This window comes from Paenibacillus macquariensis, from assembly GCF_900156375.1.
In the GTDB taxonomy this organism is placed as follows: domain Bacteria; phylum Bacillota; class Bacilli; order Paenibacillales; family Paenibacillaceae; genus Paenibacillus_AQ; species Paenibacillus_AQ macquariensis.
Map to the genome: position 1 here is coordinate 57,672 of NZ_FTNK01000006.1, position 57,671 is coordinate 115,342.

The following is a 57,671-nucleotide window of genomic DNA, read 5'->3' on the forward strand; positions in this document are numbered from 1 at the left end:
ATCGAACCTAAAGTATATCGAATAATACCATTACGTATAAAAGTGGACGCGGTTAATTTTGAATCATCGTTGTGGGAAGCATATGCTCCCGTCGTCATCTCAAGATGAATATAAAGTTCTTGGTCTTTCAATTGATCAATGACCAATTGAACGCTTGCCTGATCTATGGGTTGCATTATCTTCTACTCCTCCGTCTGTAAATCGATCACTACATTTAAGTATGTTCTGTATATTATAGTCTACATCATATAACATTCTCAAATAATAATATAAAAAAGCCTTCCCTCCTTCTATAAAAAGGACTGTCAACCCCTGTTAGACAAGGATTGGCAATACTTTTATAAGAAAAAGGTTCGGCTTCTTTATGTTATGGATTTATATTAATTAAACACTAAAACGCGGTCTTCAAGTGGTTGGAATTCCTTCTCACCAGCTGGAACGACTGTTTTACCAAATGGCATTTGAGCTAGAAGTTTCCATGATGCTGGAATGTTCCATGTTTGTTTCACTTCATCATCAATAAGTGGGTTGTAATGCTGCAAAGATGCACCGAAACCTTCGATTTCTAATGCTGTCCATACAACCAATTGGTGCATACCTGAAGACTGATTAGACCAGATAGGGAAATTATCTGCATAAAGTGCAAATGATTCTTGAAGTCCTTCAACCACAGCTTGATCTTCAAAGAATAACACGGTGCCGTAACCGTTACGGAACAACGTCATTTTCTCAGCTGTAGGAGCAAATGATTCTGCTGGAACTACAGTTTTAAGTGTGTTCTCTGTGATATTCCAAAGTTTATCATGTTGTTCTCCAAGAAGAACAACCACTCTAGCGCTCTGTGAGTTAAAAGAAGATGGTGTATGTTTTACTGCTTCGTTAACGATTTCCTGAATTCTTTCATCGGATACAACGGGTTCCTTACTTATAACATAAACGGAACGTCTATTCTTAATTGCTTCAAAAAATTCCTTAGACATAAATCAAGCAACTCCCTTAAAGTTATTTACTTACTTTTTTATTATATATTATTTTTTCTCACAAAACAACTTTTTTTGTCGAATCCGTACGCATAACTATTTTGTGTAGCATTTATTGTTGATAACCATTAAATTTCTATGCAAAAAAACCAGAGGCAACTGCCTCCAGTTTCTATATTTCTTTATGAAATGTATGAATTAATAATTATTTATCCACGATAATCCGATGGTACCTTCGCCAGCAAGAATACCAACGACAGGGATGAACGTCATAATCTCTATTTTTACAAGTGGATGCTCATCTGTAATTTCTTGCTTGATCTCTTGCGCTAATGTCATATTGTTAGCATGCATAATGCATACCTTTTTTATTTTTTCAATATCCATTTTCAAATGTTCGATAAGCCTCTGTTTTGCTCTCTTCGCCGTACGAATCTTCTCATCAACAAGAATCTTCCCTTCATCGAAGCGAATGATCAACTGTATTTTAAGCAAATTACTAATGAATAATTGCGTGCCAGATACTCTACCACTACGATGAAGCTGTTGCAGATTCGCAGGAATCAGGTAAAATTTCGTATTATCAATCATTGGTTGAATTCGATCTTTAATTTCTTGAGCGGAGAAACCTTCGTGTTGCAAAGTAATTCCGTGCATAATCATTTCTCTAAATGGGAACGCACCCGCCTGTGAATCAATTCCAACCACGGTTGCTTCAGCAATTTCGGCCGCTTGAATCGAATTGTGAAAAGTACCACTAAGGGAAGAAGAACAATGAATAGCTATAATTTCATCATATTTATCCTTTAACGACTCGTACAATTCTATAAATTCTCCGATTGGAGGCTGTGAACTACCTGCTTTTTCAAAAACTTTAAGCTTCTCGTATACTTCATCGTTTGTAATATCGATGGTCTCTTTATAACTTTCATTACCAAATATAAGACGTAAGGGTACAATATAAATATGATTTTCTTTAGCAAAATCCGGGTCAATAGTACATGTACTATCCGTAACCCAAGCAATTGATTTCATTTTTCACTTCTCACTTTCACAGATGATATAGTCTACGTTGATCCAATTAAATAAACATAACAAACTAACACCAGATATTCAACTTTACATCTCATCCCACTAGAAAACCCTATCAAACATTGATTATTTCATTATAATTAAATGTACTAGGAGATGATATGATGTTAATCCATATCGATCAACAATACGATCATATTGATTTCAGTAATTCTGATTTATGTTATGGGGAACTGAGAAATTGTACATTTCATGAATGTACTTTTAACGGCACACCCTTAGAAGAAGTATTAACGATGAACTGCCAATTTATCAATTGTAATTTTTCAAATGCCAATCTTAATGCTTCACAGCATATTGGTTCTGCCTTTACCAATTGCCGATTCAAAGGTAGTAATCTATTCGTATCCAAATTTGATAACTGTAAGATGGTCGGATCTGACTTTGGTGAAGCACGAATGGATGGTATCACGATTATAGAAGGTGATTGGTCATACACTAACCTGCGACATGTGAACTTTGGTAAGCAAGATTTACGCAAAATCCGATTTAGGGAAGCCGATTTATATCAAGCGAATTTAGAAAAAGCAGATCTTAGAGACGCAGATTTAACTCGAGTTCAATTGAGTACTGCAAGGTTACAGGGCGCTGATTTACGAGGTGCCATTCTCGACGGTATTGACTTTAAATCACTCGATATTAAAGGCGTTAGAATGGATCTCATTCAGGCTTCATCATTCGCTCGGTCTTATGGGGCACGAATAGACTAACGAACAGAAACAAGGAGGCAACTAATGTTGCCTCCTTGTTTGGTTAACTCAACTTATAAGTTCTGATCAGTCAAAATAATTGGGCCATCCACAGTAATCGCTAAAGTATGTTCGTATTGTGCTGACAAACCGCCATCAAGCGTTCTAGCCGTCCAACCATCAGAATCTATTTTACTACGATACGTGCCTGTATTAAGCATCGGCTCAATCGTAATAACCATGCCTTCCTTCAATCTTGGACCTACATTTGGTGGACCATAATGAGGAACTTGAGGTTCTTCATGCATATCCTTACCAATACCATGTCCGATGAATTCTTTAACAACAGAGAATCCTTCGGCTTCAGCATAAACCTGAATAGCATGCGAAATATCTCCAATTCGGTTGCCTACCACTGCCATCTCAATACCTTTGTAAAGTGATTCCTTTGTTACATCTAAGAGTTTCTGTGATTTCTCAGATACTTGACCTACTGCATAAGACCAAGCTGAATCTGCCAACCATCCGTTTAGATTCACGACCATATCAATCGTAACTATATCGCCTTCTTTTAACTTCGTATGCGTTGGGAAGCCATGACAAATGACATCATTCACAGATGCACAGGTTGCAAATCGATACCCATTATAACCTTTTTGCTCCGGTGTAGCTCCGTTCTTAATCATAAATTCCTCAGCAAATTTATCGATCTCCAAAGTAGCTATCCCAGGAACAATCATCTTACTGATCTCACGATGACATGCCGCTAATATTTCACCAGCTAGCTTCATCTTCTGGATTTGTTCTTTCGTCTTTATCGTAATCATATTCTTATCCCTCATTCTATTATGGTCTTCTTATTATAACCAAACTATTGTCGAGTAGGTGTAATAAAATTCAGTCCAAACAATAAAATTATACACCATCTCGGTATAGCATACAAAAGAACGGACTAAAAGATGCATAAAAAGTACTGACTGATCGTCCTATTATGGCATTACTCAATCATTCGTCCGCTAATTTGTTACCACATGTTTATTGTTCCTACTCGTGACTCGCATGAACAGGATCATGCCCGCGATAGCCATTAGACCCCCACTGATTTGTATCCAACTCATGGTCTCGTTCAACAAAATAAATGCAAGCAAGCTTGCACCAATTGGCTCCCCAAGGATGCTCATCGAAACAGTCGTCGCAGATATGTACTGAAGTAACCAATTAAATAACATATGTCCGAACACCGTTGGAACGATGGCTAATAGAAGGAATATCCCCCACTCTCGGTCATTATAATTCGTAAAGGATACCCCCATTATCACATTATAGAGGGCAAACACGACCACTGCTGAGAAGAATACAGACATGTTGTATACATATACCGATACTTGTGACATTAATTTCTGTCCGATTAACATATGAACGGCAACGGCCATGGTACCTAAGAACGATAATAGATCCCCATATAGATTAGCACTTGAAATACCAACATCTCCCCACCCGATCAGGGCAGCTCCAGCAACAGCAATCAGCATGCCCACCTTCGCGAGTGATGATATTCTTTCTTTAAATATAAAATACGCTCCACACCAGATAAATACGGGCTCAAGTGCTAATATAATTGTTGAACTCGACACCGTCGTATACTTTAATGAACCCATCCACAACAAAAAATGTAACGCTAGGAAAAACCCGGATACTCCCAGGAGGATCCAATTCTTATACGAAACCGCACGGAATTCAGAAACTCGTCGAATTCCGAAGGGAAGCATAATTAATACTGCAAATAGAAGTCTATACATCCCTTGAATCGATGCAGGTGCGCTAGACCATTTCACAAATATAGCAGAGAAAGAGACCGCAATAACTCCGATGAGAAGCGGTATGATGATAGGAATAGGTGATGATGATTTCTTCATTGTAGATTGTAGATTCCTCTCGTGTTGGTGTTTCAATCATTTAGTAAGCTGAATACTTGACAACATTCCTTATCGCAGCCCAGATATCAAGGCTTTCAGCTCCCATGTACCAATACCCATATCCCGCAATACCTTTGTTTGCAGCCATATGAGCCTTAATAGAAAGTGAGCGAGAATCTTCCGCCCAAATGCTATGTTTGATCCCTAATTTTGAATACGTTGCTATATATTGAGCGGTTGTATCGTTCCATGAGAGCTTTGCGTTCATGGCACTAATCCGTTGATTCTGTCGTAATAACGATAATTCTTCAGATACGATACCCTTTGGAGTATCAGACCAATCACGTGTATAGAACGGCAGTGCCATAATCACTTTTTTGGAAGGTACAGAAAGGATCAATTTGTTCAAAGCTTTTTCTACCCATGGAAGTGAAGACACAGATCCAGCTTTCGGAGATGTTGACCAATGCTCATCATAACTCATCAGGACAACATAATCTGCGGATTTCCCGAGCTTCTCATAATCGAACCCATCCGTCCAATCTGTCCCTAAATCGGGAGATACATCAATAGATAGCACGGCACCTATCTTGTGTAATTCATTGGATAACGTAGAGATAAAGGCTGTTAGATTGTCACGATCCACTGGATCCACATCTTCAAAATCGACATTAATGCCAGCCAACTTATATTGTTGAACATATCTAGTCAATTGTTGAATCACTTTATTCCTCGTTATTGAACTAGATAATATCGTATGTGTCAGTTCGGAATTCGAACGATTCCCAAGCATTGCCCATATCTTCTTGTTATGTTGTGATGCGTAAGTCATTAACTCTTTGTTGGAATTATCCGATACCACACCGTTATTTTCTAAGTAGAACCACCTAGGCACCAATGTGTTAATGTTAGAAGATTTAACTTGATTGATAAATTGTGTAGTTGTGCTATCATATTGCCAACCCATTTGAATAACAGAAGTCTGTTGACCCTTACTTACTTTAACTCCGAAAGGTGTATCGAGGATTCGAGATAGTACGACTGCGGTCTCTTCCCTCGTCATTGCATCATTCGGACGGAATTTATTCCCTTCCCCAGACATAATTGAATTCTTGTAAATGGTATATACATATGGAATAGCCCATGAAGCAATTTTGTTTGAATCAACGAATGGAAGACTACTAGATGTAGACCCTGCCTTCATCTTCGTAGCTCTAACAATCAGCGCTGCTACTTCTTGACGACTGATCTGAATCTGTGGTTCGAATATCCCCGGGCGGACCCCATCTACAATACCTAAGTTCAACCCCGCTTGTATCCATCCATAATACCAGTCATTCTTCCCGACATCTGTAAAAGAAGAAATAGCGTTATCTACAGGTTCCAACTTTAATAATCTATCGATCATGGTAATGAATTCAGCCCGAGTCACAGGTTTCTTTGGGGAAAATGTGCGTGGCCCCGTACCAATAAGAATATTTAGACCAGCTAGCCGAACAATTTCCTTCTGAGCATAACTATTCGTAATATCGTCGAAAGGAAGTTTGTTACTTGCATTAGCTGCAAAGGTTGAAGGAATAGAAGTAACTAGGATAGATATCATTAATAACATTAGCGTACTAATCTTAAAGATAACTTTATGTAAGCCATTTTGTTTCAATAGAAAATCCTCACTTTTTAATAGAATAGAGTGCTAGTCTATCCTATCAAATTAAAGCGAAGGCTATTATGATCAAATAATGGAAGGTTGGCCGTTAAAAGAGAGATTCAAGTTCGTCGATCAAAGAACCCACATAGTTGACCGCAGAAATAATGGGATCCGCTTCTGACATATCTACACCTGCTAGCTTCATAAGCTCCAGTGGCGTCATACTTCCACCGGCTTTGAGCACCTCCAACCACCGATCAATCGCAGGCTGTCCTTCTTCACGGATAATCTGTGCAACTGCTGTAGAGGCGCTTAATCCAGCTGCATAGGTGTACGGATATAGACCCATATAATAATGTGGCTGGCGCATCCACGTCAGTGTAGCATCTTCTTCAATTTCAACGGACTCGCCCCAGAATGACGTGAGTATCTCTCCTTTTAGCTCAGAAAGAACTTTAGCTGTAATTGGCTTATCATTCATCGCTAAACGATAGACACGACGCTGAAGTTCACCTTCAAGAAGATGTGTTACAAAGTTATGATAATACGTGTTCAGAAGTTGTAGAATAACCCACCGCTTCATACGATTATCACTTGAATTAGCCTTTAAATGTTCAGCAAGCAGAAGTTCATTCAATGTCGATGGCGCTTCAATAAAATACGTCGATGGACGGGCATTCGTTAAGCGCTGGCTCCTAGCTGCAAGCATCAGATGTCCAGCATGCCCAACTTCATGCGCTAATGTGAATGCACCTCGCATATTATCTGCCCAAGTCATCAGGATGTAGGAGTGTTCACCATAGGCAGAAGAACAAAATGCCCCCGTCGACTTACCTACATTATTCGCATAATCAACCCATCTCTCATTGAACGCTGAGTTCACAATCTCACCATATTCAGGCCCGAGAACACCCAGGGCATCTTGGATCAACTGGCATGCTTCTGAATAGGTCGTACTTGGACTGAATTCGGGATCAAGTGGCGCCTTTAGATCAGCAAAGTACATATGTTCAAGACCTAGTTCACGTTTCTTCAGATTAGCAAAGCGACGCATATGTGGCGCCAATTGTTCTAGGATCGTATCCAGGACCTGATTATACATTTTAGAAGTTACTTGTTGTGGTTGTAGAAGCATCTCGGTTACTGACTCATATCCACGTAGACGAGAAAGTACGACCTGCTTCTTAACTTCTGTCGCATAGGCTTCAGCGAAAGTATTCTGATATGTACGTAGAGAGCGACTAAAGGACGCGAATGCCGAACGTCGAAGCGTCGTGTCTGTCGATTGCTCATATTTATTCTCATATAACGGGAATGATACTGGCAAGGAATTGCCGCCCTCATCCGTTACATTTTCAAATGTCATATCAGATAACTTCGCTCGCAGATACACACGATAAGGTGAGTTGAATACTTCGCTCATCGATGCAAGCACACTCTCGGTTTCAGAACTTAGACGATGAGGTTTCGTCTTGAGCAATAGGTGAATACTTCTGCCGTAATCTGATAATCCAGCATTCTCGTCCAAATACCCTTCTACCGTGCCATCAGGTAATGAAATAATCTCTGAATTGATAAAAGACAACTGAGATGCGATACTCGAGACCATATCTCCCGATTTCGCCGAGTTCACGAGATGATCTGGATTTGTTCCATCCTCAGTCTGACGTAGATGTGCAAATGTAGCCGCTCGAGAGACTCTTCTATGCAATTCCTCTTGGGCATTGAGACAAGCTAACAGCGTATCTGAACCTTCATTTAAACGACCTTTATACTGTGTTATAGACTTTACATCCTCGCGGATGGATTTCAATTCCATCTCCCAAGCTTCTACACTTGTAAAAAGATCATCCAAATTCCATGTCGTTTCTTCAAGTACTTCTGAGCGATTCATGATCTTATCCATCTTCTCTTGCCCCTCTCATATCATCATTTTATCTTTCATACTAAATATGCTTTAGAGCGATATCGTCTTCACCATATGATAATACATATGACCATTTATCGGAATTTCTTTATCCACGATAAATCCTGATCTCTGATACAAAGCATATGCGCCAGCATTATCTATATCTACTGCCAATGCAATTCGAGTGAAATTTCGATTCGTCGCTTCATTCTCCACGGCTATCATAAGTTCAGTACCAATACCTCGTCTTCCGTATGCAGGAGACACAGAGAGGGTATCTATATAATATTCATCCTCATCGGCTTCCTTGTCTAGCACAATATTCGGATCATTCTTCAAGTTACGTAAGTAATCAATAATCGGTTTATCCAATATGGCTGCATCAGATCCAGCGTATGATACGACAACACCAGCTACCTCACCATTGACTTCTTTGACCAACATTTGATGATAACTTAAACGCCCCTCTTCTTGAACGAAGAATTTTTCCAGAACATCAAGGGCATCTGCTTCAGTCTCTTGTCCTGTTAATTGGTGCGCAATATCATGTATTGCGTCATAAAGTAATCTTGAAACCTCAGGTCCATCTTCTTTTTTCGCGTGTCTTAACATGATGTATCCCTCCAAGTTTTCTGTATTGATATTAAATTATAACTTACGATAAGAAATAATGGGAGTCGAGGACTGTTTTATCAATCTTGGGTACACTATAATGGAAAGAATGACATTTTAGAAAGAGAGCAATGAAATGAATTTAACGAAGAAAAATAAAGTGTATCGCTTCTTATTAACCCCACCGAAGATATTAGTGATCGGATTCGCAATCATCATTCTAATAGGGACTATTCTGCTTGCGTTACCCATAGCCTCATCAACAGGATCATCTTTATCACTTATGAATGCTTTATTTATGGCAACCTCAGCAACTTGCGTCACAGGACTTGCTGTCATCGATCCGGGTACAGAGCTTTCAACTTTTGGGGAAATAGTGATATTAAGCCTTTGTCAAATTGGTGGACTCGGTTTCACCACCATGGCTACGTTGATTGCCTTAGTGTTCAACAAACGTATTTCTGTTAAAGAGCGTCTCATTCTACAACAAGCGATGAATCACGGAAGTATGGAGGGCATTGTGCGTCTCATGCGCAAAGTCATTTTCTATTCTCTCACCATCGAATTGGTAGGAGCTATACTTCTATCCATTCGGTTTGCACTGGACATGCCAGTCGGACAGGCCTTATATTATGGATTATTCCATAGTATTTCTTCATTCACAAACGTTGGTCTTGATATATTCGGGAGCATCCACGGACCATTTAGTAGCTTTAATCCTTATGTAAATGATCCCTATGTAAATCTGGTCATTATCCTACTCATCTTTCTCGGTGGGATTGGTTTTATTGTCATATCCGATCTACTCGGATTTCGTAAGTCGAGAAAACTATCGCTTCACAGCAAAGTGGTTCTCTCAGTGTCACTTGCCCTTGTTGTGATTGGATCCATCGTGATTTATATTTTTGAGTATACTAATGTAAATACGTTACAAGGTCTTAGTCAACCAGATAAAATCATGGCATCAACATTACAATCGGTCACTACGCGTTCTGGTGGGATCACAACATTAGACATCCCTATGTTACGTCAATCTACACAGTTTTTCATGATTATATGGATGTTCATAGGTGCAGCACCTGGTTCCACGGGTGGAGGGATCAAAGTGACTACCTTTGCTATTCTTATAGGTGCCATGTATACGATGGCTCGAGGCAGAGAAGATGTCGTATTCTTCCGCTATCGGATTTCAAAGGAAGTAGTATACAAAGCCATTACACTTACACTGTTGTCTTTTCTACTCGTCATCGCTTTCACCATGTTATTATCTGTTACAGAAGATCACCAATTTCTAACCCTACTATTTGAGGCAACCTCCGCCTTCGGAACGTGTGGCCTCTCAATGGGACTCACCTCTGAGCTTTCATTTGTAGGAAAATTAGCGATCACTTTCCTGATGTTCTTAGGCCGACTTGGTCCTTTAACATTAGCTTATGCATTAAGCCCTAAACCACAGAAAGAATCATTCCGATATCCAGAAGGTAAAATAACAATCGGATAAAACAAAGAGCTTCGCTGATCCTTTGAAGGATAAGTGAAGCTCTTTTTAAGTACGTTTACGTTTAGGAAATAGTCCTGTTTTACGATTAACTAATCCTTTTTCCATGGCATACCGGGTTAATTGCACACGATTCTCAAGATGAAGTTTTTGTAGGATATTCTTCAAATGGTTCTTTACCGTCTGATCGGAAATACCGAGTTGTGTGGCAATTTCTTTATTCGTCAGTCCTGATGCAACCCATGTTAATATTTCTCTTTCTCTTGTGGTCAACGGAATATGATCCTCGTTCGCGACAGAAATCGGAAATTCTTTCAGTATCTGATAAGCAAGTTCGCGGCTTAAGGGAGCATCATCTCTCATAATCGCATGGAGATACGCAAGCCATGTGCTTGGGGATAGGTTTTTCAGTAAATAACCTTGTGCGCCCTGCTTAAGTGCCTCGAATAAATGTGCGATATCATCAGATACTGTAATCATTACTATTTTGACATAAGGATATTGTAATTTAATGATTCGAGTGGCCTCAAGACCACCTATACCCTGCATTTCAATATCCATTAGGATAAGATCGGGCATCAGTTGCTCCGTAACAGCGATCGCTTCTTCTCCACTAGACACAACCCCAATGACATCATAATCCTCATCTTCATCCAGTATACTTATCATCGCTTCCCTAGCATGTTGTGAATCATCAACGATAAGTACGCGATATATACTCATGACGTTGTTGCCTCCATTCTAATCTCAACTACGGCTCCTTGGGATACATCCGGTAGGGATACCTGCCACCCAAGATCCTGTGCTCTTTCCATCATAATACGTAGTCCATAACGATCTTTGTAGTAATCAAGGTCATCCATCATGCCGACCCCGTTATCTTCAATACGGACTTGCCACGACTGATCTGTTCCAACCCCACGAATCGAAATAATGGTCGCTTGCGCATGTTTGGCTATATTAAGAAGGGATTCACGGATACAAGCTAACATCTCTATTTTTTGTCTCGCATCAAGGCAATGATCTGGGATCGTCCATTCAATGAAAGGTTGGATAGTTAACGTCTCATCCGCAATATCCATAATTCTAGCTTTCATGGAGTCTTCGAATTCATGCATCTCTGTCGTTGCCGGATAACGTAGATTCGTGATGGCCTGACGAGCATACCGATTAACTTCATGAACCGTTTTACGTATTTCTTGAATCTCACCCTGCTCTTCTATCGTGGTTGTTTTCGTATCCACACGATCAATTTGCACAGACAATAAGAATAGAGACTGTGCTATTCCATCATGAAGTTCTCTTGATAACAGTTCTCTCGCTTCAAGTGCCGCCTTCTCTGTACGTTCACGGTTCAACTCTTCTTGATTATGTTCAAGCATCCGAAATAGTGGCATCAATAATGTCAGACTCGTGAGAAAAACAATGACCGGGCTTAGAAAATTCCCCAAATCCATCGAGATGTAATGAAGTAAAGCACTATGACGTAAATATTCCCATAAACCAACCGTTACCGTAGGTAGAAAGAGGATCATCCATTTAATCTGTTTGTACGACATTGTGTCCTCCTGTAAGATTTACTTTGAAAAACCAATAGTACGCTCCTCTAAGAGCATCCATTCATTATATCTGAGAAGTAATCAGAATTCATCTCTTTCATCTTTTATTTAGATGCAACCAAACAACCTCGTAACAGGATACTAACCGTCACGAGGTTGTTCGATGGAAAGTTATTCAGTATCGTAGGGCCTATTTATTTAAGAATAATCCAAAGAGCATCATTCTTCCAATGTATAAGGTTCAAGATCCTTATGCATGGGGCTTGGTCTTGAACATGTACTATGCATCTCATAATGTTTCGAAGCATCCGAAGCATCATGGAAAGCCCACATGGCCTCCAGAACATGGTACGCTAGTTCACCACTTGCTCGATGTGGACGTCCGCTTTGGATGGCGTAGGCCATATCAGCTGCGGCAATACCTCTTGTATTCTCTTCATAACCATATAATAATGGCTGTTCGATCCATTCTGATTGTCCAGTTAGGCGATATTTCACTTTTCCACTGAAACTATTAGGATCAGGCACTTGAAGAGTACCCTTCGTACCATAGATCTCAATCGGTGGCAGGCTACTTCCTCCAAAGATATCAAAGCTCATAATAAGCGTTCCTATGGCCCCTTCTTCGAATTCCATCATGCCAGCCACATGTGTTGGAATCTCAACTGGAATGACTTGACCTTTCTTCTTCTCACTTGTGATGATTCTTTCGTCCAGTGCTTTTCCAGTAATCCCTGTGATTCGTTTAATTGGACCCAATAATTGAATAAGTGCTGTCAAATAATAAGGTCCCATATCAAACATCGGACCACCGCCTACTTGGTAGTAAAACTCTGGATCAGGATGCCATCCTTCGTGTCCATGACTCATCATAAATGCCGTTGCTGCTATCGGACGTCCAATCACGCCATCGTTCAATAATTGTAAAGCCGTTTGGATTCCCGCACCATAGAATGTTTCTGGTGCGCATCCAACACGGAGACCTTTTTCTTTCGCTACTTGTAATACCTGTTGACCTTCTTCACGCGTAACAGCAAGTGGTTTCTCCACGTAAACATGCTTACCTGCCCTAAGCGCTTGCAGACATACCGAAGCATGAGCCGCAGGAATCGTTAGATTAATAACCAATTGAATATCTGGATCGGCCAATAACTCTTCAGGGGAATAAGCTTTAGGTATATCATATTCTACGGCTTTCTCCCGAGCCCGCTCTATATCTATATCTGCACATGCAACTAAATCGATTATTTTAAATTTCTTGCAGTTCTCCATATAGATACTGCTTATTTTCCCACAACCAATAATTCCAACCGTTATTTTATCCATTCTATAATTCCCCTCCTATATACTTTAATAGTTACTATCTGCCATCCCGGTGTATGAGCTAGCTTGATCTGATACTAAATCACCCTGTTTTTGTTCAGCCGTTAACTTACCCTCCGCTGCCCATAGGAACCCACGACGCATGATCTCTGTCACTTCTGGCATCTCAATAATATCTGCATGATGACCTAACGAATTGTAGAATACTCTGCCATTCCCCCAACGCTTCGTCCAAACAACAGGCATCTCAACGCTTCCATTCGTCGAATGTGGTCCTGTAGCCACTGGGAATATAGTAGTTGCTAGAACTTCTACAGCCGGATCCACATGAAGATAATACTGTTCACTCTTGACTTCGAAATCCTCTATTCCTTCCAGTAACAAGCCCGAACTATATTTCATATGAACGGTATATTCTACCCCATCGTTCCCTGGATGAGATACCCACTGTCCTCCGGTCATGAACTGCCAATTCACGTTAGTCCGGAAAGAATCGCACATCCCTCCATGGCAACCCGCGATTCCAACCCCTTTTTCCACCGCTGCCAACACATTATCTGCAAGCTCATTTCTAATTTCACCCATAGTCCAGACGGGCACAATTAAATCCAAGCTTAGAAGTTTCTCTATGTCAGAATACGCTTCTAGCGTATCTGACACCTCTACATCAAATTGTTCCTTTTCTAGAATACCTTTGAATAGTTGAGCCACTTGTTCAGGTTCATGCCCATCCCATCCACCCCATACAATTAACGCCTTTTTCATATAAGAACACTCCTATTCGTTTAGTTTACATTTCAGAAACGGACACCCAACGCCGCTCTTCTACTGAACGTTCAACTGCTTCTAGCACCTCTTGACATTTCACTCCATCGTGAAAATTAGGAGAAGGTTGTCTTCCTTCATCAATGGCATTCATAAGCTCCAACATTTCATGCGTAAATGTATGTTCAAATCCGATCGTATGTCCTGTTGGCCACCAAGCTTCTGAATACGCATGCGCAGGATCAGTTGCGAGGACCCGACGGAAACCTTGCACATCTTCCTCATCATCCGTGAAATAAACCTCCAGTTCGTTCATACGTTCGAAATCGAATTTAACGCTTCCCTTACTCCCATTAATTTCGAAAGAATTCGTACTCCGATGTCCCGCAGCAAAGCGAGTGGATTCAAAGACACCCATGGTACCGTTTACAAAACGACTCATGAATAAGGTAGCATCATCAACAGTAACCTTCCCCTTCGGCCCATCACTACTTCCTTTCGCAGTTAACCCCGTCATTTCATTAGCAAGTGGACGTTCACGAATGAAAGTCTCACTCATCCCTATAACCTCATTCATATCACCAACTAAATAATGAGCGAGGTCAATCAGATGAGCGCCCAGATCACCATGCGAACCTGAACCTGCAATCTCCTTCTGAAGTCGCCATACTAACGGAAATGTCGGATCTATAATCCAGTCCTGCAGAAACCATGCCCGGAAATGATAGAGTTCACCTAACCTTCCACTATCAATTAGCTTCTTGGCTAACTGTATCGCCGGAGTGAATCGATAATTAAAACCGATCATATGTTTAATTCCGGCTTCCTCAGCAGCAGCTAACATTTCACGAGAATCCGCAAGCGTTAATGCCAGTGGCTTCTCACAAAAAATATGTTTACCCGCACGTGCTGCAGCCAATGCAATCTCCTTATGTACATTACTTGGTGCATTGATATCAATAAGATCGATATCTTCACGCTCTACCAACGTCCGCCAATCTGTCTCAACCTCTGCCCAGCCAAATTGCTTAGCCGCCTGTGTAACGCCATCCTTATCCCGACCACAGATGACTGACATTCTCGGTTTAATCTTAGTATCTGGAAAAAACATCGGGAGTGCACGATAAGCATTGCTATGAGCCTTACCCATAAACTTGTAGCCTACCATACCAATACGGAGCTCCTTCATTTCTATTCCTCCTTAGAATCGGTTCGCAATGATGATTCTCTTATCATAAGTTCTGTCGGTAATTGAATTCGGAAATGATCTTGCATGCCTAATGATGATGGTCTCAGACGGCTTAACAGATTCTCTGCAGCAAGCTCCCCCATTTGGAAGAAAGGTACCTTAACGCTGCTAAGGGTCGGTGTCGTTAACTCCGCTATATCCGAATCATCGAAGCCTATCATACCCGGAAGTTGATTCCATGGTATACCGAGATCTCTCAATCCCTGATGTAGACCGATAGCCATACGATCGTTTGATGCGAATATCGCATCGACTTCATTCAACCTAGCAAAGACTGACGATGCCACAGCGTAACCGCTTTTGCGACCGAAGTTACCTGTGAATAATAATGACTGATTAACTTCTAAGCCATGATCATGTAGAGCTCTGCGATATCCTGCGGAGCGTTCACGACTATTCGAGTATTCGTCTGGTCCATTAATAAAAGCGATTTCTTTATACCCTTGCTGAATAAGATGAGTAACCGCTTCATAACTTCCCTTCTCATGGGTCGCGTCCACTTCGCTGAAACCTTCTCCATCATAATGTTGATTGATTAGACAGAAATGTCTACCCTCTTCTTTTAACCGTCGTAATGCTTCTAACTCTATAGGATCTTCTTTAGAGCCTAATACGATAAGCGCATCCACCTTATGTGTATGAAATAATTGAGAATAATAATTCAATACGTCATCCATGGGCCTAAATAAGAGCAATAGATCATACCCGAACTCACGTGACATACTGCCAATTCCACTTAATATTTCTGAGAAAAAGTAGGTAGAAAACATATTAACTTTAGGTAAATAAGGAAGAATAACTCCTATGTTCCCACTTTTACTTGTAGCGAAATTTCTTGCCAATGCGCTTGGAGCATAATTAAGTTCATTAGCTGCATCGATTACTCGTTGCCTAGTCTCTTCCTTTATGGGTCCAACATTATTAAGTACTCTAGATACGGTTGCCTCAGATACCTTGGCTAGATCAGCCACTTCCTTACGGGATACGATAATAAGCCCTCCAGTCCGTTTTATGTACGCGCGTACATTTTCTCATATTAAGATTCCCGTGTCAATACGTATTATGTATTATTTTACCTGTGAAAAGGGCCGTCAGCGAGCATTCGCTGACAGCCTTTTCGCAAGTGCAACTATTTCCTATTCATCACAATTTCTATCCATTGATTTGCAATCAGTGCGTGTCCTGCAGGCGTTGGATGCACACCATCCCATATCCAATAGGATTCGTCTGCTTGACGACAAGCGTCATTAAAGGACTCCTGTAGGGGAACATAAATGGTACCATAAGCTTCAGAAATTCTCTTCGCCGCTTCTTGTCTCCGAGAAACTTCTTGGTACCATTGCTTCCAATTATCTTTGACATATCCCACCGGCAGTATGAACGGCTCACAAATAACTATTTTAATATTAGGGAACTGTGATTTAGTCTCTTCTATTAAAGACGCATATACCTTCTCATACTTAGGCGCAGATACACCACATGCTTGAGAGAATTCCATTCCCACATCATTTACGCCAATAAGAATACTTAACACATCTGGTTTAAGATTTAGCGTATCCTCTTGCCAACGTCCATACAAATCAACAATCCGATTCCCACTAATCCCTCTATTCAGGAAATTATACTGTTGTTCTGGTTGTTCATACCCTAATCGGCTTGCAATAAGATAAGCATATCCATGTCCCATGGCATGATTAAGATCTCCATCACGCCCGCGTCCTCCATCGGTAATTGAATCTCCTTGGAAACAAATCGTTGCATTTTTTTCAAACATAAGATCTCTCCTATTTAGGTAAGATAATTAATATTAGAAACATATCAGAATAAACGTAAAATTTCATCTAATTTTTGTCGTAATAGTCACTTTCATTCTTTTGTCTGTACTCCCTTGTTTATAGATGCGAACTTCCGTTAATAACTTGATATCAAAAGAACCACATGATAGCGAAATTGAAAGTGAGGAATACGTATATGATTCCATTTACGCCAATGTCACCTATTCTTCAACCTACCCTACCCGTTGGCGATGAATGGATCTATCAACTAAAGTGGGACGGTTACCGAGTCATAGCGAATATTGAGGATGGAACAGTTAATCTTTACTCCAAAAAGATGTTATCCCTAAATACCATTTTCCCTGAGTTAATAGAAGCACTTTCCGCATTGAATGGGAATTATATTTTAGATGGAGAAGCCATTCTTTTAGATCCGACTACGGGTAAACCTAGCTTTCAACAATTACAGAAGCGTGGTAGAATGCGTGACACTAGGCTCATTAAGAGTGCAGCTGAACGTGAACCTGTCAGTTACATGGTATTTGATCTATTACAATATGGAGAACAGGACACAAGGAAACTTCCATTCGAAGAACGACATCAAAGATTAAAAGCGATAGCTACAAGTTGGAAACATCCACTCTATACAACAGATATATTTCATGATGGTGAGGTCTTATGGCATTGGGTGGTTGAGCAACAATTAGAAGGTGTCGTCGCTAAGAAGCGTTCTAGTCCTTATCGTGAAGGTAAACATCACCACGATTGGCTAAAGTGTAAGACTTCCGTACAGATGCAGGTAGATATTGTAGGTGTTCTTATGAAAAACGGCATCGTATCCAGTCTAGCTATGAGTAAAGACGGCCAATATTTCGGTAGAATTTCTTCTGGTCTTACTCATTCTTTAAAGCAGCAATTAGCGATGTTACAGGCTAGTGCTCAGCAACAAGATTATTTCGATGTCATGCCAGAAGGATTGCGGAGAACAACTATTCATTGGTTAAAAAACTCCTTAAAAGCGCAAGTTACGGGACTTGAGATCACAGAGGCGGGTCAACTCAGACATCCTAAGCTAATTTCAATAGTGGGACTTTCGAACTCCTAGGTCGGGTAATCCTACAGCCACAAGCAATCTCAAACAACAACAAGCTAGAACCTCACAGCAATCATAGTGAGATTATAGCTTGTCTCTTACTTGCTACCCTAATACAAGACGATCATCGGACAATTTATGTCCACTAATCTGTTCGAATTCACCTAGCAACCTCTCGACCGTTAAGTCTTTCTTTCGTTCTTCATCGATATCTAATATGATACGACCACCATCCATCATGATGAGTCGATTACCAAGACGTATCGCTTGTTCCATATTATGAGTTACCATTAACGTCGTCAGATTCATCTCCCGAACGATACTCTCTGTTAATTGCGTGATTAACTCTGCTCGAGCAGGGTCAAGTGCTGCCGTATGTTCATCAAGTAATAGGATCTGAGGATTCGTAAACGTAGCCATTAATAGACTCAACGCCTGCCGTTCACCACCCGAGAGCATTCCTACCTTAGCATGGAGTCTCTCATCTAGACCAATACCTAAGCGTGAAAGATGTTCACGAAACAACTTTCGTTTGCTCGCCTTCACACCTAATGAAAATCCACGTTGTTTCCCCCGTGCGTAAGCCATCGCTAAATTTTCTTCAATGGTCATTCGCGGAGCTGTTCCAGCCATCGGATCTTGAAAGACGCGTCCAATCCATTGACTTCGACGGTATTCTGGTAAGTGACTGATGTCTTCATTATCAATGATCACATTACCAGTGTCCGGCTTCATAACGCCCGAGATAATATTCATTAATGTCGACTTACCTGCCCCATTACTACCAATAACCGTAACGAAGTCTCCTGGTTTCATATGTAGTTGTATATCAAATAAAGCAATCTTCTCATCAGGCGTGGCCGGATTAAACAATTTAGCTACATGGTTTAACTGGAGCATTACATTCCACCTCCCATGGTTTTCTTCTGTCCAACAAGTAATATTTCTGCTGAACGTTTCTTAGCCATCTTCTTCTGCTTAATCACACGCCGTGTGGAAGGAAGAACGAGTGCAATAATAACAATAATAGCCGTAATCAACTTCATATCCGAAGCTTCCAACCATTCTACCCGAAGTGCAAGAGCTACAACAATACGATATATAATTGAACCTAGAACGACTGAAATGGTATGATGAATAACATTACTTGCACCAAACACAGCTTCACCAATAATAACGGATGCAAGACCAATAACGATCATTCCCACCCCACCATTAATATCAGCGAAAGAAGATTGTTGAGCAATAAGAGCTCCCGAGAGTGCTACCAATCCATTCGACAAACTGATACCTACAATTTTTGTGAGATCCGTATTTGCACCGAAACTTCGAATCATACGCTCATTATCCCCAGTAGCTCTTAGCGCCAACCCAAGATCCGAATACAAGAAACGATCCAATAGCACCAATACGACAATCGCAATAATCGGTACAATAATCAGTGGTTTTACCGAAATGAATATCGAATCCATGTTATAGATCGAAATATTAGGTTTACTCATAATTCTCATATTGATGGAATACAGAGCAATCATCATTAGAATACCAGACATGAGTCCATTAATTTTACCTTTTGTATGTAACAGTCCTGTACATACTCCGGCAACTAGCCCTCCGCCAAACCCTGAAAGCGTAGCTAGAATAGGGGAATAGCCATTGCTGATCATCACCGCAGCAATAGCAGCCCCTGTCGTAAAGCTGCCATCAACCGTTAAATCAGGGAAATCCAAAATCCGAAACGTAATATACACACCAAGTGCCATAAATGCATACAACAACCCAGATTCTAACGCACCCCATAATGAGTCGATCATTTTGATTACCTCCTCTTAGACGTAAAGGGAGTGGACGATAATAAGTATCGGCCACTCCTAAACATAATTACAAATAACATAGTCCATCAAGTCAGATACGAATTATTGGATAATATTTTTCTCAGCGTCTTGCACTTGCGCTTTCATCTCATCCGTTACAACGATCCCTTGGTCAGCTGCTGCCTTAAGATTTAGAATGATATCTAGTTTCTGCTGAACCGTGATTGGCATATCTCCTGGCTTCTTGCCATTTTTCAAGATATCAACAGCCATTTGACCCACTTGGTAACCATGATCGAAGTATTTAAATCCTACAGTAGCAAATGCACCTTTCTCGACCGTATCACGATCACTTGAGAAGAATGGGAGATGTTTCTCCTTAGCAACTTGAATGATTGCATCTGCACCACTCACTACGCTGTTATCAAGCGTAATATACAGTGCATCTACACGACCAATCAATGATTCTGCTGCTTGTTTAACTTCAGAGGTATTCGTGATTGCTACCTTAACTAACTTAATCCCATGTTTAGAAAGAGCTTCCTCTGCCAACTTAGCCATCATTACCGCGTTGGATTCACCTTCATTAATGACAAGCCCCAAATTTTTCACATTCGGAAAACTCCCAGCAATGAAATCCATCAATTTAGTGATCGCTTCAGGGTTTGTATCAGAAACCCCAGAAATATTTCCGCCCGGCTTTTCTAGATTCGTTACAAGCTTAGCATCCAGTGGATCCGTAACTGCCGCGAACAGTATCGACTTGTCCTTAACCTCTTTTACAACCGCTTGTGCTGACGGTGTTGCAATGGCAAGGACTAGATCTGCATCACCAGAATTGATCTTCTGTGCAATTGTCATATTATTCGTTTGATCATTTTGAGCATTGTTATAGTCTACCTTCAAATTCTCTCCTTCAACAATTCCAGCATCCTTCAAGGCTTGCAAGAATCCTTCACGCGTAGCATCCAACGATGGATGTTCGACAATTTGAGAAATGGCAATCTTGTACGATTTCTTGTCACCATTTTCTTTGCTTGCTGCGTCTGATCCCGTGGTGTCATTCGTCCCCTTCGCTGCGTTATTTCCGCAGGCTACCGTTGCTAACATCACTGCAGTCAAGATAAGCGAGACCCATACTTTCTTTTTCATTCCAAATCCCCCTTTTTCATATTGATAATCTGATGTAACGGCATTCGACTAAAACAGACAAGCTTCACCGCTGTGAGATTGCGTCGTACTAAAGTCTTAATGCAAAAAATTCCTAGTAATTAATACTTATAATATATGCCTGTACTATTTACGTCAATTACTATATATGTAGAAATCCATTGCTACCACTACTTATTCCAATGCAAAACAATCAAGAAGCTATTCAAAGCGTATTTTATGAATACGATTACATATTTTACAAATAATAAGATTGATTCTCACAACAAGGAGGCTTTAATCGATGTTCTCAATCCTGAAAGTTATAATTTCGTTAACACTCATCATGACAACCTCAATGACAATCCTACCCTCGGGTATACTCCAGGCTGAACCTTCATATGCACAATGGGGTCGTATTGCCGTCAAAGAGACACAAAAGAAGTACAATACGTCTGTTACAGACTATCTTCATATAGGTAGTGTGAAACTTTCCGACACTAACACGGAAGAGAAGTTCAAGCTCATTCTCACGAAAAATAATATTGAAATTGGTGTCTTTGTGACGATTGCATTCAATCCCCACAATAATCAATTGCTTAGCATACGTTATGAAGAAACGAATCCGTAAGCATTTACAACTCAACTCCTCATTGGTCCAGATTCATGTAGAGCGATAGTTCCTCTTAACAACTTCCCAATATAACATCAACCACAATGGAGTAGACGATATCACACCCTCTTCTAAATCGTTATGAGTATGACAAACTCTCCTCAATACGATTAAATCACGCAAAACATAGTATTTCGAAGTATTTATATAGATAATAAACGACACTCCCGAATGTAACCGTTTTTTTTTAACAATTCGATCTTAAAATCCAGTATTAATGCCTGTTTTAGGATTTTACATTATCTCGTTCTCAGCGTAACATTCATCTCAACAACTTATACTTTTCAAATCAAACGCTGAATTCCCTTAAAAGGGAAACGGGGGACCCAACAGAAAACCGCCACAATGGTTTCATGGGGTGAATCCTTCTGCTTATTACTAAGCGCTAGGTAGGGCACTCTCAAGCCCGAATCCGACAGCTAACTTCGTAAGCGTATTGAGAGAGAACCACACCTTCGTGCTTTCACAGCTTCTATTATTTACTGTGTAAAGCCCAAAGAGTAGAGATTCTCTACTCTTTGGGCTTTTTATGTTGTCCATCCATTCCATAACCATGAGGAGAATGATCCATGTTAAACTTGACCGACCCTTTGTCTGAACTGAAACAACCTGAGCTGTCCAACTTCAAGATTGGTAATTTAGAAATATATCAATTTGATTGTACATTAATCGAGAATATGGTAGCAGTGCATAGCGATAAGTGCACCTGTGGATTGTTTAAAATTTCAAGTCATGGCATCGATGGTTGGGCTGAGTACAAGATACCGGAAGTGCAGCAACATTTCGACCTCATCCACTGGGCTTCTGTTTTTATGCCGTTGAGAGGTCTGTCGATTTACGAGGGTATGACCTACAATCAGAATAAAACTGAACAATGGGGCCCTGTCAGAAAGACGCTAGTTGAATCAGCTCTGATAAACCTATCAGCTAATTTACAGAATCCATCAAATAGTATGCTTCTAGACCGTTCCTATCTTTTCACCCGCTCGCAAGCCTATTTCTCCTTTTAAACATAGATTTAACACGATGCAAAAAACCACATATGCTTTTCACATATGTGGTTTCTAATACGAGCTATTCAATTCAACTATTCATTACAATTTGTTATCTTCTACCCCATCTAACCAACTCTCAATGTCACCGATGACCGATGTTACACAGCCATCCTCGAATGGAGATATTAGACCAGCTACTTTCACAAGGCCTAAGAAGGATTGACTTCCTCCCTGTTGACATAACTTCAAATAATCTGCCCAGGCTGATTTAGAATCCTCGTTCATCTTCTTCCAGAATTGGAATGCACAGATTTGCGCCAAAGTATAATCGATATAATAGAATGGGGATTGGAAAATATGAGCTTGCTTCTGCCAGAACGCACCGCTCTCCAAATAATGATTATTCTCATAATTACGATGCGGTAAATACTTCTTCTCAATCGCACGCCATGCGCTCTTACGCTCCGCTGGTGTCGCTTCTGGATGATCGTATACGAAATGTTGGAATTCATCAACAGATACGCCGTAAGGAATAAATAACAATGATTCAGCTAAATGGTTGAAGCGATATTTATCTGCATCTTCCTTAAAGAACAGATCCATCCAAGGCCACGTAAAGAATTCCATACTCATCGAGTGGATCTCGCATGCTTCAAATGTAGGCCAGTTATATTCAGGAACGCTATAATGGCGGCTCTCATATACTTGGAAAGCATGCCCCGCTTCATGTGTAAGCACGTCAATATCCCCAGATGTTCCATTGAAATTGGAGAAGATAAACGGAGCGCCGTACTCGCTCAAGTAGGTGCAATATCCCCCGCCTTGTTTACCCTTTTTACTTACTAGATCCATTAGTTCATTATCAACCATAAACGTGAAGAATTCATTCACTTCAGGTGAGAGCTCACGATACATCTTCACGCCATTCTCAAGAATCCAATCCGGATCTCCTTTAGGTGTCGCATTTCCGCTCTTGAAGCTAAAAGCTTCGTCATAGAAAGCCAATTGTTCAACATCGATTCGACGAGTCTGACGTTGTCTTAACTTCGTAGCCGCTGGAACGATAAATTCCGCAACTTGATTTCTAAAGTTGGCAACCATTTCGGCATTATAATCCGTACGATTCATACGGGCATATCCTAACTCCGTGAAATTAGCGTAACCAAGTTTCTTTGCAATCTTCGTACGTACTTTAACCAAGTCGTCATAAATACGGTCGAACTGCCCTTCATTTTCAGCCATGAACGTATATCTAGCTTCAGCAGCAGCACGTCTCATTTGACGATCCGTTGATTGCTCAAATGGTGTCAACTGAGTTAACGTTCTTTCTTCCCCTTCGAATGGGATTTTAGCAGATGCGATAAGCTGTGAATATTCCGTCGTTAGCTTATTTTCCAATTGAAGGTCTTCAATGATTTCCGGTTTAAATGTCTGTAATGAAAGTTCTGCCAATTGAAACAGTTGGCTTCCCCATTTTGTTTCCAAATCCGCTCTGAACTTAGAGTTGACTAGCCCACGATAGTAATCTGTTTCATATTCCTGAAAGACGGGTCCAAATTCATCGAAGAAATCCTGCTCTGCCTTATAGAATTCATCATTCGTGTCCACAGAGTGTCTGATTGATGCCAATGTTCCTTGCGTCGCAACCTCACTACGCAATTTGTTAATCGATGTCATGATCTGATCTTGCTGATCGAAACTGTCTGCTGCATTAAATGCAGTTAGCAATAACTTGAACTGCTCTTCAACTACCTGTACATCCGGTCTTTCATAACGATATTCACTAAATTTCATATGTATCTGTCATCCTCTCTTAATGTGTCTACCATCTATTATAATAAACTTCCACAGCAAAATGCCATAATAAATGGTCAATATATCCTTACATATAACCAACTAACTATACCGACTGTTGCAAGAGTGACCAGTGTAACAAAGAAAATATAGCCTGTTTTTGTTCGGGTAGCCGAATGTTTGTCGTAGAAATCAGGATTTCGATTGTTGAAACCAGTCCACAATTCTACAACCAAGTTTACTACAACAAGAAAAAAACCTTTAATCAGTGGCATATAGGACACCCTTTCACATTTAATATTTATACAAATAATAACATAAATACCACAATAAATTAAAAATCCTGTTCAGATACTTCCAAAGACATTTTCCCGAAATAGGCTTATGCAGTGTTTAGGCTAAGTCTTGCCTCCATAGTATGTTATTGAATTTAACAATTGGGTGAGAAAAGAAATGAAGGAGGCTAATATGAATACATTTCCTACTCTAACAACATCGATGTGCAATTTAAGCAGTAATCATGAAATGTATTGTCATGAAATCCTTAAATGGCCTACAAGAAGGTTGTGGTATCCATGTCAAGTCACTCTGTAAAAGGAAAAATGATCAAGCATAAGCTCCTTGTTAAAAACCCTTCCCTATACCCACATATACCATCAACGAAATGGCTTACCGCCTCAGATGCACTACACATGCTTAAATCACATTCTACAGTCTTCTTGAAACCAGATGGCGGTAGTGGAGGTTCGGGCATTCTTAAGATTCGTAACACATCTACAGGTGGATATGAGATTAGGTATGGGAAGATACGCGAGCGTGTGGGAAAACATTCTTTATATCGCACTTTACGGCGGTATCAGAAATCGTCCACTCAATATATCGTTCAAAAAGGTATCCATTTAGGCCGATACCATGGAAGAGTATTTGATATTCGGATGTATTTACAGAAACCTCGTTCTGAATGGGGTATTTCTGGCATGGCTGCTCGAATTGCGCCTCCACATCATTACATTACGAATTACACAAGAGGAGGAAAAGCAGTCCTGTTAGAAAAAGTACTGTACCCACTATTTGAAGGAAACACCGAGAAAGTGAATGAATGTATTGAAAATCTAAGAATTATATCCATGGACATTGCCACAACGCTCAACAAGAGGTTCAAGGATATTCGCGAGCTTGGCATTGATCTAGCCGTGGAAAGTAGCGGACAAATATGGATCATTGAAGCCAATACGAGACCTCAACACAAACTTTTCACCAAGTTGCCTACCTCAGAAATGCTCAGAACTATTCGGCATAACAAAAAGAAGATAAAGAAAGGATAGGTCCGATGAATAAATCGACTCAATTAAAGCATCTGTTTCAATCTCAGAGTACCGAATATTTAATGGAAGCCCATAATGGCTTATCTGCAACCATCGTAGAGCAGACTGGATTTAAAGCCATTTGGGCTAGCGGACTATCTATTTCCTCATCGCTTGGTGTTCGAGACAGTAATGAAGCTTCCTGGACACAAGTACTCGATGTACTTGAATTTATGAGTGATGCGACGAAGATACCCATCTTGCTTGATGGGGATACCGGTTACGGAAACTTCAATAATGCTAGAAGATTAGTTAAGAAATTAGAGCAACGTCAAATCGCAGGTGTATGTATCGAAGATAAACTATTTCCAAAGACCAACTCCTTTATTGATAACGGACCGCAACCTCTTGCAGATATCGATGAGTTCTGTGGAAAAATTAAAGCGATGAAGGATACGCAAGAGGATAATGACTTTATGGTCGTTGCAAGAGTTGAAGCTTTTATTGCAGGATTTGGACTCGAAGAGAATCTACGACGTGCGGAGGCGTACGAGCGTGCTGGTGCAGATGCCATTCTCATACACAGTAAAAGGCGAGATGCATCTGAAATCGAATTATTCATGAAAGAATGGAAGAGCAAAACCCCTATCATTATCGTTCCCACTAAATATTATGCCACCCCAACATCCCGCTTTAAAGAACTCGGAGTCAGTGCCATCATCTGGGCCAACCATAATCTACGAGCTTCTATCGATGCGATGCAGCGAATATCCCAAACCATTTTCCAAGATGAGAATCTACTTGCTGTAGAGAACAACGTAGCCACCGTAGATGAGGTTTTCAGACTACAGCACGTGGAAGAATTAACGACTGCTGAGGGCAAGTATCTTCCCACATCACACATACATCGAGATGATACTATATGATTGATACCAAAGTGTTTGGAGAAGAACTTAAACAAGCAGGGTTTGCATTTTATACTGGGGTTCCCTGTTCATTTCTAAAGGATTTGATCAATTATGCGATTAATGATTGTGAATATGTGGGAGCGACAAACGAAGGTGATGCATTGGCCATCGCCAGTGGCGCTTATTTGGCTGGGAAATATCCCGTTGTTCTCATGCAAAATTCAGGGCTCGCGAATGCCGTATCTCCCTTAGTCTCGCTAAATTATACGTTTCGGATTCCACTACTAGGGTTTGTTAGTCTCCGCGGTGAACCGGGAATTCCCGACGAACCACAACATGAATTAATGGGTCAAATTACAACCCGTTTACTGGATCTGATGGAAGTACGTTGGGCTTATTTATCTTCAGATATAGCTGAAGCCACACAACAGATTCAACAAGCGATTCAAATCATCCACCAAGACCATCCTTTCTTCTTTGTCGTTAGAAAGGGAACATTTCAGAAAGAAATCCTGCGATCTCAAGAACAGAACCTTTCATCCAATATACTCAAGCAACCAAAAGATACTTCCGATCAGTTACCTAAACGTTACGATGCTCTTTCTACAATCCGATCCCTATCAGACAATAACACCGTGCAGCTTGCCACTACGGGAAAGACAGGACGAGAATTATACGAAGTTGCGGATATATCAAGTAATTTCTACATGGTGGGTTCTATGGGGTGCATTAGTTCTATTGGGCTAGGACTCGCGTTGTCCAAGAAAGATAAGGACATTATCGTCATTGATGGAGATGGTGCTCTACTCATGAGAATGGGGTCTTTGGCTACTAACGGATATTACAGTCCCCCAAATATGCTTCATATACTGTTAGATAATAACGCACATGATTCAACAGGTGGGCAAAAAACCGTGTCTGACAATATTGACTTTGTCGAAATCACAGCAGCTTGTGGCTATACGAGGTCCATATATGTTCATAACCTAGATCAATTAAGATCGTCCATTATGGATTGGAAAATAGAGAAAGGTCTCACTTTTCTTCATCTAAAGATTGCTCCGGGTTCCAAGAAAGATCTCGCTCGGCCTCATATTAAGCCATACGAAGTCAAGGATCGACTACGCCTATTCTTAAACTCTGGTACTTCAAGTCAATAAGGGGAAGATCAATCATGAGAAGTGTACAAAGAAATATTCTGCTTACCCCCGGACCTGCAACTACGACAGATACCGTCAAATTCGCTCAAATCGTACCGGATATTTGTCCTCGCGAGCCTGAGTTTGGACAGTTGATGGAATCGATATCTACCGATTTAACAGCAATCGTCGCAGATGAGAAACAATACACTGCCGTATTATTTGGTGGTTCTGGTACAGCAGCGATGGACGCTGTCCTTAGCTCTGTCATTGGTGAAGATACGATAATTATCATTAACAATGGTGCCTATGGACAACGCATGTGCGAAATTGCTACCGTGTATGGTTTACATTTCATTGAATTTGTAAGTCCTCCAGATAAGCCAGTAGATTTATCAGCTTTAGAACAAATATTGAAACTCACCCACACGCCGATCACCCACCTTACTGTCGTTCACCATGAGACAACTACAGGCTTACTAAACAATATCAACGCTATAGGCGAGTTATGCAAGACTTATCAGGTAGAACTGATCGTCGATGCCATTAGTTCATTTGGAGCGGTTCCTATTCAGATGGAGGATATGAATATTAGTTATCTGATTGCAAGCTCCAACAAGAATGTTCAAGGTCTACCCGGTGTATCTTTTGTAATTGCCCCTAGGCAGAAATTTGAGGGTCTTCAGCATGTCCGTCAGAGAAGTTATTACTTGAATCTGTATGATCAATATAAGTACTTCCTTAAACACAATCAGATGCGATTCACCGCTCCCATCCAGACGCTTTACGCTCTCCGACAAGCCATTAACGAATTCATGCTCGAGGGTATTGAGCAAAGATATTCAAGATATACTCAATCATGGGAATCGTTAACTCAAGGGATACATCGATTGGGATTGAATCATATCGTTGCGGAAGAACATCATTCCAAATTGCTTACATCCATTATCGAACCCATTTGCGAAGGATACGATTTCCAACAAATGCATGACTTTTTTTACACTAAGGGATTTACGATTTATCCCGGAAAAGTCGAGAAATTAAATACTTTTAGAATAGCGAATATCGGTGATATAACTCATCACGATATTGATGCATTCTTAGTTCTACTTGAAATCTATTTACGGGATATCGGATTCCCTCTACGAGAGGCGGTTATTACCTATGAATCTAAGCAAAAATAAATGGCTTAAGTATAAGTATTTGGAACATTCCTCTTCTTTAACTCCCTACCTACCACGCACAAAAAAATTCTCACACCATAATTTCCTTAGAATGATGGACAAATACGGTCAAGTGATCGTTAAACCGATTGGTGGCAGTCGGGGACGTGGTGTTTATCAAGTTAGGAATTTAGGAGAGGATCTCTACGAGATCCATATTGAGAATAGGCAACATCAATTTACTGGTCTAGATGCTGTTTATCGTTACCTACAAGAACGAACCAAATATCACTCCTATATGGTGCAGCGTCTAATTACTCGCGCTACAGTTCATGGACGTCCCTTTGATATGCGGATCATTGTACAACGTAGACGACACCACAGTACATGGAAAGTGACAGGTAAGGTCGCCAAAGTGGTGGGTCCAGGTTACATCGTATCCAATATTGAAAGAAGCAATGGCAAACTCATGCGGGTAAGTTCAGCACTCTCTGAATCATCGCTCAGTGACATGTCCAAAATGATGTTGAAGGACAAAATTCAACATGTCTCAATACGATCCGTCAAGCGGTTAGACCGTTTATTCCCTGGCCATCGCATCTACGGGTTAGATATCGGATTAGATGACGAAGGTCATGTCTGGATTATCGAAGCCAACCTGTTTCCATCTAGATCCCACTTCCGGAAGCTTAAAGACAAGAGCATGTATCGTCGAATCTCTTCATATATCAATGGATACTAGAGGCCATGCACTCCATTTCCACGTATAAAGAAAGCACAATGAAATATGGAAATCACTAGAACAGGGAAGCCTTGAATAAGCTCCCTGTTTTATTAATGTACACATTCTTGATGAATGATTCTAGAATCTAACAATATACATAACATGTATCACTTTGTTGTTGGAATTATTACCCAATATAAATTACAATGAATTGGAAGATTTAACTTTGAAAGGATGATATATTGTGGTAAATCGAAATACTCGTTCGTACTATCGCATATCTAAAGTAGCGCTTGTAAGCGCAATGACCTGTTCAATCCTCCTGCCTCAGGGCCTGGTGTTTGCAGACTCAGAAGGTTCCAATACAACCGGAACGGTCACATCGGATCGAATAAAATTATCCATTGCAGCTGGTGAAATCCCCATGCCTGGACCTGTAACACCAGATCCCAAAAAGGCTAAATTCACGAAAGAAGATGCCGTTACAAAACTTAGGTCCTTATTCCCCATTCTTAAGGATGCCACAACATCCAATATTACATTGGGAAATAACAATTCCTTCCCAGCTCCTGAGAATCAAATGGTCTGGAGTATTCAATGGAACTATCAGATAGGAAATAATGGTTACGGTTTCAATAGTTCCGTGGATGCTATGACAGGCGATTTAATTAGTACGTACATCTCATTGCAGTCAGATGAGAACGTAGCCTACTATCCTCCCAAATTGACTAAAGAGCAAGCTTTACAAGAAGCCAAAGCTTTTATTACAAAAGCCGTTACATCTATATCCTTAAAGGACCTTCAATTAGAGGATAGTAGTATTAACAATCTAGAGAATCGAACTCTCTTCGGACCTATACAATATTCATTCTCCTTCACAACATTGAAGAACGGAATCCCCTCTCCATCGGACGCGATAAGTGTAACCGTAGACGCTTTTGGGAATATTGTGCAGTTTAATAAACCTTCCGATATTCTGACATATCCCACTTCAAAAGCAACGATCACCCAATTCCAAGCAGATAAACAATTCGTTGCCGACTTAGATGTTGGTCTTTATTACATTCCTATCAATAAGAATGGACGCACAACAGACTGGGTTTTGGGTTACCGCCCCTTAGAATATTCAATGTACTCCATCGATGCGCTCACAGGTAAAAGAATTTCCTATGACGGTACAAATCCCCCTATCTCACCAGTCACTTATTCAGAAGTACCTCAGACCAAGGAGCACTTTAAACCTCGCACATCAAAGGTTCAGCTGACTGCTGAAGAAGCTGCCAAAATTGTACAGGAAGTAGCTACGATTCCCAAAGGAAGAACATTAAATAATTCGTCGTTACGACCTTATTATATAAATCCTACACAACAATCATGGAATTTGAATTGGGGAGAAAATACTAATAATGCTCCTCAACGTTCCTTCCCTGAGCAATCCTCTGCTGAAATTGATGCAGATACCGGTGAGATTTTACAATTCCAAGTTGAGACATTTGGGTCCACCACTTCTACAAAAGATCTATCTATACCAAGTGGGCTTACTAAACTTTCGAAACAATCAGCCAAACAAAGGGCTATCGACCTCATCAACCGATTATATCCTAATGCAAGCAGTGAATTAAAAATAGTCAACCATGAAGATGACTGGAATTTCATCAAAGAAAGTAACCAATATCGATATGAATTTCAACGCTTTTACAAAGGCATTCCGGTAAGTGAAAGCTTAACCATTACCTTCGATATATACGGTAGACTACAAACTTATTATGCAAATCGTTCAACAGGATTAGAGAAACTAAAAGATACCCCTGTACTCAAAGTTTCAAAAGCCGAGGCATTAGAAACATACCGAAAACAATATACCACCCTGAAGTTACAATATTCACGCTTCGGTGGATTCTACATTAACAATACGACTACCAAAGCTGAGATGCGACTTGTCTATAATCCTACGCCAATTGACCCGAATATATCTTATCAGGTCCTTGATGCTAACTCAGGCAACTGGGTAACACAGTATGAAATCACTGGACAACTTGGCTCAAGAATCACTCCAACCGATATTAAAGGCAACTTAGCAGAAAAAGCACTTACCACGCTAGTTGAATATGGTGTACTGACAACTGATCCTACTGGGAAATTAAATCCCAATGCAGTAATCACTGAAGGCGACTGGCTTTCTATGATAATTAAGTCGATCACACCTTATTACGAAAGTTATAGTAGTGTAGAACGCAAGCCTATAGCAGGTGTTGTTCCAGAAGATCCTATTTATAGTATTGTAAACTATGCTGTGGAACGGAAATGGATTAAGAACGACACAACAACATTTCAAGCTCAGAGAGAACTGACCAGAGAGCAGCTAGCGGTTCTTCTGACTTCTATTGTGAAGTATAATAAATTGTCGACTTACCTAGGTAATGACACCACGGTTAATCAATTGACTGATGCCAAAGATATCAACAATAAAGGAGCCGTCGCGACTGTCATTCATCTTGGGTTAATGGAAGGCGAGAACGGCAAATTCAACCCACAACAGAAGGTCACGAAAGCACAAGCGGCATCTATCATTATGAAACTTGTTGAGATCCAAGGAAAGACGGATCAAACGATTGGTCAATAGCCAAATAGGGATAGAGCATGTAGATGAATGATCTACTTCTCTATCTCTTTTTATAACTTCCTAATTTCACTAAGGATCAAGTCGTAGTATTCTTTCTGATGTGGAACGAAATCGCGTAAGCTCACTACTCTATTCTCTTCGTAACGTTCACCAGTGCTTCCATTGAGCGTGATCCCTTCGGCTACTACTGATTCGATATCTCCCTGAATTAGTTGCTGGAATTCATCCATATTGATGAAATAGAGCCCCGATACTTCACTTACTTGAAAATCATATTCAGATACATCTTTAGCACATTCATACAAGAACATATGACAGAATTCACGATCTATAAGTGTCTTAGTAATGGTATTGTCATCAACAAATACACCGCAGGAATGTAACGCATTAAATGAGACGCTAAGTCCAAGTTCTTCTTTCAACTCTCGTATTCCATCCTCGACACGCTCTCCTGTTAATAGATGACCCGCACAAGAAATATCAAGCAAACTTGGATATGTATCTTTCTCTGCATCTCGTAATTGAAACAATAAGCTTGGACCCTGCCCATCCGTTTCTCTGTACACCCAACAATGAAATGTTTGATGCCATAATCCTAAAAGATGTGCCTCAGACCTACTTGCCGTTCCGATCTTTTCCATTCTATTATTGAAAATATCAAACATTTCATCTAATGACATTTCGTCTTCTCCCACCATTCTGCCTCTCTCACTGGCACTTCATTTACAAATCTATCACTAAAAAGCCCTTTCTTCACCTTTGGTCCAAAGGGTTGTTTAGAAAAGGGCTCTTTTACCTGCTGTGATCCAACCTATTCAATAAAGAAATCTTGCTCAGGCCGGATTTTTGATCTCAACTGTTTCATGCTGTGTTCCAAATTCAATATAATGTCTTCCAATTGTTTAGGATCTATGGTGTGTGTCATCACAGGTTCTGGTTTTATTCCCGCTTTTAGCTCACGCATGACAATTTGTTGTTCCTGCCACTTGTCCATTAAATCAGCTATCGTAGCATAAAAGCGTTCATAATCTTTAATAACCTCGTCCAAAAAAGTGTCGACTTCATCAGGATCATACCCTCTGAGTTTATTACTGAACACTTTTTCATGGATAGAACGAGCATCAAGATGAATTCCCAATTGATTAAATAATTTCTTCTGTTTGTCAAGTCTTCGTTGCATATGCTCATCCAATGAGAATACCTCCTATGATCTACTATCTAAGATGTGTTTAATTATGAAATTATAATCGCACTTTTTTAATTATATAACATTTTCACGCTTAGATAAAAATAGCCACATTTTTTTGTAGGAATGTCCAATCTCTATTGTTCATTCTGGAAAAAAATCAACGTAGGTCCATATGCACGTAAATATAAGATTCAACAGACTTCAATAGCTTACATCAGTGTTCCCGTTTGGCATCAATAATTATCGTTAGCCGCTTTATTCAGTATCCCCAGACAACGATCAAGATCCGTCTTAATTTGCTTCTTATACAACTCTGCCTTCGCTTCGCCTTCATCTGTAAAGTGGTACAGAACGATTTCTTGAAAATCCACACGGGGATCATTTCCTTTTAATTGCTTCGTCCGATATAATACCCCTTCTTGCACTAATTCATGAAGAGCTCGGTAAATCTCGCTTTGGGGAGGAGAATAGCCATAGTTACTAAATTGCTTTCGTAGTTCTTCGAGCATCTGATATCCATATCCTCGTTGTTGTTCTACCATCGTAATTAGATATACTTTGATAAATGCCCGCTGGGCAATCATGAATGCCATGGATAATATCTCCTTTCTTTTTTCCTTCATTAGCCAATATAAACTTATTATAAACAACTATTTACCAAAATGCACAGCATGATTGATTCATGGGACTTTCCTTTGTTACATGACTTCTGATGTAGAGAACACCAACGTGGTGAATGGAGATTAAAAGTATCTAGGCATATTTTTACGAGCTTCTATTATGAATTTTTCACATATTGTATTATTCACTTGATAGGTTTAAAAAAGAGACCGATCCAACCCCCACTTATTTCGAAGGTTTGAATCGATCTCTATATTTAATATCTGAACATGATCTACGTTGTCGTCACAACTTTCTTCCTCTTCTGTGGAACGCCTCCTACCCATTTGCCAAACGGCATCCTTGAGAGCAACATCATCAAGAAATAGGAGAACAGGACACAAATCACGAAAGACATCAACATTCTAAGAAATACAGGCCAGTATACAAAAAACTGAACATCAAATGTATAACTAACTCTTAACATAAAAGCATGCGCTAAGTAAGCTCCGTATGAATATTTCCCGATGGATACAATGATCTTATTGCATCTTGTGCCACCACGTTCATTCAGCCACATCGCCAGTTGGTAAAACACACATATTGAACTAACCAGGAAGAATACCATGAGCGGTCGTAGTAAATTCACTTTATTAAAGTTAATGACTATTCCACTTGGCGTTTGGAAGCTCTCGATAACAATGTATGTATAGTAACCGAATAAGACTATGAAGCAACTCACATAGATCCACTTCCCCTTGCATATCCATTCTCTCCATAGATCCGGGCGCAGACCGGCGCAAGCTCCTAGTACGAAATAAAAGAAAAAGAACAAGAAATTACGATCCACATATTTCGTGAACATAGGTGTAATCACAGGTAAGTGAATACCAGTTATTACATCCCCTATCGTAAAGATGTTATCTGTTAGCCACACAAATAGTAACCCCGTACAAATAATACACGCAATATACGTTCTAGGTGGGATGGCTTTTCTCACTTTATAGATCACATAACGAAAGGCTGGGAACAAGAGGTAGAACTGAAAGATCATCACTACATACCAGAGATGATAGCTAGTCTTACCCGTAAACAACATTAACAACCATTTCCAACCTTGCTGAATTAGCCCTTCATTCCAACCGTAGTTTAATGAGAAATAAACCAATGACCAAAGTACGTAAGGTATGATAATGTCACTTAATCGTTTTCTCAGAAAAGAAAAGTAATTAAATTGACCCTCATAGTTGTAGAATAACACCATACCCGTTATAAAAATAAATACTGGAACCGCGAACTTAGCGGCAATTAACAATAACGTCATAAGAACCCCATCTTCAAGACGTATACCCGCTACGACCGAATAATGCGCAATGCTATGCTGTAGTGCCACAGCCAGAAAAGCCAACCCACGTAAGCTTTCTATTTCAGTAATTCTTTCTTTATGTACCATTGAATTCTCCCACTCATAGTGATTTGACGCTGCTCATTTCTTTATGCCCTAAATAATTATTCCAATCATCATTAACTCCTATGTTCATTTCACTTATACCCATATCATTACCTCCCTAAGGCATTAACAATCTCTACTATACCTATTGTATCAAATCATAATCAATAGAAAACAGCCCATAGACAGATTCTTGTCGAATGAGAATTACCCATTTAACCTCTACGAATCAATCTATGGACTATAATCTTGGACTAAGTATATGATTTCGAAGTTGCAGACAATTTATTATACACAAGGTTTGTTAGGCGGAGTATTTAATCCACTGTTCACTTCTCAGTCATAACGATTTGCATTCAGTGATTTATTATCACGGAATACATGATACACTTCTGTTGCAGGTCCATCAGAGTCTACAAGAACTAGAATTTTGCCATTGCTTACATAGGACTCATATTCAGCAGCTTCCTCTTCAGGAATACCGAGACCAACTAACCCACCAACCAATCCACCTGTGCCCAGACCTACTGCTAATCCTGCTAATGTAGCTGCGATTGGGCCAGCGGCTAGAATAGGTCCGATACCCGGAATGGCTAGAGCTCCTATCCCTGCTAGAAGTCCAACAACTCCTCCAAGCACACCACCCGTTGCCATTCCAGCAGCTACGCCTTCCGTAGCTCTCGAACCTGTATCTTCCGTTATATGTTTCAAATCATCTCTATCTTTTGTTATCACTGAGATATGTTCAATCCCAATTCCTTGATTCTTCAAATTTTCAATGGCTCTAGAAGCTTCTTGCTCTGTATCAAACACTCCAACAATTTTCTTATCCATAATTGAATCCTCCTTTAAGATAATGGGTAATTGTGATCCTTTCTTTCATTACCCTCATCTCTACATAAATAAACGCTATTCAGAGCATTCATATAAACAAGTTAATTTTCGAAGTGGTCACCGTCTCTATTGCTGTGGTCTCGTTCGACGTGTAGGTATCGCTTCTAATGGCTTATCCGGCCAATAATGTTTGGGATAACGGCCTTTCAGATCTTTTTTCACTTCAAAATATGCGCCTCCCCAGAAACTAGCCAGATCGGATGTCACCTGAACTGGCCGTTGCGCCGGTGACAATAAATGAAGTGTTAACGGTACGCGACCTCCGCCAATACGCGGCGTTTCTTGTAAGCCGAACATTTCCTGCAACTTCACAGCTACCTTGGGTTGGTCAGGATCACTATAATCAATCGCAATCCGTGATCCACTAGGAACCGTCATATGTGTCGGCGCTTTGGTATCTAACTCTCGTCGTTGATCCCACGTTAGTAGATTCTGCTCGATAATACCATTTAATGACAACCTCTGAAGATCATTTCGATTCTTCATCCCATAAATCGAGGGCAGTAACCACGCTTCCATTGTCGCTAGTAAAGCTTCATCTGTCACTTCGGGCCAATCAGATGGCGTTACTGAGTGCATGAACAACAATCGCTGCCTTAATTGGGTGGATACTTTACTCCATGGCAATAGTTGCAAACCTTCTTCTTTAATACCTTCGAGTAAAGCATGAGCAACTTCTTCTTCCGGCGGCTTCGGGTAGGCTTTCTCTTGGAGCAACAATACTCCGAATAACGACTTGCGACGAGCTTTAACTCCTTGCAAATCTCGGTCCCATAGAATCATGTCCGTCTCTTGAATTAGTTCCTGGTGATAACGATACAATGATGCTTCTGTGAGTGAAGCTGCCAATAACAATCTACCCTCTGACCCACGATCATCGACAGCCGCAGCTACAATATATGGTGAACGGCTCAGAGGCTGAATCATGGACATCTCCACACCACGTCCGCTTGCTAATAGGAATCTTCCGTCACCTCTACCTTGTCCGATCCGATCTGGATATGCAAATGACAAAAGGATACCACACCAATCCGAATGTATAGTCGAAGTTTCGCTTATATTTAGTTTTCTCTGCATTTGGCGCATCTCCTGAATAATACGATGCATAGCTGCCACATCTAGCGAAGAATCATCCAGGTTTGGCATTCCTTGATTCTCCCACAGAACCAATTGATCTATTCTAGTAGAGATATCACTATCATCGAATGCTCTCTTCCCTTTGAAAATATCCCGCTCCTGTAGTAGCGCAGCTAATCGACATGCTAATACGCCACATTGAAGAGGTATAGCTTCTAATATCATATGGGCCATACGAGGATGCATCCCAATATTAGCCATTCGGCGACCATGTGAAGTAATTCGTCCATTTTGATCCACAGCACCAAGTCGCTTCAGAAGATCAACCGCTTGACCAAACGCCATATCAGATGGGCTATCTATCCATCGTAATTCCTTCGGATCTTGAATTCCCCATACTGCAATTTCGAGTGCAAGTGAAGTAAGATCAGCACTCATGATCTCAGGTGTATTAGCACTTTGGAAGGAATCTTGCTCTTCTTGACTCCACAGTCTATAACAAGTCCCCGATTCCGTACGTCCCGCTCGCCCTCTTCGTTGATCAGCAGATGCCTTCGATACCTTCACTGTCGTTAAATGTGACATCCCAGTTCGTGAAGATACAACTTGTGTTCTCATAAGACCACAATCAACAACAATACGTACACCTTCTATGGTCAAGCTAGTCTCCGCTATCGAAGTTGCCAGTACGATTTTACGACGTCCATCCGCTTCTATTCGAATAGCATCACTCTGTTCAGACAAAGGCAACTGTCCATACAACGTCCTGATTACCATGTCATCTGGTAATGACATGATTTCTAACTCACGCTTAACTTTTCGAATTTCCCTTACACCCGGAAGGAACGCCAACAGACTTCCTTCGTGACTCATCAATGCCTGACGAATAACAGAAGACATAGCTTTCTCCATCGGAACATGCGCTGGGTTAGGTACATATACCGTATCGACCGGGAACTGGCGCCCCACACAATGAATGATAGGAGCATCATGTAATAACGATGCAACCACGCTTGCGTCCATCGTGGCTGACATGACTAGAATTCTCAAGTCCTCCCTTAACATCGCTTGTGATTCCATTGCGAGTGCCAATCCAAGATCTCCATGTATATTCCGTTCGTGGAACTCGTCAAATATAAGAATACCAACATCTGTTAGTTCTTGGTCATGTTGCAACATCCGAGTTAGAATGCCTTCTGTTACGACCTCTATCCGTGTCGACTTCCCAACCTTACTATCCATTCGTACGCGATAACCTACCGTTTCACCTACTCGTTCGCCCAATTGAGTAGCCATAAAGTGAGCAGCAGAACGTGCAGCTAATCTTCGAGGTTCAAGCATCATAATCTTCTTGCCTTCAAGCCAAGGCTCATCAATTAATGCCAATGGCACACGAGTTGTTTTCCCAGCACCTGGTTCTGCTATAAGAACAGCTGAAGTATGATGACTCAATTGGTCTTTCAACTGCGGTAATACATCATTTATAGGTAATTCATGCATGATATCTTCTCCAAGTGAATCCCTTGATGGGTTCCTTAATTCGTTTCTTGCCTATTATATAGCCAAGCCACATACAATATCTATAGGTGCAATCGAGTTGAGCTATTTTGTGTATTCTTCAACTATTTTCATATTAATAGAGTGAAAGCGTTATCAACTAATGCTATAATTATACACAATATTACTTTCCTATAAGCTTAATTAGTAAAAGGGGGCCGTCTATGTTACGCAAATTCAAAATACAGCATCGGTTGATTGGAACCTTCTTAATTGTTTCCGTTCTTCCTCTCTTTTTTCTAGGATATTATGCCTATCACCTTTATTCTGAATCCATCAGTGACAAGCTCAGTAAATCTACCTTTCAAGCCTTAACATTAGTTAATATCAATTTACTTGCAGAACTACAGAACTACCAGTATCTCATTGGATCTATTTCAACGAATGAATTTGTACAAGAGAACTTGCCGAGCGGAAATGCTGAGCAAAAGGACCATGAGAATGCCAAGGAAGCAGCTATGGATGCCATTTTTAGAACTATTTTCCCATCACATGCTGTGAACGTAAGTATATTTGATAAGAACCATAATCTTTTTTATGAATTAGGATTTGAGACCATTAATAACCAAGCCTTAGATAAGGCAATGAGAGATGTGGATGCGAATGCTCCTTATGATGGTCTTACTTATGTCAAAACCATTCGGTCGTATGATACCATTGCTCTAGGACGAAAAATACATGCAGTGAATGACAGTTCAATCCCGATCGGTTATGCCTTTGTATTCATCAGCGGTGATTTATTCTCAGATAAAATTCTTGCAAACGTCGATCTAGGGACTGGCTCTAAGCTCATGATTATGGGTCGAGATGGGACCGTGTTATCAGCCAACGATAAGAAGATTCCTGTAGGAACACCATACATAGACCCTGAACTTATCAATCAAATTAAGCAGCACCAAGGGCAAGGCAGTCAATCTTTTTCCGGACAGGTTAATAACGCAGGTCAGCAAATTTCTTACATATATAATGAACAAATCGGTTGGTACCTTATTTCAATGATGCCTTTCTCCTACATTAATTCCGAAACTAGCAAGATCACCATCAGTATGACAGTCATCATCGTTCTTATCGTTATATGTTGTATCGTGATCATTTCTGTTATGAACAATAGTATTGTGAGACCTATAAAGAAAATAATCACCTTTAGTAATCAAATATCCAATGGCAAATTATCAAATCGTATTCAAGATGAGAATGAAGATGAAATGGGTGTGCTATCTCGTAAAATAAATAGTATGGTTGGTGAGATTGAACATCTGATGCATAATCAGAAACTGGATCAAAAACGTAAGCGAGAGTTAGAGTTACAAATGCTTCAATCCCAGATCAATCCACACTTTCTATTTAATACCCTTAACACCTTACGTTGGCTCTCCATAATTAATCAGGTACCCGTATTAAGTAACGGTATTAGCTCTTTATCAGAATTACTTCGCAGCACCATCTTAGACCGCAATGAGGAAATTACGATTGAACAAGAGCTACACAATTTATCGAACTATTTTGAAATACAAAAAATTCGCTATGCGGATAGTTTTCAAGTTGAATATGCTATCGATGATGAATTACGTCATTGCCTCATTCCCAAATTGATCCTGCAACCGGTCGCTGAGAATGCAATTATTCATGGTTTATCTGAACATGGTAGATCCATTAAGATAACAATCAAAGTTCAACGAAGAGATCAATTCATCGATATTGAGATCACTGACAATGGTAAAGGATTTGATACAACTACTTCAAAAAATTATGATAATAATAAGAAGCTATCAGGCATCGGAATAACGAATGTAGATGAACGAATTAAACTCTATTACGGGGAAGAATACGGCTTATTTATAACGAGTGTTATTGGTGAAGGTACATGCTGTAAAATCATCATTCCATACGAAAGTCAACTCAACAAGGAGGCTAATCTTAATGTTTAATGTACTACTTGTAGATGATGAACCTATTGTCAAAATCGCACTTCGGACGATGATTGCTTGGGAGGATCTCGGATTTCCTATATGTGGAACTGCATCAGATGGCATAGAGGCCTTGGGCTTAGTTGAGAAATTAAAACCAGATATTATCATTACAGACCTGAAGATGCCTAATATGGATGGTCTTCAATTCATCAAGGAGTTAAATAAACTTAAATACAATGGAAAGATCATCGTCGCAAGCAATTTTGGAGATTATGAGCTTGTACGTGAAGCATTACTTCTTGGGGCAGTTGACTATATGTTGAAAATCAGCATAAAAACCGAGGATCTTATTGCGCAGCTTCAGAAGACAGCTAGCCTCCTTCAGGAACAACAGCATACATTACAAGAACAGGAAGCTCGAGATCAATTCATGCAAAGTAATCTTAAAAGTGTAAAAAATACGGTGTTGAAAGAATATTTCACAGATACATCTTTTGATCTACATCATTTTTTGCACAATAAACCAATTGTATTGAATTTGAGGGATACCCCCATATATCTATTCTATATCACCTTTGATCTAGACATTTCAGCAGAACACGATGAGAAGACGGATATCTCCATTGCATTTATCGAGAATATGATTCTCGACCTAGTAGAGGCAGGAAATGATATTGAAGTGTTTCAAGTTGAAGCAAACGGCATCATCGCCTTAATCTCAGAACAACAGCTAAATAACCATCAGATCGAACCTATGGACTTCATCAACAAAATTCGTACACTAATTAGAATGTATATTTCACTAGATCCCATTATTGTATATTCTCATGAAATTATGGGCTATGTAGAGGCAAGAAATACATATTGGGCATGTAAAAATGCCCTACATATTAATTTTTACGAACATCATCCAGTTATACAAGTGGATGAAATCGATTTTCAGGAAGATTCGATTCACACAAATTATGTTGATTACTCCATTTCGATTATTAAGCATTGGCAGCAATATGATAAAGATTCGATCAAAGCTAAATTAGAAGCATTTATTCAAGAGTGTAGGCACAATCACATTCATCCGGATGTTGTTAGAACGTTCATCATTAAATGTCTTGATTATATGCCTTTATATGAGAACAAAATCCGAATCGATGATCCAGAGCAATACGAGCACCTCAAGAAAAGTTTGCTTTATTGTAAAACCATTGAACTATTTACAGTGAACGCTATACAAAATTTTGAGTGTTTAAGCTTACTAACTGATACGCCTGACACTCCTGTATTTAAGAAAGAAGTACTAGATGTCATTAACTATATAGAGTTGCATTATCAAGATAAGATAACCTTAGAAATGATTTCGAGTTATACAAATTTCAGTGAAAACTATTTGTGTCGTATGTTTAAGGAACAAGTTGGCACAAGCCTGTTTAGCTATATCAATAATATAAGAATGAATAAAGCTGCAGAATTAATTATGCAAGGTCGCAACTATATAAAGGAAGTCTCTTCGCTAGTCGGTATTAGTGATCAATTCTACTTTAATCGATTATTTAAAAGGCATTTTGGTATGTCTCCTACAGAGTATAAAGCCAAAACTTTGCATACCCACTAAGTGAAACAATGAATACAGGGCTGTCCCATACTTTGGGGACAGCCCTGTATTCATTGGAGCATTCTTATTTTATGAACATGAATTGATTATTTTTATTTCAATGTTTATTTGCTTCCATCTCAGATTGAATCTGAGTGAATGACTTCTCAACACTATCCATCCATTGATCCGTTGTCATCTTACCCGCCATAATTGGAGTCATTGTATTCCTAAATAATTCAGTCTTAATATCGATCTTAGAACCTTTAGGAATGGCTTTCCAATCTTGCAAAATTGTCGTTGCTCCATCATACGCACTAAACATTTCATATACACCAGGTGTTAAGTACGGCTTCGAAAGTTCTTTAGCGTCCTTAAGTGCAAATACACCATTGGATTTCTCAGCAAATAATTTAACAGATTGATCTGTGTAAAGAAACTTCAAGAATTCCTTTGCCAGTTCTGGATTCTTGGCTCTTAATGGAATTGAGAATTGTTCATAACTTGTTAGGATATAGCGCTTATCCCCTTTGTTAAATACGGGTACTGGAATCATACCAAATTCGAAGCCCTCTTCTCTAGGAGAGTTCTTCATTTCATTCTCCATCCAGGTCGCATTAACAATAAATATTGCTTTGCCAAGCATCATATCCGTTTGTGATTGTGTATGATTCAGGTCCACAGTGCCTTCCATTAAATAGCCTTGTGTACCCAGCTTCGCGAATGTATCAAGCACCTTTTTTACATTTCTCGTTTTAAACGAGCCTGGTTCGTATGCGAAAATCTTCTTTAAATGATTAATGCCAGCAGCGTTAGCTAATGAAGGATACATGATCTCTTCCAAATAGTCAGGATAGATACCTTGGTAAGTAAATAATGCTCTTTTTGTCTTTACACCATTCGTGTCGACTAGATAATTCTCTTCTTTCTTCAGTTCCTCATCCAAAGCGAAGAATTCATCCCACGTTTCTGGTAATTTCCATCCTTTATCCCGAAATAATTTTTTATTATAAATCAACCCCATAGGACCTGCATTAAATGGTGCAAGATAAATTTCCCCATCTTGATATGGAGAGAATCTTGTGCTTTCTAACATCCCAGGAAGAACCATATCCTTCAGTAATTGATCCTTATCCAATGCTTTACTTTCAAATACATCACTAATATCTAGCAATCCCTTTTCCTTCACTAAGGATGTCATTAGACCACTTTGCTCAGTATCTACAACGACAAGAAAATCTGGTGGATTACCTGCAACAATTTGCGGTCTAACAACATCTCCGATTCTAGGGCTGTTTGTCATATTAACTTTTACACCTGGATAAGCTGATTCAAATTCACTCACAATTTCATCCCAGTATTCACGTCCGTATCCACCTTGAAATACCGCGATATTCAATTCTTTGTCCTTAAAATCATGTAATGCTTGTGTTCCTGATGGTGGACTAACCGTATTGGTTGAAATTGAATCCTTACTTAAACCAATGAAACTTAATATCAATATCACTGCTAGTAAAATTAAGCTAGCAAATTTCTTCATTAAAGCCCACTCCTAAATTCGTTTCTATCGCATAACACTTCCACTATACGTATTCGTACCTTAACCATACATGAATAAAATAGACTAATCTATGTACAATATTAGCTTCATTGTGAGGTCCATTTCATTTATTAACGTTTATTTAGAGTGAATATTTCGCGAATGAGTCACCAATATTTTAGCATACTTGTACTTTATTGATTATTTTTGCATGTCTATGTACGATCCTATCTACCTCCGTTGAATCTATTGAAATGCAAATATGTAAGCGCTATTCTAATTGTGCGAGAAGTCATTTGAGTCATGATTTCCACATTCGTAAACAAATATAGAAATATCAGGAGGGTTAACATGAAAAAAATTCTTGGCCTGGCACTTACAGCATCATTATCACTTAGTCTTGCAGCTTGTAGTGGAAATACCAACAACAGCTCTAGTCCTGCCCCTAGTGATACAACTACTCCGGTGGCAACTACAGAAACACCAGAGACACCTGAGACTCGCACTTTAAAACTTGCTGCTCTAGAAACCGCTTACGGTGCTGATGTCTGGAAGGAAATCATAGCTGGTTTCGAGAAAGCAAACCCTGGCGTGAAGGTCGAATCTACCATAGACAAGAGTATTGAAGATGTTATTGGACCCGCTATGAAATCAGGCGATTTCCCTGACGTCATCCATCTTGCTGTTGGTCAACCCAAAGGCTTGACAGAAACCTTCGTTAAAGATAATAACCTCACGGATCTTACAGATGTACTTTCGATGACAATTCCTGGTGAAAGCGGTACTGTGAAGGACAAAATCATCCCTGGTTTTACGGATACCACCATTACGAATCCTTATGGTGATGGCAAAACCTATCTGATGCCAATGTTCTATAGTCCTACGGGTCTATTCTACAATGCTGGGTTACTTGAGCAAAAAGGCTGGACTGTCCCTACCACTTGGGACGAAATGTGGGCATTAGGAGATAAAGCTAAGGCTGATGGAATTGCATTGTTCTCCTACCCAACTACCGGTTACTTCGATTCATTCTTCTATGCATTACTGAACGAAGTTGGTGGTCCTGAATTCTTCACCAAAGCGATGCATTACACTGAAGGTGTATGGCAATCTCCAGAAGCAACGCAAGCATTTGACATTATCAATAAACTTGCAGCCTACACTGAGAAAACAGTACCAGCCAATGGAAATAAAGATAACTTCACTAAAAACCAACAGCTCATTCTAGATAACAAAGCAATCTTCATGCCAAACGGCACTTGGGTCGTTGGTGAAATGAGTAAAGCACCTCGTGCTGAAGGATTTAAATGGGGCTTCACTGCTCTGCCTGCTGTAAAAGAAGGCGGTGACAGATTCTCCTACACCTTCTTCGAACAAATCTGGGTTCCTGCAAAAGCTAAGAATGCAGATCTAGCTAAACAGTTTATTGCGTATCTTTACTCAGATGAAGCAGCTGGCGTCTTTGCCAAAGTAGGCGCAGTTCAACCTATTAAAGACATGGCAAGCAAACTAGAAGGTGACAATAAACTCTTCTATAGCATTTATGACAATGGTGCAAAAGCAGCTATGGGAGCATTCTCCACAACTGATCCAGTTGAAGGTGTAAGCATTTCGGATACCGTATTTGGTACAGTGGATTCCCTCGTAACTAAGGCTAAGACACAAGCTCAGTGGGTTGAAGCTATTACGAAAGCAAGCGATGCATTACGCGGGGCGTTGAAATAATTCAAGGCAACGATAGATACGAATTCAATCTGTGAATCATGGTGGCATGCGAAAGCTGCCACCGTTATTTTTACCTTGAGAAGGAGATGGATCAATGGACATCAAGAAAGGACAAGGACGTTTTATTTTCTTCTGTCTTGCTCCCGCCGTAATTCTATTCATTGTTTTTCTAATCATACCTACGATCGATGTCTTCCGTATGTCCACATACAAGTGGGGTGGATATACCGATGACAAAACCTTTGTTGGGCTGCAAAATTTCACTAAGTTATTTCACAGCGATAAATTCTATCAATCATTTCAGAACAGTCTTCTGCTTATCATTGTAGTCACCATTGTTACCTTTGCGTTTGCACTTGTGTTCGCGTCCATGCTTTCTCGTGAGAAGCTGAAAGGACAGGATTTGTTACGAATCATCTTTTATATTCCGAACATCCTTTCTGTCGTTGTTATTAGTGCTATTTTCTCTGCGATATATGATCCGAATAGTGGGTTACTTAATGCATTCCTGAATTTATTCCGTGGAGCAACTTCAGACTCTACACTTTGGCTCGGCGATCAAAAAATCGTTATTTTCTCTCTCGCAGGTGCTATGATCTGGCAGGCCATCGGTTATTACATGGTCATGTATATGGCCAGTATGGCAAATATCCCCGAAAGCTTGTATGAATCAGCTGAGCTCGAGGGTGCTGGACGGATGCATCAATTTTTCACCATTACGATCCCGTTAATCTGGACGAATATCCGTACCACGCTCACTTTCTTTGTCATCAGCACGATCAACATGAGCTTCCTGTTCGTTGTAGCAATGACTGGCGGCGGTCCTGACGGTGCCACTGAAGTGTTCCTTAGCTATATGTATAAAGAGGCTTATACTAACTCCTCGTACGGCTACGGTATGGCAATCGGTGTTATCGTGTTCCTGTTCTCATTCGCACTAGCTGCTATCCTGAACGCAGTCACCAAACGTGAACATTTGGAATATTAAGGAGGCGACAACTTGAAGAATAATAAACTCACACATCATGGCGTCAGTGATAAGGTCTATAAGGGCTTCATCTATGTTGTGCTGATCGCACTGGCCATTATCATTATTGTCCCTGTAGCTTGGGCGTTCATGGCCTCCGTTAAACAGGATATAGAGTTTTATGGTAATCCATGGGCTCTTCCGAAAGGATTCTATCTAGAGAACTTTGTTAATGCTTGGCAGAAGGCTAAAATGGGCAGTTACATGCTCAACTCCGTAATCGTTACAGTGATTGCGCTTGCTCTTCTACTCGTCATTGCCTTACCCGCAGCTTATGTCCTGGCAAGGTATAAATTTAAAGGCAGCGTCATCTTAAATATGATGTTTATGGCAGGATTATTTATCAATGTGAACTATATTGTCGTTCCGATCTTTCTCATGCTCAATAACGGCGATAAGATCGTCCGTAGTTTTCTTGGACACCCCATATTCCTGAATAATCTATTCATTCTAGCTTTGGTCTATGCTGCAATGGCACTTCCCTTCACAGTCTATCTACTGGCTGGTTATTTCAAATCATTGCCTAGGGAATTCGAAGAAGCTGCTTCTGTAGATGGTGCAGGATATTTCCGAACCATGGTTCAAATCATTATGCCAATGGCTAAACCCAGCATTGTGACCGTTATCTTGTTTAATTTCCTTTCCTTCTGGAACGAATATATCATTTCAATGACTTTACTGACTAAGCCCGGACTTCGAACATTACCAGTCGGTCTAATGAATCTAATGGCCGCTCAGAAATCAGCCGTTCAATATGGCCAAATGTATGCAGGACTCGTAATTGTCATGCTGCCAACCCTTATTCTATATATTCTAGTACAGAAGAAGCTTACCCAGGGCATGACCATGGGCGGACTGAAAGGTTAAGGTGCTACTATGAGTGAATCTATGCGAAATTTGTTACGTAATTTGTTAATACTGATTGTCTTTATCTTCGCGGTAGTACTCGTATTTATTGGACAAAAAAACATTGGCGCGTCTGGGCTAGGAACTATGCTGCTGGGACTTGCACTTCTGATAGGTCTACTCTGGTTCTATAATCGCAAATACAAATAAAAGGAGAATTACTGTACATGAATAAAGGACGTGTCACGATTCCAACCGATCTAGATGTGATTTCTCAAACGAAAGAAGTAATGAAGCGTTGGGGTGCGGACGCTGTACGTGATTGCGATGGCACAGACTTTCCCGAAGAGCTACGGGATATCGATGCCAAGGTGTATTCCACTTACTATACCACGCGTAAAGAAAACGGTTGGGCGCAAGCAAATCCCGATGAGATCCAGCAAATGTACCTCATGACACCTTTCTATACAGCTGTTCAATCTAGCCTTTCAATCCCTCTGATGAAGGGACTTTATCTGGATATGTTGAAGGTCAATAGCGAGGACAATATCAAACACTTCTGGGAAGTCATCGACCGTACCACAGGCGCGGTCGTATCGACTGATCAATGGAACTATAATGAAGAAACGGGTAGTGTAGATATTCATACAACACCATTCCATGATTATACCGTTAGTTTTCTAGCTTTTATTATGTGGGATCCAGTACATATGTATAATTCAGTCACGAATGGTTGGGACGACGTTGAACCTCAGATGACCTTTGATGTTCGTCAACCCAAAACACGTGAGTTCACGATGCAACGTCTACGTCAATTTATCGAAGAACATCCCTATGTCAATGTCATTCGCTTTACTACCTTCTTCCACCAGTTCACACTCATCTTCGATGAGCTCGCACGTGAGAAGTATGTTGATTGGTATGGATATTCAGCTTCCGTTAGTCCTTATATTCTTGAGCAATTTGAACAAGAGGTTGGCTATCCGTTCAGAGCGGAATACATCATTGATCAGGGATACTATAATAACAACTATCGTATACCGACCAAGGAGTTCCAAGACTTTCAGGCATTCCAACGGCGCGAGGTTGCCAAACTTGCCAAAGAATTAGTCGATATTACACATGAATATGGGAAGGAAGCCATGATGTTCCTAGGTGATCATTGGATTGGTACCGAGCCCTTTATGGAAGAATTCTCAACCATTGGGGTAGATGCCGTCGTTGGTAGTGTAGGCAATGGTTCCACACTTCGACTGATCAGTGATATACCAGGAGTGAAATATACCGAAGGACGTTTCTTACCCTATTTCTTCCCTGATACATTCTATGAGGGTGGAGATCCTGTACGCGAAGCCAAAGTTAACTGGGTTACTGCAAGACGTGCGATCCTCCGCAAGCCAATAGACCGAATTGGGTATGGGGGATATCTGAAGCTAGCACTAGAATTTCCAGATTTCATGGAATACATTGAAAGTGTATGTGACGAATTCCGTACGCTGTACGATAATGTACAAGGAACAACTCCATATTGCGTTAAAACTGTTGCCGTACTCAACTGCTGGGGTAAAATGCGTGCATGGGGTAATCACATGGTCCATCATGCTCTCTATCAGAAGCAGAATTACAGCTATGCAGGCATCATCGAGACGCTATCAGGTGCACCATTTGATGTCAAATTTATCAGCTTTGAAGATATAAAGAATGATCCCTCCATCCTTAAAGGCATTGATGTCATCTTGAATGTAGGGGATGGCGATACCGCTTATACCGGAGGTGATTGGTGGCTGGATACAGACATCATAACCGCCGTGAAGAAATTTGTTCACGACGGTGGTGGATTCATCGGCGTAGGCGAACCCGCAGCTCATCAAGCCAACGGAAGGTATTTCCAACTTTCAAATATTCTTGGTGTAGAGCAAGAACGAGGTTTCACCCTCGGTTATGATAAATATAACTGGGAAGAGCAGGATCACTTTATTACTGAAGACTGCGCTATAGATGCTGACGGAAATAAGATAATCGATTTTGGTGAAGGTAAGAAAAATATATTCGCTCACGAAGGAACCACTATCCTACGTCAGATTGATAAAGAAGTGCAACTTGCAGTGAATCCATTTGGTAGTGGACGTACAGTCTATATCAGTGGACTCCCTTATAGCTTTGAGAACAGTCGACTTCTCTACCGTGCGATCCTCTGGAGCGCTAACAGCGATCATGAGCTTCATCGATGGTTCAGCGACAACTACAATATCGAAGTCCATGCTTATGTCAAGAATGGCAAATACTGCGTTGTCAACAACACGTATGAACCACAAGAAACCGTCGTCTATCGTGGTGATGGCTCTCGCTTCTCACTCAAGATGGAAGCCAATGAGATCAAGTGGTATGAAATTTAAGACTCAATAGCTACCATGCTGAGCGCACGACATAAAAAGAGTATCATCCTAAAACAAGGATGATACTCTTTTGTATTTTAAATACATGATCACAATAGTGATTCTGCACCATCAATGATAATTTCTGCTCCGGTGATATGACTCGCTTCTTTGGAAGCTAGGAAACTTACTAGATCAGCGACTTGCCTTGGATCACCTGGACCGTCTGCTAAGGGCTGACTTCCTTCCGGAAATTCCACTGGAATGACGATATCCTTTAGCTTTTCTGTTTTTTCCGTACTTTGATCGATATTCGTTGAGATCGCACCTGGACAAATAACGTTCACACGTATCTTATAGCGAGCAAGTTCTAATGCAGCCATTTTGGCAAAAGCGACCTGCCCTCCCTTCGAAGTACTGTATGCAGACATCCCAAAATTAGAGTACGTTCGGTTACCATTGATAGAGCTGGTAATAATAACGCTACCTCCATTTTTTTTGAGGTGCGGGATCGAATATTTCAACGTTAAAAAGGTTCCGTTCAGATTGACACTTAGCGTCTGCTGCCAATCTTCGAACTCCATCTCTTCAATTGGAGACAAAACGCCATTAATTCCTGCATTAGCAAACACAATATCAACGCCACCGAATATTTCGACCGTCTCAAGTACCGCCCTCTCTACTCGCTCCGCATTCGATGTATCCACATCAAAAGCTCTGGCTGCTCCCTCACGTATGCGATTAATTTCTACTTCCGTTTCTGAAGTACGATCGTTTAGAAGATCGAATAAGGCCACATTGGCTCCTTGCTGCGCCAATTTAATCGCAGATGCTTTGCCGATCCCGGAACCTGCACCTGTTACAATTGCTGTTTGTCCTTCAAACCGTTTCGTATTTATGTGTTCTTCGCTCATAAGACCTCTCCTTTTGGTGTACTTGTAATTCAGATTACCCCAAAAGGATGGTTACTTAATCACTAACCTAAAGAAAAAAATCAGATTACATATAAAAAGAACGCACACCCTTTTCTACAAAAAGGATGTACGTCTTCTATTACCATTCAAATTCCAAGAAAGCTGCATCTTCGATTAAACCATCCGTATGCGGTGCGTCAAACAAAATCTGAATCTGTTCATCAGGTAGTCGTTCATCAATAGGATCTAAATCCCGGAGACCATCAGTATGAAGCTGCAGTCTCATCGGCATGCCATACTCCAGACGACTTTGATAAACATGCGGCTCTCCACCCAGTGGTCCTTCAGAAATCGACCAACGTTCTTCCGCACGCATCGTTCCCTTAAAGAACTGACTTACTTCAACGCCATTTCTCCAGAATCTTAGACGAGAATCGCCCTGCCATGCCATCCATATTCGCCCGATAGGATTTTCAAGCGTAGGTAGCTCCAGCCGCCCACATATGTACATTGTATCTGAGGAAATGGGGTTCTGTAACTCCTTCATTGCCACAACCGGTAGATACTCCATATAGGACAGAAACTCTTTAGACGACCAGTCTATGGTCGAATCTAGCCAGTCCAACAACGTATTACCTAAATACCTTGTAGTGGAACTTCCTTGGTTACTTTCACCTACCCCATCACATATAACAAAGTTACATCTATCCCCTTTAATATGTACACTTAGGAAGTCTTGAGCAGATCCACCTTGCAAAGCCGTCTTCTTTGCTCTTCCATAACCATACCTGCATGTCATCTGTCCTTGATACGTTGAGACCTTTTGCTCTTCATTCTGAGAACTTATGTAATGAAACAATTCCACAACTTCAGTGTTAATGATCATAATCACCTCCTATAGGTGAAGACTGCTTAGCTACTAGTGATTCAGGGTCTACAAAAGTCCAAATCTGTGATTTCAATGCTGCTGCATTAAGTATAGTTCGATTCTGATCAACAAGCGTAAGCGTTCGCTCTTCTCCATCAGATCGCTCTGATCTCATCTCTTTCACTTCTCCAGTCATCCATGTCACTACAGAGAGAGGATTAGAACTCACCCTATGTTCATCACCATATCCCGATAGAATATGAGAACTCTCAAGGTCGAAAGATTCTGAATCTTGTTGTTCAATAGGTAGCGTAATCTGATGAATTTGTTCCACACTTTGTTGTATTGGAACACTTACTGTCCGAAGAGCACTCGATTGAATGGTTATATCCATGGATTATTGATTTTCACCTCACATCAGGATTGTGAAGACTCCTTCAACCACATTAGTAACATATTTTGAAATTTTTTCTTATTCGTTGGACTAGCTACAAGCCAGTCCTGGTCACTTTTTATACTTTGGCGAACCAGCCAGTTTACCGAACCATTCATTAAAAATGCGGCTTGCTGTGTCTCCCATGTATGTCCTGTCCATATCGAGAGATGGAATTCACCTTCACCCGAACGAAATTTCAAACATTTTGCCAGCAAGATCGAACCTTCTATATCATCCGTTACTTCAGCAAACTTACGACTTAATATATCAACATCAAGGGCATGAGATTCCTCATATAATCCATTGAAATGTTGCTGGGAGAAGAATAATGCAGGCATGTCGGTATAAGAACCATCTTGCATATCTATCTCGTCCATTATCCTTGAACAAGCTTCTTCAATCGTCCCTAGATCGTCCAACCTATAACTTGCCGTAAGTTCATTACCTTTAGTTACGCGTACCACCTGTTCATTCGTAACATGAAGGTAACTTTCGCATGTCTTGCCATAAACACTATATTTGATCCAACAAGCCCGCTCAGCTAAACAAGCAATAGCAACCCTCGAGAATACAGCAGGTGGCATAGACAGCTGAACCTCATTCTTTTCCCTAATTAAATAACCCTTTTCAAGTAATATAGTTTTGGTCTTATGCCATTCACAAGCAATTTCTTCTGCCAACTGTCCTTGAAAGGGATCTTCAACACCAAGAAAATGGTCTGAGCCCAATATCCCTGCTAGAAAAAAAAACTCCTTATTATCTAGTATAATTGAGTCTTGCTTAGAAGCATGAGTTGAGAACATTATGAGCCTCCTTTCCAAAAACCACAACATGCCATATGTCGCTAATTTTTTAACACTTTTCATAGTGTTTCAAAGCTCTCCATACGAAATTGCGGCTTTATCCCTATTAGAATCTCCAATACATAGTAATCTTGACCCTTTGAAAGATAGACACTCTATTAAACTTCTCATTGATTCCATAAAAGTTTCAAAAAAAGTAGTTATTAGTGGTCTTCCTAGGTCGAACGCATCATGACGATTATTGATATATGGAACATAATGGTATTACCTATTACCATTCTAGTATTATCACAGTCAATAAAAATACATTCTTACAATATTGGCTTATTCGAGTTGATATTCCCCACCACACAAGCTACTTCATCATGATGATGTCGTGAACTTTCTACATTTAAATGTAACATCCATCTAAAAGCCAGTCAATTTGCCTCATTGTATTCATAAAAACTATTACATAATACAATAATCACAGCTATTTATTACACATAAAATGGTTATAAAGGCTTTTCATAACTGCATCTAATTTCATTCTTTGGATTTCGTTCACAACTTGGACTAACTCTAGTATTCTTTTAATTATTTAGCTGTTTATAATCTTCTTTTAAGGTGATTTTAAGAAAAAATCAATAGAATTAGGTTTATGAAAGGAATAGGGTGATTTCAATGACCATGTTAATCAACTTTCAAAACAAATTAGTACCCGTGTATTTTAGCACAGAGAATAAACAGCCTGTCCAAAAAACGTTAAGACTACTTAGTCATACACTTGAACTTAAAATTCAAAATGGCAAAAGAGCATTAAAAAAATGCCTGGACTCTCTTATAAGCATCGAAATCGTAGGTTCAGAAGCTATTCTACACAGCAAGAGCGAGGACGATTCATTAGCTTTATCCCTTTATTAGACTTGATTGCTATGAATCGAACACAACAATACCCACAATAGTAAAGGCACTTTCCATTGAGTTGGGAGGTGTCTTTTACTATTGTGGGTATTTCCATTTTCCACTAATTGTATTATCCCATTCCGGTATGTTGCATTAATCAGTACCACCTATTATACTGTACTTATCATTAGTGTTTAATAATCAGTACTGCATACACAATACTACTACTTCATCACCATACAGAATAGAGGTCACCTACCATGGATGTAAGTGTACAATTTAAAAAAGGAGTATTAGAACTATGCGTACTCGTCCTTATTCAACGTAAAGATCAATATGGCTACGAGCTTGCACAGTCTATCTCTAAGCATATTGAAGTGGCTGAGGGTGCCCTTTATCCTCTACTACGCAGATTAGTGAACGACAACTATTGCACAACTTATTTACAAGAATCCACTGAGGGTCCCCCTCGCAAATATTACCGAATTACGCCTCATGGTAAAACCTACTTAACTAACATCGTCTTTGAATGGAAGGACTTTGTTACGAATGTGTCCAATCTAATTGAGGAAGGAAACGAGTATGAATAAAAAACAATATTTATCGATATTGCAAACCCATCTTACCTCCATTTCAGAAGTGGAGAGAAAAGAATTACTCACTGACTACGAATCCCATTTCACCTATGGTATGCACAATGGGAAGACTGAAGAGCAAATTGCACATGAGCTTGGAGACCCTTTCGAATTAGTAAGAGAAATTGTTGGAGATCGATTTACGATACAAGACCCCTATGTGAATACAAAGAAAACGGTATCTATCCCTCGCAACATTTTTATCTATATAGGTCTCTTCTTCATTAATATTGTTATCGCCCCGTTAATGATTGGACTCTGGTCTGGATGGATAGGTCTATGTGCTGGAACATTGGGAGCTCTACTCAGTCCCCTTCTGCTTATTCCTGAATACATCATTAATCATACCTTTTCCATGGCGAAGTTATTTGCATCTATAGCGGGAATAGGGATAGGTCTATGGTTACTTATAGCCGTCATGTTTACTTATAAAGGGCTATTAAATATGAGTAAATCTTACCTTAAATGGAATATGAACGTTAGTAGAAAGGGGATTTCAAAATGAATAAAAAAATCTTCACGTTGGCGATCGTAGGTTTAATTCTAGTCATTGTAGGAATCGTAGGAATGTCTTCTAATCAATTTAACTTTGGAGATAAGCTTAAGGATTATAACAAGAAGTGGACAATAGATAACGGCACCTTAAGTCATCTCATTGTAAATAGTGAATACAACACGGATATTGAATTTATTCAAAGTACAGACGGTACACAAAGCATTGAACTAACAGGCCTTTTTGAAGATAAAGTAATCTCCCAACTGAACCAAATCCATCCTCAGAACGGAGAATTCGAAATCTCCATGGTGGATGATAGTATCCAATTCTTTAGCATTTCATTCAAATCTCAAAAAGCAACGCTGACCGTCTCATTACCTGATCTAAATCAACTTCAAGAAGTTGGTATTCATTTCACATCAAGTAATGGGTTCGTAACTAATATGAGTGCCAACAATATTGACATCACATCGAAATCCGGGAATTTAAACCTCAAATCCGTCTTCGCTAAACAACTAAGAATAGAGGCTAATTCCGGTAATATAACTGCTTCAGATATCCAAGGCAATGCAAACTTCTCTATTAAATCAGGAAATATGGATATTATCAATTACGCTGGAGAAGGTACGTTTAAGGCCAACTCAGGAAATATCGAATTAATACAAAAAGGAGCCTCCTCCTTAGATATTTCAGCTAAATCCGGTAATGTAACGCTAACTGCCGATCCTAATTTCAAAGGTTTCTACGATGTAAATGCCAATTCCGGTAATATTCATTCACCTGAATCGTTAAGATTATCTAAGGATTTGATTAAGGTTCGCACGAACTCCGGGGATATCAACATCACACAAAATAACTAAACAGAATACAATCCATTTTTAAACTTTTGACAAGTGCCAAAATACCAATTAGTATAGTACTATACTATTCATAGTAAATAATAATTGGTTAGCAAAAAAGGAGATTCATACATCATGGCACAAGTCTTATTTGTAAAAGCAAACAATCGTCCCCAAGAACAATCCGTAAGTGTTCAGCTCTATCATACTTTCTTGGAAAGCTACAAACAGTCTAATCCTAACGATGAAATCGTAGAACTTGATCTATTTGCAGAGAACCTTCCATACTATGATAACACGATTATTACTGGATTATATTTAGCAGCACAAGGTATTGAAGCGACTGCAGAACAAAAAGAAGCTGCTGACAACGTATCTAAATACTTGAATCAGTTCCTAGCTGCTGACAAAGTCGTATTTGCATTCCCATTGTGGAACATGACAGTTCCTGCAGTACTTCACACATATATCGATTATTTGAACCAAGCAGGTAAAACTTTCAAATATACAGCAACAGGTCCTGTAGGCCTTGTGACTGACAAGAAGGTTGCTATTCTTAACGCACGTGGTGGCGTTTATTCTGAAGGTCCTATGGCTGCGGCTGAAATGGCTGTTAACTTCGTATCGTACAACATGAATTTATTTGGCGTACAAGATGTGACTAAAGTTATCGTTGAAGGGCATAACCAATCTCCTGACCAAGCAGCAAATATTGTTGAAGCAGGCATGAAACAAGCTTCAGAAGCAGCTCTAAACTTCTAATATTATTCAATCATTCACATATGACAAGACCTTTGGCTGTTTACGGTGTTTCACCGTAACAACCAAGGGTCTTGTTTTTATTGCTATGAAATTTCATATTCATAGGATTCCTAATAATTCATTCAATTGATCGATCGTTTTCCATGGCTTCATACCCAGTGAATCGTCCCATCCATGGAAACGACGTAACCATATTCCACGGATACCCACCTGACTTGCTCCCCAAATATCGTTCCTTGGGTGATCTCCAACAAAGATTGTATTCTCAGCTGCAACTTCTAGTTTGTCTAACGCCATTTGGTATATCCGTCGATCCGGCTTTTTCATACCTGCATCTTCAGACACAATCACAGTATGGAATTGTTCACCTAGTTGAAGCAGACTCATTTTTCCATACTGAATTTGATGTTTACCGTTCGTCATAATCGCCATAAGATAACCTTGACGCTGACAATAAGCTAGAACCTCATCTACATCATCCATTTTACATGCGTGAGTCATATAATGTGTGTTGTAATACGATTCAATCTCCGATGCTGTAAGTGGGTTTTGCCACGGAAGACATTCAACCATCTCCTCAAAGAACGCTTGTTTATCGCGATACCCATCCGCATCTCTAACTTTCAAATCAGCTACGATTTCAGCTTGTGTCACCGGATCTAAATGTCCCAAATGATCATTCACAAACTGTTCTGAGTATTTACGAAACGTCGTATCTCGGTCCATTAGTGTATTATCTAAATCAAAAATGATTGCTTTGATATGCAAATGTAATCTCTCCAATCCCAATAGGCGATCTTTATTCTTATCATTACGTATTACCCCATTTAAATCATACCCTATTATACCAGATCACTACAG

54 protein-coding genes and 1 riboswitch (1 of these 55 only partly in view) are annotated in these 57,671 nt (G+C 40.0%); of the genes, 23 read left to right on the forward strand and 31 right to left on the reverse strand.

What is annotated here, in order from left to right:
* The 3 genes from BW961_RS12685 to BW961_RS12695 form a co-directional block, all read right to left on the reverse strand.
* Positions 1-176 carry the 5' portion of a YojF family protein gene (locus BW961_RS12685; protein WP_068580130.1) on the reverse strand. Its footprint begins 169 nt before the window's first position, so the window shows 176 of its 345 coding nt (coding positions 1-176); the start codon lies at positions 174-176; the stop codon falls past the left edge of the window.
* Positions 177-380: 204 nt separating this feature from the next.
* A complete protein-coding gene (locus tag BW961_RS12690; protein WP_068580132.1) occupies positions 381-980 on the reverse strand; it encodes a nitroreductase family protein in 600 nt (199 codons plus the stop codon).
* 198 nt (positions 981-1,178) lie between these two features.
* A complete protein-coding gene (locus BW961_RS12695) occupies positions 1,179-2,015 on the reverse strand; it encodes a DegV family protein (protein ID WP_068580134.1) in 837 nt (278 codons plus the stop codon).
* A gap of 161 nt (positions 2,016-2,176) precedes the next feature.
* On the opposite strand from BW961_RS12695, the gene BW961_RS12700 reads away from it, so the two are divergent.
* Positions 2,177-2,782: a pentapeptide repeat-containing protein gene (locus BW961_RS12700; protein WP_068580141.1), complete on the forward strand. Its 606-nt coding sequence runs from the start codon at positions 2,177-2,179 to the stop codon at positions 2,780-2,782.
* 53 nt (positions 2,783-2,835) lie between these two features.
* Here the strand turns inward: BW961_RS12700 and map are convergent, their stop codons facing one another.
* The 5 genes from map to BW961_RS12725 all read right to left on the reverse strand — a co-directional run bounded on the left by map (position 2,836) and on the right by BW961_RS12725 (position 8,846).
* Complete coding sequence (gene map, locus BW961_RS12705) at positions 2,836-3,588, reverse strand: type I methionyl aminopeptidase (protein ID WP_068580143.1); 753 nt, start codon at positions 3,586-3,588, stop codon at positions 2,836-2,838.
* Between the two features lie 189 nt (positions 3,589-3,777).
* Complete coding sequence (locus BW961_RS12710; RefSeq protein ID WP_068580145.1) at positions 3,778-4,677, reverse strand: DMT family transporter; 900 nt, start codon at positions 4,675-4,677, stop codon at positions 3,778-3,780.
* Positions 4,678-4,717: 40 nt separating this feature from the next.
* Positions 4,718-6,337, reverse strand: coding sequence for an S-layer homology domain-containing protein (locus BW961_RS12715; RefSeq protein WP_244555946.1), 1,620 nt, complete (start codon positions 6,335-6,337; stop codon positions 4,718-4,720).
* Between the two features lie 94 nt (positions 6,338-6,431).
* Complete coding sequence (pepF, locus tag BW961_RS12720) at positions 6,432-8,231, reverse strand: oligoendopeptidase F (RefSeq protein ID WP_068580146.1); 1,800 nt, start codon at positions 8,229-8,231, stop codon at positions 6,432-6,434.
* Positions 8,232-8,282: 51 nt separating this feature from the next.
* Positions 8,283-8,846: a GNAT family N-acetyltransferase gene (locus BW961_RS12725; protein WP_068580148.1), complete on the reverse strand. Its 564-nt coding sequence runs from the start codon at positions 8,844-8,846 to the stop codon at positions 8,283-8,285.
* Positions 8,847-8,982: 136 nt separating this feature from the next.
* Between BW961_RS12725 and BW961_RS12730 the strand changes: the two genes are divergently transcribed.
* Complete coding sequence (locus BW961_RS12730) at positions 8,983-10,347, forward strand: TrkH family potassium uptake protein (protein WP_068580150.1); 1,365 nt, start codon at positions 8,983-8,985, stop codon at positions 10,345-10,347.
* 45 nt (positions 10,348-10,392) lie between these two features.
* On the opposite strand, the gene BW961_RS12735 is transcribed toward BW961_RS12730, so the two are convergent.
* The 7 genes from BW961_RS12735 to BW961_RS12765 all read right to left on the reverse strand — a co-directional run bounded on the left by BW961_RS12735 (position 10,393) and on the right by BW961_RS12765 (position 17,014).
* Positions 10,393-11,067: a response regulator gene (locus BW961_RS12735; RefSeq protein WP_068580152.1), complete on the reverse strand. Its 675-nt coding sequence runs from the start codon at positions 11,065-11,067 to the stop codon at positions 10,393-10,395.
* Positions 11,064-11,903, reverse strand: coding sequence for a sensor histidine kinase (locus tag BW961_RS12740; protein ID WP_068580158.1), 840 nt, complete (start codon positions 11,901-11,903; stop codon positions 11,064-11,066). Before BW961_RS12740 ends, BW961_RS12735 begins: the two co-directional genes overlap by 4 nt.
* Before the next feature lie 219 nt (positions 11,904-12,122).
* Complete coding sequence (locus tag BW961_RS12745; RefSeq protein WP_068580160.1) at positions 12,123-13,229, reverse strand: Gfo/Idh/MocA family protein; 1,107 nt, start codon at positions 13,227-13,229, stop codon at positions 12,123-12,125.
* A 24-nt stretch (positions 13,230-13,253) separates the two neighbouring features.
* A complete protein-coding gene (locus BW961_RS12750) occupies positions 13,254-13,991 on the reverse strand; it encodes a ThuA domain-containing protein (RefSeq protein WP_068580163.1) in 738 nt (245 codons plus the stop codon).
* Positions 13,992-14,016: 25 nt separating this feature from the next.
* Complete coding sequence (locus tag BW961_RS12755; RefSeq protein ID WP_068580164.1) at positions 14,017-15,180, reverse strand: Gfo/Idh/MocA family protein; 1,164 nt, start codon at positions 15,178-15,180, stop codon at positions 14,017-14,019.
* A 2-nt stretch (positions 15,181-15,182) separates the two neighbouring features.
* The gene (locus tag BW961_RS12760; RefSeq protein WP_244555947.1) at positions 15,183-16,211 is read right to left on the reverse strand and encodes a LacI family DNA-binding transcriptional regulator; all 1,029 of its coding nucleotides are present in this window, start codon (positions 16,209-16,211) and stop codon (positions 15,183-15,185) included.
* A gap of 158 nt (positions 16,212-16,369) precedes the next feature.
* Positions 16,370-17,014, reverse strand: coding sequence for an SGNH/GDSL hydrolase family protein (locus BW961_RS12765; RefSeq protein WP_068580166.1), 645 nt, complete (start codon positions 17,012-17,014; stop codon positions 16,370-16,372).
* Between the two features lie 197 nt (positions 17,015-17,211).
* Between BW961_RS12765 and BW961_RS12770 the strand changes: the two genes are divergently transcribed.
* The gene (locus tag BW961_RS12770) at positions 17,212-18,120 is read left to right on the forward strand and encodes an ATP-dependent DNA ligase (protein ID WP_068580167.1); all 909 of its coding nucleotides are present in this window, start codon (positions 17,212-17,214) and stop codon (positions 18,118-18,120) included.
* A gap of 93 nt (positions 18,121-18,213) precedes the next feature.
* On the opposite strand, the gene BW961_RS12775 is transcribed toward BW961_RS12770, so the two are convergent.
* The 3 genes from BW961_RS12775 to BW961_RS12785 all read right to left on the reverse strand — a co-directional run bounded on the left by BW961_RS12775 (position 18,214) and on the right by BW961_RS12785 (position 21,074).
* Complete coding sequence (locus tag BW961_RS12775) at positions 18,214-19,008, reverse strand: ABC transporter ATP-binding protein (protein ID WP_068580169.1); 795 nt, start codon at positions 19,006-19,008, stop codon at positions 18,214-18,216.
* Positions 19,008-19,922, reverse strand: a complete 915-nt coding sequence (locus BW961_RS12780) for an ABC transporter permease (RefSeq protein WP_068580170.1) — start codon at positions 19,920-19,922, stop codon at positions 19,008-19,010. The genes BW961_RS12775 and BW961_RS12780 overlap by 1 nt, the downstream gene beginning before the upstream one ends.
* A 102-nt stretch (positions 19,923-20,024) precedes the next feature.
* On the reverse strand, positions 20,025-21,074 hold the full coding sequence (locus tag BW961_RS12785; RefSeq protein WP_068580172.1) for an ABC transporter substrate-binding protein: 1,050 nt from the start codon (positions 21,072-21,074) through the stop codon (positions 20,025-20,027).
* Positions 21,075-21,375: 301 nt separating this feature from the next.
* On the opposite strand from BW961_RS12785, the gene BW961_RS12790 reads away from it, so the two are divergent.
* Together BW961_RS12790 and BW961_RS12795 are read left to right on the forward strand one after the other, a co-directional pair.
* Positions 21,376-21,702 carry a DUF3889 domain-containing protein gene (locus BW961_RS12790; RefSeq protein ID WP_068580174.1) on the forward strand — a complete coding sequence of 109 codons (327 nt, stop codon included), beginning with the start codon at positions 21,376-21,378 and terminating at the stop codon, positions 21,700-21,702.
* 326 nt (positions 21,703-22,028) lie between these two features.
* Positions 22,029-22,194: riboswitch (cyclic di-AMP (ydaO/yuaA leader) on the forward strand.
* A gap of 119 nt (positions 22,195-22,313) precedes the next feature.
* The gene (locus BW961_RS12795) at positions 22,314-22,754 is read left to right on the forward strand and encodes a hypothetical protein (RefSeq protein ID WP_068580176.1); all 441 of its coding nucleotides are present in this window, start codon (positions 22,314-22,316) and stop codon (positions 22,752-22,754) included.
* Positions 22,755-22,838: 84 nt separating this feature from the next.
* On the opposite strand, the gene BW961_RS12800 is transcribed toward BW961_RS12795, so the two are convergent.
* Positions 22,839-24,533 carry a M3 family oligoendopeptidase gene (locus BW961_RS12800; protein ID WP_068580179.1) on the reverse strand — a complete coding sequence of 565 codons (1,695 nt, stop codon included), beginning with the start codon at positions 24,531-24,533 and terminating at the stop codon, positions 22,839-22,841.
* 575 nt (positions 24,534-25,108) lie between these two features.
* On the opposite strand from BW961_RS12800, the gene BW961_RS12810 reads away from it, so the two are divergent.
* The 6 genes from BW961_RS12810 to BW961_RS12835 all read left to right on the forward strand — a co-directional run bounded on the left by BW961_RS12810 (position 25,109) and on the right by BW961_RS12835 (position 32,394).
* Entirely contained in the window at positions 25,109-25,858 is a 750-nt protein-coding gene (locus BW961_RS12810; RefSeq protein WP_068580184.1) for a YheC/YheD family protein, read from the forward strand.
* 5 nt (positions 25,859-25,863) lie between these two features.
* Positions 25,864-26,763, forward strand: a complete 900-nt coding sequence (aepX, locus tag BW961_RS12815; RefSeq protein ID WP_068580186.1) for a phosphoenolpyruvate mutase — start codon at positions 25,864-25,866, stop codon at positions 26,761-26,763.
* Positions 26,760-27,905, forward strand: coding sequence for a phosphonopyruvate decarboxylase (aepY, locus tag BW961_RS12820; RefSeq protein ID WP_170878563.1), 1,146 nt, complete (start codon positions 26,760-26,762; stop codon positions 27,903-27,905). Before aepX ends, aepY begins: the two co-directional genes overlap by 4 nt.
* 14 nt (positions 27,906-27,919) lie before the next feature.
* The gene (locus tag BW961_RS12825) at positions 27,920-29,068 is read left to right on the forward strand and encodes a 2-aminoethylphosphonate aminotransferase (RefSeq protein WP_068580188.1); all 1,149 of its coding nucleotides are present in this window, start codon (positions 27,920-27,922) and stop codon (positions 29,066-29,068) included.
* Entirely contained in the window at positions 29,049-29,789 is a 741-nt protein-coding gene (locus BW961_RS12830; RefSeq protein ID WP_068580190.1) for a YheC/YheD family protein, read from the forward strand. The genes BW961_RS12825 and BW961_RS12830 overlap by 20 nt, the downstream gene beginning before the upstream one ends.
* Before the next feature lie 226 nt (positions 29,790-30,015).
* Positions 30,016-32,394 (forward strand): YcdB/YcdC domain-containing protein, encoded by a 2,379-nt coding sequence (locus tag BW961_RS12835; protein ID WP_068580191.1) that lies wholly within the window; start codon positions 30,016-30,018, stop codon positions 32,392-32,394.
* A 50-nt stretch (positions 32,395-32,444) separates the two neighbouring features.
* Here BW961_RS12835 and BW961_RS12840 read toward each other — a convergent pair whose 3' ends face one another.
* The 6 genes from BW961_RS12840 to hrpB form a co-directional block, all read right to left on the reverse strand.
* On the reverse strand, positions 32,445-33,074 hold the full coding sequence (locus BW961_RS12840; protein WP_068580193.1) for an NUDIX hydrolase: 630 nt from the start codon (positions 33,072-33,074) through the stop codon (positions 32,445-32,447).
* 131 nt (positions 33,075-33,205) lie between these two features.
* On the reverse strand, positions 33,206-33,586 hold the full coding sequence (locus BW961_RS12845) for a DivIVA domain-containing protein (protein WP_068580195.1): 381 nt from the start codon (positions 33,584-33,586) through the stop codon (positions 33,206-33,208).
* A gap of 230 nt (positions 33,587-33,816) precedes the next feature.
* Positions 33,817-34,176 (reverse strand): replication termination protein, encoded by a 360-nt coding sequence (locus BW961_RS12850; RefSeq protein WP_068534892.1) that lies wholly within the window; start codon positions 34,174-34,176, stop codon positions 33,817-33,819.
* 302 nt (positions 34,177-34,478) lie between these two features.
* Positions 34,479-35,636: an acyltransferase gene (locus tag BW961_RS12855; RefSeq protein WP_068580197.1), complete on the reverse strand. Its 1,158-nt coding sequence runs from the start codon at positions 35,634-35,636 to the stop codon at positions 34,479-34,481.
* Positions 35,637-35,969: 333 nt separating this feature from the next.
* The gene (locus BW961_RS12860) at positions 35,970-36,467 is read right to left on the reverse strand and encodes a general stress protein (RefSeq protein ID WP_068580199.1); all 498 of its coding nucleotides are present in this window, start codon (positions 36,465-36,467) and stop codon (positions 35,970-35,972) included.
* Positions 36,468-36,593: 126 nt separating this feature from the next.
* The gene (gene hrpB, locus BW961_RS12865; protein WP_068580201.1) at positions 36,594-39,104 is read right to left on the reverse strand and encodes an ATP-dependent helicase HrpB; all 2,511 of its coding nucleotides are present in this window, start codon (positions 39,102-39,104) and stop codon (positions 36,594-36,596) included.
* Between the two features lie 221 nt (positions 39,105-39,325).
* Here hrpB and BW961_RS12870 point away from each other — a divergent pair, with 221 nt between their 5' ends.
* Positions 39,326-41,089, forward strand: coding sequence for a sensor histidine kinase (locus BW961_RS12870; RefSeq protein ID WP_068580203.1), 1,764 nt, complete (start codon positions 39,326-39,328; stop codon positions 41,087-41,089).
* Positions 41,082-42,680, forward strand: a complete 1,599-nt coding sequence (locus tag BW961_RS12875; RefSeq protein WP_068580206.1) for a response regulator — start codon at positions 41,082-41,084, stop codon at positions 42,678-42,680. The genes BW961_RS12870 and BW961_RS12875 overlap by 8 nt, the downstream gene beginning before the upstream one ends.
* Positions 42,681-42,777: 97 nt before the next feature.
* Here BW961_RS12875 and BW961_RS12880 read toward each other — a convergent pair whose 3' ends face one another.
* Positions 42,778-44,199 carry a carbohydrate ABC transporter substrate-binding protein gene (locus BW961_RS12880; protein WP_068580208.1) on the reverse strand — a complete coding sequence of 474 codons (1,422 nt, stop codon included), beginning with the start codon at positions 44,197-44,199 and terminating at the stop codon, positions 42,778-42,780.
* 351 nt (positions 44,200-44,550) lie between these two features.
* On the opposite strand from BW961_RS12880, the gene BW961_RS12885 reads away from it, so the two are divergent.
* The 5 genes from BW961_RS12885 to gnpA all read left to right on the forward strand — a co-directional run bounded on the left by BW961_RS12885 (position 44,551) and on the right by gnpA (position 50,193).
* Positions 44,551-45,924, forward strand: a complete 1,374-nt coding sequence (locus BW961_RS12885) for a carbohydrate ABC transporter substrate-binding protein (protein ID WP_082867319.1) — start codon at positions 44,551-44,553, stop codon at positions 45,922-45,924.
* A gap of 94 nt (positions 45,925-46,018) precedes the next feature.
* Positions 46,019-46,912, forward strand: a complete 894-nt coding sequence (locus BW961_RS12890; RefSeq protein WP_068580210.1) for a carbohydrate ABC transporter permease — start codon at positions 46,019-46,021, stop codon at positions 46,910-46,912.
* Between the two features lie 12 nt (positions 46,913-46,924).
* Positions 46,925-47,818 carry a carbohydrate ABC transporter permease gene (locus tag BW961_RS12895; RefSeq protein WP_068580212.1) on the forward strand — a complete coding sequence of 298 codons (894 nt, stop codon included), beginning with the start codon at positions 46,925-46,927 and terminating at the stop codon, positions 47,816-47,818.
* A gap of 9 nt (positions 47,819-47,827) precedes the next feature.
* Positions 47,828-48,007, forward strand: coding sequence for a DUF6903 family protein (locus tag BW961_RS12900; RefSeq protein WP_068580214.1), 180 nt, complete (start codon positions 47,828-47,830; stop codon positions 48,005-48,007).
* Positions 48,008-48,018: 11 nt separating this feature from the next.
* Positions 48,019-50,193 carry a 1,3-beta-galactosyl-N-acetylhexosamine phosphorylase gene (gene gnpA, locus BW961_RS12905; RefSeq protein WP_425298681.1) on the forward strand — a complete coding sequence of 725 codons (2,175 nt, stop codon included), beginning with the start codon at positions 48,019-48,021 and terminating at the stop codon, positions 50,191-50,193.
* Between the two features lie 89 nt (positions 50,194-50,282).
* Here gnpA and BW961_RS12910 read toward each other — a convergent pair whose 3' ends face one another.
* The 4 genes from BW961_RS12910 to BW961_RS12925 all read right to left on the reverse strand — a co-directional run bounded on the left by BW961_RS12910 (position 50,283) and on the right by BW961_RS12925 (position 53,193).
* The gene (locus BW961_RS12910; protein WP_068580217.1) at positions 50,283-51,086 is read right to left on the reverse strand and encodes an SDR family oxidoreductase; all 804 of its coding nucleotides are present in this window, start codon (positions 51,084-51,086) and stop codon (positions 50,283-50,285) included.
* A 139-nt stretch (positions 51,087-51,225) separates the two neighbouring features.
* Positions 51,226-51,972 carry a hypothetical protein gene (locus BW961_RS12915; RefSeq protein WP_068580218.1) on the reverse strand — a complete coding sequence of 249 codons (747 nt, stop codon included), beginning with the start codon at positions 51,970-51,972 and terminating at the stop codon, positions 51,226-51,228.
* Positions 51,962-52,348, reverse strand: coding sequence for a hypothetical protein (locus BW961_RS12920; RefSeq protein WP_068580219.1), 387 nt, complete (start codon positions 52,346-52,348; stop codon positions 51,962-51,964). Before BW961_RS12920 ends, BW961_RS12915 begins: the two co-directional genes overlap by 11 nt.
* A 23-nt stretch (positions 52,349-52,371) precedes the next feature.
* Entirely contained in the window at positions 52,372-53,193 is an 822-nt protein-coding gene (locus tag BW961_RS12925) for a hypothetical protein (RefSeq protein WP_068580220.1), read from the reverse strand.
* Positions 53,194-53,856: 663 nt separating this feature from the next.
* Here BW961_RS12925 and BW961_RS31205 point away from each other — a divergent pair.
* The 5 genes from BW961_RS31205 to BW961_RS12950 all read left to right on the forward strand — a co-directional run bounded on the left by BW961_RS31205 (position 53,857) and on the right by BW961_RS12950 (position 56,810).
* Positions 53,857-54,096, forward strand: a complete 240-nt coding sequence (locus BW961_RS31205; protein ID WP_068534875.1) for a hypothetical protein — start codon at positions 53,857-53,859, stop codon at positions 54,094-54,096.
* A 242-nt stretch (positions 54,097-54,338) separates the two neighbouring features.
* The gene (locus tag BW961_RS12935; RefSeq protein ID WP_068580222.1) at positions 54,339-54,668 is read left to right on the forward strand and encodes a PadR family transcriptional regulator; all 330 of its coding nucleotides are present in this window, start codon (positions 54,339-54,341) and stop codon (positions 54,666-54,668) included.
* Positions 54,661-55,218, forward strand: coding sequence for a DUF1700 domain-containing protein (locus BW961_RS12940; RefSeq protein ID WP_068580224.1), 558 nt, complete (start codon positions 54,661-54,663; stop codon positions 55,216-55,218). Before BW961_RS12935 ends, BW961_RS12940 begins: the two co-directional genes overlap by 8 nt.
* The gene (locus BW961_RS12945) at positions 55,215-56,069 is read left to right on the forward strand and encodes a DUF4097 family beta strand repeat-containing protein (RefSeq protein WP_068580225.1); all 855 of its coding nucleotides are present in this window, start codon (positions 55,215-55,217) and stop codon (positions 56,067-56,069) included. The genes BW961_RS12940 and BW961_RS12945 overlap by 4 nt, the downstream gene beginning before the upstream one ends.
* A 114-nt stretch (positions 56,070-56,183) precedes the next feature.
* Positions 56,184-56,810, forward strand: coding sequence for an FMN-dependent NADH-azoreductase (locus tag BW961_RS12950; RefSeq protein WP_068580227.1), 627 nt, complete (start codon positions 56,184-56,186; stop codon positions 56,808-56,810).
* 99 nt (positions 56,811-56,909) lie between these two features.
* Here the strand turns inward: BW961_RS12950 and BW961_RS12955 are convergent, their stop codons facing one another.
* Entirely contained in the window at positions 56,910-57,578 is a 669-nt protein-coding gene (locus tag BW961_RS12955; RefSeq protein ID WP_068580229.1) for an HAD family hydrolase, read from the reverse strand.
* Positions 57,579-57,671 lie beyond the last annotated feature (93 nt).

Excerpts from the sequence above, each read along its gene's own strand:
- BW961_RS12750 (WP_068580163.1), bottom strand. The coding sequence starts at position 13,991 with ATGAAAAAGGCGTTAATTGTATGGGGTGGATGGGATGGGCATGAACCT.
- BW961_RS12840 (WP_068580193.1), bottom strand. The coding sequence starts at position 33,074 with ATGTCATTAGATGAAATGTTTGATATTTTCAATAATAGAATGGAAAAG.
- pepF (WP_068580146.1), bottom strand. The coding sequence starts at position 8,231 with ATGGATAAGATCATGAATCGCTCAGAAGTACTTGAAGAAACGACATGG.
- BW961_RS12915 (WP_068580218.1), bottom strand. The coding sequence starts at position 51,972 with ATGATCATTAACACTGAAGTTGTGGAATTGTTTCATTACATAAGTTCT.
- BW961_RS12950 (WP_068580227.1), top strand. The coding sequence starts at position 56,184 with ATGGCACAAGTCTTATTTGTAAAAGCAAACAATCGTCCCCAAGAACAA.
- BW961_RS12730 (WP_068580150.1), top strand. The coding sequence starts at position 8,983 with ATGAATTTAACGAAGAAAAATAAAGTGTATCGCTTCTTATTAACCCCA.
- BW961_RS12700 (WP_068580141.1), top strand. The coding sequence starts at position 2,177 with ATGTTAATCCATATCGATCAACAATACGATCATATTGATTTCAGTAAT.
- BW961_RS12870 (WP_068580203.1), top strand. The coding sequence starts at position 39,326 with ATGTTACGCAAATTCAAAATACAGCATCGGTTGATTGGAACCTTCTTA.
- BW961_RS12710 (WP_068580145.1), bottom strand. The coding sequence starts at position 4,677 with ATGAAGAAATCATCATCACCTATTCCTATCATCATACCGCTTCTCATC.
- BW961_RS12740 (WP_068580158.1), bottom strand. The coding sequence starts at position 11,903 with ATGTCGTACAAACAGATTAAATGGATGATCCTCTTTCTACCTACGGTA.
- BW961_RS12725 (WP_068580148.1), bottom strand. The coding sequence starts at position 8,846 with ATGTTAAGACACGCGAAAAAAGAAGATGGACCTGAGGTTTCAAGATTA.
- BW961_RS12695 (WP_068580134.1), bottom strand. The coding sequence starts at position 2,015 with ATGAAATCAATTGCTTGGGTTACGGATAGTACATGTACTATTGACCCG.
- aepY (WP_170878563.1), top strand. The coding sequence starts at position 26,760 with ATGATTGATACCAAAGTGTTTGGAGAAGAACTTAAACAAGCAGGGTTT.
- BW961_RS12790 (WP_068580174.1), top strand. The coding sequence starts at position 21,376 with ATGTTCTCAATCCTGAAAGTTATAATTTCGTTAACACTCATCATGACA.
- BW961_RS12745 (WP_068580160.1), bottom strand. The coding sequence starts at position 13,229 with ATGGATAAAATAACGGTTGGAATTATTGGTTGTGGGAAAATAAGCAGT.
- BW961_RS12880 (WP_068580208.1), bottom strand. The coding sequence starts at position 44,199 with ATGAAGAAATTTGCTAGCTTAATTTTACTAGCAGTGATATTGATATTA.
- BW961_RS12775 (WP_068580169.1), bottom strand. The coding sequence starts at position 19,008 with ATGCTCCAGTTAAACCATGTAGCTAAATTGTTTAATCCGGCCACGCCT.
- BW961_RS12850 (WP_068534892.1), bottom strand. The coding sequence starts at position 34,176 with ATGGCATTCATGATTGCCCAGCGGGCATTTATCAAAGTATATCTAATT.
- BW961_RS12885 (WP_082867319.1), top strand. The coding sequence starts at position 44,551 with ATGAAAAAAATTCTTGGCCTGGCACTTACAGCATCATTATCACTTAGT.
- BW961_RS12925 (WP_068580220.1), bottom strand. The coding sequence starts at position 53,193 with ATGTTCTCAACTCATGCTTCTAAGCAAGACTCAATTATACTAGATAAT.
- BW961_RS12875 (WP_068580206.1), top strand. The coding sequence starts at position 41,082 with ATGTTTAATGTACTACTTGTAGATGATGAACCTATTGTCAAAATCGCA.
- BW961_RS12920 (WP_068580219.1), bottom strand. The coding sequence starts at position 52,348 with ATGGATATAACCATTCAATCGAGTGCTCTTCGGACAGTAAGTGTTCCA.
- BW961_RS12800 (WP_068580179.1), bottom strand. The coding sequence starts at position 24,533 with ATGAAATTTAGTGAATATCGTTATGAAAGACCGGATGTACAGGTAGTT.
- hrpB (WP_068580201.1), bottom strand. The coding sequence starts at position 39,104 with ATGCATGAATTACCTATAAATGATGTATTACCGCAGTTGAAAGACCAA.
- BW961_RS12890 (WP_068580210.1), top strand. The coding sequence starts at position 46,019 with ATGGACATCAAGAAAGGACAAGGACGTTTTATTTTCTTCTGTCTTGCT.
- BW961_RS12855 (WP_068580197.1), bottom strand. The coding sequence starts at position 35,636 with ATGGTACATAAAGAAAGAATTACTGAAATAGAAAGCTTACGTGGGTTG.
- BW961_RS12825 (WP_068580188.1), top strand. The coding sequence starts at position 27,920 with ATGAGAAGTGTACAAAGAAATATTCTGCTTACCCCCGGACCTGCAACT.
- BW961_RS12830 (WP_068580190.1), top strand. The coding sequence starts at position 29,049 with ATGAATCTAAGCAAAAATAAATGGCTTAAGTATAAGTATTTGGAACAT.
- BW961_RS12810 (WP_068580184.1), top strand. The coding sequence starts at position 25,109 with ATGTCAAGTCACTCTGTAAAAGGAAAAATGATCAAGCATAAGCTCCTT.
- BW961_RS12795 (WP_068580176.1), top strand. The coding sequence starts at position 22,314 with ATGTTAAACTTGACCGACCCTTTGTCTGAACTGAAACAACCTGAGCTG.
- BW961_RS12860 (WP_068580199.1), bottom strand. The coding sequence starts at position 36,467 with ATGGATAAGAAAATTGTTGGAGTGTTTGATACAGAGCAAGAAGCTTCT.
- BW961_RS12935 (WP_068580222.1), top strand. The coding sequence starts at position 54,339 with ATGGATGTAAGTGTACAATTTAAAAAAGGAGTATTAGAACTATGCGTA.
- aepX (WP_068580186.1), top strand. The coding sequence starts at position 25,864 with ATGAATAAATCGACTCAATTAAAGCATCTGTTTCAATCTCAGAGTACC.
- BW961_RS12780 (WP_068580170.1), bottom strand. The coding sequence starts at position 19,922 with ATGATCGACTCATTATGGGGTGCGTTAGAATCTGGGTTGTTGTATGCA.
- BW961_RS31205 (WP_068534875.1), top strand. The coding sequence starts at position 53,857 with ATGACCATGTTAATCAACTTTCAAAACAAATTAGTACCCGTGTATTTT.
- BW961_RS12785 (WP_068580172.1), bottom strand. The coding sequence starts at position 21,074 with ATGAAAAAGAAAGTATGGGTCTCGCTTATCTTGACTGCAGTGATGTTA.
- BW961_RS12765 (WP_068580166.1), bottom strand. The coding sequence starts at position 17,014 with ATGTTTGAAAAAAATGCAACGATTTGTTTCCAAGGAGATTCAATTACC.
- BW961_RS12940 (WP_068580224.1), top strand. The coding sequence starts at position 54,661 with ATGAATAAAAAACAATATTTATCGATATTGCAAACCCATCTTACCTCC.
- BW961_RS12910 (WP_068580217.1), bottom strand. The coding sequence starts at position 51,086 with ATGAGCGAAGAACACATAAATACGAAACGGTTTGAAGGACAAACAGCA.
- BW961_RS12900 (WP_068580214.1), top strand. The coding sequence starts at position 47,828 with ATGAGTGAATCTATGCGAAATTTGTTACGTAATTTGTTAATACTGATT.
- BW961_RS12945 (WP_068580225.1), top strand. The coding sequence starts at position 55,215 with ATGAATAAAAAAATCTTCACGTTGGCGATCGTAGGTTTAATTCTAGTC.
- BW961_RS12735 (WP_068580152.1), bottom strand. The coding sequence starts at position 11,067 with ATGAGTATATATCGCGTACTTATCGTTGATGATTCACAACATGCTAGG.
- map (WP_068580143.1), bottom strand. The coding sequence starts at position 3,588 with ATGATTACGATAAAGACGAAAGAACAAATCCAGAAGATGAAGCTAGCT.
- BW961_RS12690 (WP_068580132.1), bottom strand. The coding sequence starts at position 980 with ATGTCTAAGGAATTTTTTGAAGCAATTAAGAATAGACGTTCCGTTTAT.
- BW961_RS12770 (WP_068580167.1), top strand. The coding sequence starts at position 17,212 with ATGATTCCATTTACGCCAATGTCACCTATTCTTCAACCTACCCTACCC.
- BW961_RS12755 (WP_068580164.1), bottom strand. The coding sequence starts at position 15,180 with ATGAAGGAGCTCCGTATTGGTATGGTAGGCTACAAGTTTATGGGTAAG.